Annotated in this window: 43 protein-coding genes and 1 pseudogene (2 of these 44 cut by a window edge); 17 read left to right on the top strand and 27 right to left on the bottom strand. The window is 71.6% G+C overall.

From position 1 onward, the window contains the following. A protein-coding gene (locus ACIRL2_RS16550) for an aminotransferase class I/II-fold pyridoxal phosphate-dependent enzyme (RefSeq protein WP_395871444.1) crosses the window boundary here: on the bottom strand, positions 1-804 show its 5' portion. Its footprint begins 450 nt before the window's first position; 804 of the gene's 1,254 nt are visible here — the first part of the coding sequence; its start codon is at positions 802-804; the stop codon falls past the left edge of the window. A 429-nt stretch (positions 805-1,233) separates the two neighbouring features. Here ACIRL2_RS16550 and corA point away from each other — a divergent pair, with 429 nt between their 5' ends. Beyond that, a complete protein-coding gene (corA, locus tag ACIRL2_RS16545) occupies positions 1,234-2,310 on the top strand; it encodes a magnesium/cobalt transporter CorA (RefSeq protein WP_395871446.1) in 1,077 nt (358 codons plus the stop codon). A 106-nt stretch (positions 2,311-2,416) separates the two neighbouring features. After that, on the top strand, positions 2,417-2,860 hold the full coding sequence (locus tag ACIRL2_RS16540; RefSeq protein ID WP_395871449.1) for a MarR family winged helix-turn-helix transcriptional regulator: 444 nt from the start codon (positions 2,417-2,419) through the stop codon (positions 2,858-2,860). Positions 2,861-2,939: 79 nt separating this feature from the next. Here ACIRL2_RS16540 and ACIRL2_RS16535 read toward each other — a convergent pair whose 3' ends face one another. The 5 genes from ACIRL2_RS16535 to ACIRL2_RS16515 all read right to left on the bottom strand — a co-directional run bounded on the left by ACIRL2_RS16535 (position 2,940) and on the right by ACIRL2_RS16515 (position 9,890). After that, complete coding sequence (locus tag ACIRL2_RS16535) at positions 2,940-3,836, bottom strand: ATP-binding cassette domain-containing protein (RefSeq protein ID WP_402232692.1); 897 nt, start codon at positions 3,834-3,836, stop codon at positions 2,940-2,942. Further along, on the bottom strand, positions 3,824-5,872 hold the full coding sequence (locus ACIRL2_RS16530) for a dipeptide/oligopeptide/nickel ABC transporter permease/ATP-binding protein (protein WP_395871453.1): 2,049 nt from the start codon (positions 5,870-5,872) through the stop codon (positions 3,824-3,826). Before ACIRL2_RS16530 ends, ACIRL2_RS16535 begins: the two co-directional genes overlap by 13 nt. Further along, positions 5,869-6,807 (bottom strand): ABC transporter permease, encoded by a 939-nt coding sequence (locus ACIRL2_RS16525; protein WP_395871455.1) that lies wholly within the window; start codon positions 6,805-6,807, stop codon positions 5,869-5,871. Before ACIRL2_RS16525 ends, ACIRL2_RS16530 begins: the two co-directional genes overlap by 4 nt. A gap of 8 nt (positions 6,808-6,815) precedes the next feature. Continuing rightward, entirely contained in the window at positions 6,816-8,342 is a 1,527-nt protein-coding gene (locus ACIRL2_RS16520) for an ABC transporter substrate-binding protein (RefSeq protein WP_402232688.1), read from the bottom strand. A 207-nt stretch (positions 8,343-8,549) separates the two neighbouring features. Beyond that, on the bottom strand, positions 8,550-9,890 hold the full coding sequence (locus ACIRL2_RS16515) for a DUF3089 domain-containing protein (protein ID WP_402232685.1): 1,341 nt from the start codon (positions 9,888-9,890) through the stop codon (positions 8,550-8,552). An 84-nt stretch (positions 9,891-9,974) separates the two neighbouring features. Between ACIRL2_RS16515 and ACIRL2_RS16510 the strand changes: the two genes are divergently transcribed. Further along, positions 9,975-10,667, top strand: a complete 693-nt coding sequence (locus tag ACIRL2_RS16510) for a TetR/AcrR family transcriptional regulator (protein WP_395871460.1) — start codon at positions 9,975-9,977, stop codon at positions 10,665-10,667. Continuing rightward, a complete protein-coding gene (locus ACIRL2_RS16505; RefSeq protein WP_402232682.1) occupies positions 10,664-13,156 on the top strand; it encodes a family 1 glycosylhydrolase in 2,493 nt (830 codons plus the stop codon). The genes ACIRL2_RS16510 and ACIRL2_RS16505 overlap by 4 nt, the downstream gene beginning before the upstream one ends. 126 nt (positions 13,157-13,282) lie before the next feature. On the opposite strand, the gene ACIRL2_RS16500 is transcribed toward ACIRL2_RS16505, so the two are convergent. Continuing rightward, positions 13,283-15,202 (bottom strand): glycosyl hydrolase, encoded by a 1,920-nt coding sequence (locus tag ACIRL2_RS16500; protein ID WP_402232679.1) that lies wholly within the window; start codon positions 15,200-15,202, stop codon positions 13,283-13,285. Between the two features lie 1,286 nt (positions 15,203-16,488). On the opposite strand from ACIRL2_RS16500, the gene ACIRL2_RS16495 reads away from it, so the two are divergent. Next, positions 16,489-17,307, top strand: a complete 819-nt coding sequence (locus ACIRL2_RS16495) for a Scr1 family TA system antitoxin-like transcriptional regulator (RefSeq protein WP_395871470.1) — start codon at positions 16,489-16,491, stop codon at positions 17,305-17,307. Beyond that, complete coding sequence (locus ACIRL2_RS16490) at positions 17,304-17,495, top strand: DUF397 domain-containing protein (protein ID WP_402232676.1); 192 nt, start codon at positions 17,304-17,306, stop codon at positions 17,493-17,495. Before ACIRL2_RS16495 ends, ACIRL2_RS16490 begins: the two co-directional genes overlap by 4 nt. 50 nt (positions 17,496-17,545) lie before the next feature. On the opposite strand, the gene ACIRL2_RS16485 is transcribed toward ACIRL2_RS16490, so the two are convergent. The 5 genes from ACIRL2_RS16485 to ACIRL2_RS16465 form a co-directional block, all read right to left on the bottom strand. After that, positions 17,546-19,084, bottom strand: a complete 1,539-nt coding sequence (locus ACIRL2_RS16485) for a YfcC family protein (RefSeq protein ID WP_395871474.1) — start codon at positions 19,082-19,084, stop codon at positions 17,546-17,548. Positions 19,085-19,177: 93 nt separating this feature from the next. Next, the gene (locus ACIRL2_RS16480) at positions 19,178-20,527 is read right to left on the bottom strand and encodes a M20/M25/M40 family metallo-hydrolase (protein WP_402232672.1); all 1,350 of its coding nucleotides are present in this window, start codon (positions 20,525-20,527) and stop codon (positions 19,178-19,180) included. 401 nt (positions 20,528-20,928) lie between these two features. Beyond that, complete coding sequence (locus ACIRL2_RS16475; RefSeq protein ID WP_402232669.1) at positions 20,929-24,300, bottom strand: serine hydrolase; 3,372 nt, start codon at positions 24,298-24,300, stop codon at positions 20,929-20,931. A 521-nt stretch (positions 24,301-24,821) separates the two neighbouring features. Continuing rightward, positions 24,822-25,352, bottom strand: coding sequence for a GNAT family N-acetyltransferase (locus tag ACIRL2_RS16470; protein WP_395871480.1), 531 nt, complete (start codon positions 25,350-25,352; stop codon positions 24,822-24,824). A 308-nt stretch (positions 25,353-25,660) separates the two neighbouring features. Continuing rightward, positions 25,661-25,864 carry a hypothetical protein gene (locus ACIRL2_RS16465; RefSeq protein ID WP_395871482.1) on the bottom strand — a complete coding sequence of 68 codons (204 nt, stop codon included), beginning with the start codon at positions 25,862-25,864 and terminating at the stop codon, positions 25,661-25,663. A 341-nt stretch (positions 25,865-26,205) separates the two neighbouring features. Between ACIRL2_RS16465 and ACIRL2_RS16460 the strand changes: the two genes are divergently transcribed. Together ACIRL2_RS16460 and nhaA are read left to right on the top strand one after the other, a co-directional pair. Next, the gene (locus ACIRL2_RS16460) at positions 26,206-26,769 is read left to right on the top strand and encodes a cysteine hydrolase family protein (RefSeq protein ID WP_402232666.1); all 564 of its coding nucleotides are present in this window, start codon (positions 26,206-26,208) and stop codon (positions 26,767-26,769) included. A 132-nt stretch (positions 26,770-26,901) separates the two neighbouring features. After that, positions 26,902-28,788, top strand: a complete 1,887-nt coding sequence (gene nhaA / locus ACIRL2_RS16455) for a Na+/H+ antiporter NhaA (protein WP_402232664.1) — start codon at positions 26,902-26,904, stop codon at positions 28,786-28,788. A 16-nt stretch (positions 28,789-28,804) separates the two neighbouring features. Here nhaA and ACIRL2_RS16450 read toward each other — a convergent pair. Continuing rightward, a pseudogene (locus tag ACIRL2_RS16450) lies at positions 28,805-29,498 on the bottom strand (LysR substrate-binding domain-containing protein); the annotation flags it as partial. On the opposite strand from ACIRL2_RS16450, the gene ACIRL2_RS16445 reads away from it, so the two are divergent. Beyond that, positions 29,489-29,803, top strand: a complete 315-nt coding sequence (locus ACIRL2_RS16445; RefSeq protein ID WP_402232662.1) for a hypothetical protein — start codon at positions 29,489-29,491, stop codon at positions 29,801-29,803. The pseudogene ACIRL2_RS16450 and the gene ACIRL2_RS16445 overlap by 10 nt on opposite strands. Positions 29,804-29,982: 179 nt before the next feature. After that, positions 29,983-31,188, top strand: coding sequence for a methyltransferase domain-containing protein (locus tag ACIRL2_RS16440; RefSeq protein WP_402232659.1), 1,206 nt, complete (start codon positions 29,983-29,985; stop codon positions 31,186-31,188). A 38-nt stretch (positions 31,189-31,226) separates the two neighbouring features. Here ACIRL2_RS16440 and ACIRL2_RS16435 read toward each other — a convergent pair whose 3' ends face one another. Next, entirely contained in the window at positions 31,227-32,036 is an 810-nt protein-coding gene (locus tag ACIRL2_RS16435) for an alpha/beta hydrolase (protein ID WP_402232657.1), read from the bottom strand. 424 nt (positions 32,037-32,460) lie between these two features. On the opposite strand from ACIRL2_RS16435, the gene ACIRL2_RS16430 reads away from it, so the two are divergent. Beyond that, positions 32,461-32,733, top strand: coding sequence for a hypothetical protein (locus ACIRL2_RS16430; protein ID WP_402232655.1), 273 nt, complete (start codon positions 32,461-32,463; stop codon positions 32,731-32,733). 212 nt (positions 32,734-32,945) lie between these two features. Further along, positions 32,946-33,725 (top strand): SDR family NAD(P)-dependent oxidoreductase, encoded by a 780-nt coding sequence (locus ACIRL2_RS16425; protein WP_395871499.1) that lies wholly within the window; start codon positions 32,946-32,948, stop codon positions 33,723-33,725. Positions 33,726-33,871: 146 nt separating this feature from the next. Here ACIRL2_RS16425 and ACIRL2_RS16420 read toward each other — a convergent pair whose 3' ends face one another. From ACIRL2_RS16420 to ACIRL2_RS16405, 4 genes are all read right to left on the bottom strand, one after another. Then, positions 33,872-34,330: a MarR family winged helix-turn-helix transcriptional regulator gene (locus tag ACIRL2_RS16420; RefSeq protein ID WP_395871598.1), complete on the bottom strand. Its 459-nt coding sequence runs from the start codon at positions 34,328-34,330 to the stop codon at positions 33,872-33,874. A gap of 78 nt (positions 34,331-34,408) precedes the next feature. After that, a complete protein-coding gene (locus tag ACIRL2_RS16415; RefSeq protein WP_402232652.1) occupies positions 34,409-34,528 on the bottom strand; it encodes a DUF6196 family protein in 120 nt (39 codons plus the stop codon). Positions 34,529-34,631: 103 nt separating this feature from the next. Beyond that, the gene (locus ACIRL2_RS16410; protein WP_395871600.1) at positions 34,632-35,726 is read right to left on the bottom strand and encodes a chitinase; all 1,095 of its coding nucleotides are present in this window, start codon (positions 35,724-35,726) and stop codon (positions 34,632-34,634) included. 260 nt (positions 35,727-35,986) lie between these two features. Beyond that, complete coding sequence (locus ACIRL2_RS16405) at positions 35,987-36,646, bottom strand: TetR/AcrR family transcriptional regulator (RefSeq protein WP_395871505.1); 660 nt, start codon at positions 36,644-36,646, stop codon at positions 35,987-35,989. A 189-nt stretch (positions 36,647-36,835) separates the two neighbouring features. On the opposite strand from ACIRL2_RS16405, the gene ACIRL2_RS16400 reads away from it, so the two are divergent. Next, the gene (locus ACIRL2_RS16400; RefSeq protein ID WP_402232650.1) at positions 36,836-38,467 is read left to right on the top strand and encodes a flavin-containing monooxygenase; all 1,632 of its coding nucleotides are present in this window, start codon (positions 36,836-36,838) and stop codon (positions 38,465-38,467) included. On the opposite strand, the gene ACIRL2_RS16395 is transcribed toward ACIRL2_RS16400, so the two are convergent. The 3 genes from ACIRL2_RS16395 to ACIRL2_RS16385 form a co-directional block, all read right to left on the bottom strand. After that, entirely contained in the window at positions 38,437-39,669 is a 1,233-nt protein-coding gene (locus tag ACIRL2_RS16395) for a styrene monooxygenase/indole monooxygenase family protein (RefSeq protein ID WP_402232647.1), read from the bottom strand. The genes ACIRL2_RS16400 and ACIRL2_RS16395 overlap by 31 nt on opposite strands. A gap of 179 nt (positions 39,670-39,848) precedes the next feature. Further along, the gene (locus ACIRL2_RS16390; RefSeq protein ID WP_402232644.1) at positions 39,849-40,328 is read right to left on the bottom strand and encodes a DUF2867 domain-containing protein; all 480 of its coding nucleotides are present in this window, start codon (positions 40,326-40,328) and stop codon (positions 39,849-39,851) included. Positions 40,329-40,441: 113 nt separating this feature from the next. Beyond that, the gene (locus ACIRL2_RS16385) at positions 40,442-43,075 is read right to left on the bottom strand and encodes a DEAD/DEAH box helicase (RefSeq protein WP_402232641.1); all 2,634 of its coding nucleotides are present in this window, start codon (positions 43,073-43,075) and stop codon (positions 40,442-40,444) included. A gap of 143 nt (positions 43,076-43,218) precedes the next feature. Between ACIRL2_RS16385 and ACIRL2_RS16380 the strand changes: the two genes are divergently transcribed. Further along, a complete protein-coding gene (locus ACIRL2_RS16380; protein ID WP_402232638.1) occupies positions 43,219-44,397 on the top strand; it encodes a MalY/PatB family protein in 1,179 nt (392 codons plus the stop codon). Between the two features lie 41 nt (positions 44,398-44,438). Here the strand turns inward: ACIRL2_RS16380 and ACIRL2_RS16375 are convergent, their stop codons facing one another. Continuing rightward, positions 44,439-44,963 carry a hypothetical protein gene (locus ACIRL2_RS16375; protein WP_395871520.1) on the bottom strand — a complete coding sequence of 175 codons (525 nt, stop codon included), beginning with the start codon at positions 44,961-44,963 and terminating at the stop codon, positions 44,439-44,441. A 358-nt stretch (positions 44,964-45,321) separates the two neighbouring features. On the opposite strand from ACIRL2_RS16375, the gene ACIRL2_RS16370 reads away from it, so the two are divergent. Then, a complete protein-coding gene (locus ACIRL2_RS16370) occupies positions 45,322-47,628 on the top strand; it encodes a glycosyl hydrolase family 18 protein (protein WP_395871522.1) in 2,307 nt (768 codons plus the stop codon). A gap of 169 nt (positions 47,629-47,797) precedes the next feature. On the opposite strand, the gene ACIRL2_RS16365 is transcribed toward ACIRL2_RS16370, so the two are convergent. From ACIRL2_RS16365 to ACIRL2_RS16350, 4 genes are all read right to left on the bottom strand, one after another. Next, the gene (locus ACIRL2_RS16365) at positions 47,798-48,769 is read right to left on the bottom strand and encodes an aldo/keto reductase (protein WP_395871524.1); all 972 of its coding nucleotides are present in this window, start codon (positions 48,767-48,769) and stop codon (positions 47,798-47,800) included. A gap of 209 nt (positions 48,770-48,978) precedes the next feature. Further along, positions 48,979-49,941 carry an agmatinase gene (speB, locus tag ACIRL2_RS16360; protein ID WP_402232634.1) on the bottom strand — a complete coding sequence of 321 codons (963 nt, stop codon included), beginning with the start codon at positions 49,939-49,941 and terminating at the stop codon, positions 48,979-48,981. Further along, positions 49,938-50,825, bottom strand: a complete 888-nt coding sequence (locus ACIRL2_RS16355) for a nitrilase-related carbon-nitrogen hydrolase (protein WP_402232631.1) — start codon at positions 50,823-50,825, stop codon at positions 49,938-49,940. Before ACIRL2_RS16355 ends, speB begins: the two co-directional genes overlap by 4 nt. Before the next feature lie 2 nt (positions 50,826-50,827). Then, positions 50,828-52,357, bottom strand: a complete 1,530-nt coding sequence (locus ACIRL2_RS16350; protein WP_402232628.1) for a purine-cytosine permease family protein — start codon at positions 52,355-52,357, stop codon at positions 50,828-50,830. Positions 52,358-52,519: 162 nt separating this feature from the next. On the opposite strand from ACIRL2_RS16350, the gene ACIRL2_RS16345 reads away from it, so the two are divergent. Further along, positions 52,520-54,142: a PucR family transcriptional regulator gene (locus tag ACIRL2_RS16345; RefSeq protein ID WP_402232625.1), complete on the top strand. Its 1,623-nt coding sequence runs from the start codon at positions 52,520-52,522 to the stop codon at positions 54,140-54,142. Positions 54,143-54,192: 50 nt separating this feature from the next. Here ACIRL2_RS16345 and ACIRL2_RS16340 read toward each other — a convergent pair whose 3' ends face one another. Beyond that, entirely contained in the window at positions 54,193-54,660 is a 468-nt protein-coding gene (locus ACIRL2_RS16340; RefSeq protein WP_395871534.1) for a DoxX family protein, read from the bottom strand. A 1,065-nt stretch (positions 54,661-55,725) separates the two neighbouring features. On the opposite strand from ACIRL2_RS16340, the gene ACIRL2_RS16335 reads away from it, so the two are divergent. Next, positions 55,726-57,671, top strand: the 5' portion of a protein-coding gene (locus tag ACIRL2_RS16335) for a nitrate- and nitrite sensing domain-containing protein (RefSeq protein ID WP_402232622.1). It continues 469 nt past the right edge of the window; only the first 1,946 of its 2,415 coding nucleotides appear in the window; it begins with the start codon at positions 55,726-55,728; its stop codon lies beyond the right edge, outside the window.

Below are 57,671 nucleotides of genomic sequence, written 5' to 3'. Positions count from 1 at the left end.
GACGTTGGCCTCGGACGCACCGACGAACGCGACGCCGGCGCCCGCGTAGCTGATCTTCGACGTCGAGCCGAAGACGAACGCCCGGTCCGGGTTCCCGGCCTCGGCGCACGCGTCCAGGATCGACAGCAGCTCGACCGGGGTGTCGGTCAGGTGGTGCACGGCGTACGCGTTGTCCCAGAAGAGCCGGAAGTCCGGGGCCGCCGTCGGCATCGCGGCCAGCCGACGCACTGTCTCGTCGCTGTAGCTCTCCCCGGTGGGGTTGCTGTACTTGGGCACGCACCACATGCCCTTGATCCTCGGATCGGCGGCGACCAGCGCCTCCACCTGGTCCATGTCCGGCCCCGCGCCGGTGAGCGGAACCGGCACCATGCCGATGCCGAACCGCTCCAGCACCCCGAAGTGCCGGTCGTAGCCGGGCACCGGGCACAGGAACAGCACCTCGGGCTCGTCCACCCAGCGGCGCTCCGCCCCGGGCACCCGGGACAGCAGCGCGTTGGCGATCACGTCGTGCATCAGCGTCAGGCTCGCGTTGCCCAGGGCCAGCAGTTGCTTGGCCGGTACCTGGAGCAGGTCGGCGAAGATCGCGCGCAGCTCGGGCAGCCCGTTGAGCCCGCCGTAGTTGCGGCAGTCGGTACCGTCGGCGGCCTTGAAGTCCTCTCCGCCGGGCAGCGTGAGCAGGTCGTTGACCAGGTCCAACTGCTGCGGCGAGGGCTTGCCTCGGGTGAGGTCGAGGCGCAGTCCCTCGGCCGCCAGGGCGGCGTACTCCGCCCGAGCGGCCGCGAGGTCGATTTCCGGAATGGACACGGTGGTGCTGTGCGGCACGGGATCCCCAAAATAGGCGGAAGCCGCAGTCACTTGCGGCGGGGCCAATCTAGCAACACGCCGGGGTGCACCGGAGCCGGCGGCCTTTGCCGGCCGGGCTTGCCGTTCACTCCACGTTCACCGCGAGGTCGACTCGGCTGCCCACTCCGCCGGCCCGCTTCGCGGTCGGCGCCGCGGTGCGCTCCTCCGGTCATTCCTGGGACCAGTGCTCCGGACAGTCCTCCGGGCGTTCCTCCGGCCAGTGTTTGTCCGCACCGGACACCTCACTCGCACCGGAAGCCCCACCCGCACCGGACCCCCGCAGGATTCGCTCGCACCGATCCGTCCGCACCGATTCGCCGCTCCCCGCACCGCAGGCGTCGGCGGCGCCTACCATCGGCGGGGACACTTTCGATCCGGGAGCAGGAACCGATGAGCTCGTGGCGCACGCCCAGGCGATTCCGGCAAGGCGGCGGCGCGGTCCCCGCGCCCGACGCCGGGGCCTCGCGCGCGCCCGTCGTGGTGGACTGCGCGCTCTACGACAAGGGTGTGCGGCGTCCGGGCAAGGTGGCGCTGCGCGACGCGCTGGACGCGGCCGAGGCCGGCGAGGACACGTTCGTGTGGATCGGGCTGTACGCCCCGCTCGCCGAGGACCTGGCCGGCATCGCCGACGCGTTCGACCTGCACCCGCTGGCCGTCGAGGACGCGGTCGAGGCCCACCAGCGACCCAAGCTGGAGTACTACGACGACACGTTGTTCCTGGTCCTGAAGACCATCGTGTACGTCGAGCACGACGCGCTCACCGCGACCAGCGAGGTGGTCGACACCGGCGAGATCATGGTCTTCGCGGGCGAGAAGTTCGTCGTCGTGGTCCGACACGGCAGCGCGCCGCCGCTGGTCGAGCTGCGCCAGTCGCTGGAGGCCGACCCGGCGATGCTCGCGCACGGACCGGCCGCGGTCGTACACGCCATCACCGACCGGGTCGTCGACGACTACCTGCGCGTCGCGGACAAGGTCGAGGACGACTTCGAGCGGCTGGAGGTCGACGTGTTCGCGCCCCGGCCGAGCAACGACGCGGAGCGCATCTATCAGCTCAAGCGCGAACTGATCGAGTTCAAGCGCGCGGTGTTGCCGCTGGCACGGCCGCTGGAGCGGCTCTCCGGCGGCACGCTGCCCGGTGTCGGCACCGGCTTCGACGCCTATCTGCGCGACGTCGCCGACCACCTGGCCCAGGTCCGCGAGCGGCTGGCCGCGTTCGACGAACTGCTGGACGGCATACTCTCGGCCAGCCTGGCCGGCGTGACCGTCCGGCAGAACACCGACATGCGCAAGATCGCGGCCATCGCGGCCATCCTGGCCGTCCCGACGCTGATCGTCGGGATCTACGGGATGAACTTCGAGCACATGCCCGAGTTGAAGTGGACGTACGGCTACCCCGCCGTGCTGGCGGTCATGGTCACCGCGTGTTCGGTGATGTTCCGGGCATTCCGCCGCAACGACTGGCTGTGAGCCCGGCGCCGGCGCCCGCCCGCGCGCATGGCGTCGGCCGTGGACATGGCGACCCTTACGTTGGCGCGGCCAACATTGGCTATGCCAACGATGTATCGTGGCCGGCGTGGAACAGATTCCCGCGCAGATGGTCGCGAAGCCGAGTTGGCTGCTCACCCAGGTGGCGGTGCACGCCCACCGCTTGGCGTCCGAGGGCTTCGCGGAGGTGGGCGCGCGCGGGTACCACTACCGGATCCTGGCCGCGCTGGACGAGTTCGGCACGGCCAGTCAGGTCGAACTCGGACGCCGGTGCAACATGGACCGCAGCGACGTCGTGGCGGCGATCAACGAACTGGCCGAGGCGGGATACGTCGAGCGCACACCGGACCCCGACGACCGAAGGCGCAACCGGGTCACCCTCACCACCGCGGGTCACCGGCAACTGCGGCGCATGAATCGCACGCTCGACCGGGTGCAGGACGACCTGCTGCAACCGCTCTCGGCCGAGGACAGACAGACCTTGACCCGCCTGCTCACCCAACTGTTCACGCACCACCAACAAGGAGCCTGACGCCGCCGACCACCGGGCGCGATCCGCATGCCCGCGTGCGCCGACCCGGGCGCCGGGCGCCTCGATCGCACCCGGCGGATCACCGCGCCGCGCCCTCCCGCGCGAGCCGATGTCGCGCGGCCCGGCGGTCGGCCTGCCGGGCCGGATCGGGCACCGGTGCGGCGAGCAGCAGATTGCGGGTGTAGGGGTGCGCGGGCTCGGTGGTGATCCGCCGCGCGTCGTCGCATTCGACGATCGCGCCCTTCGACATCACCGCGACGCGGTCGCTGACGTGGCCCACCACCGACAGGTCGTGCGCGATGAACAGGTAGGCCACGCCCGTGCGTTGCTGGAGTTCGACGAGCAGGTTGAGCACCTGGGCCCGGGTGGACAGGTCCAGCGCGCTGACCGGCTCGTCGCAGATGATCAGGCGCGGCCCGGGCGCGAGGGCGCGGGCGATGGCGACCCGTTGGCGCTGCCCGCCGGACAACTCGCGGGCGAGCCGGTCCGCCGTGTCCGTCGGCAGGCCCACCGCGTCCAGGAGTTCACCGATCAGGGCCCGGGCGGCGGCTCGGGTGTGCGTGCGCCCGGCGGTGAGCGGTTCGGTGAGGATGTCGCCGATGGTCATCGACGGGTTCAGCGAACCGTACGGATCCTGGAAGATCACCTGGATGTCCCGGCTCAGCGCGCGTCGGGCGCGCCGGGTCAGGCCGTCGATCCGGCTCCCGTCGAAGGCGATCGTGCCGGCCGCGACCGGGACCAGGCCGAGCACCGCACGGCCCAGGGTGGTCTTGCCCGAGCCGGACTCGCCGACAAGACCCACGGTTTCGTGCGGACGCACGTCCAGGCTCACCTCGTGCAGCACCCGCAGCGGCGGCTTGCGCCGGCCGGCGGTGCGGTATTCGACCACCAGGTTCTCGATGCGCAGGAGCGGATCGGGAGCGGGCTTCGTGCCGTTCGACGCCGCCGCATCGGATTCCCGCCTCAACGTGTCCATGCGATCACCTCGTTCTGCACCCGGGCGCAGCGCACCGCGCCGGTTCCGTGGTTGCTCGGTTGCGGGTGGACGGCGCACTCGGGTGCGGCGTACGCGCAACGCGGCGCGAATCGGCAACCGGTGGGCCGGTCCCGGACCGAGGGCACCCGGTCCGGGATGGTGCGCAGCGGGCCCCGGTCGGCGCCGCCCTCGGCGGGCGGGATCGCGGCCAACAGCGCGGCCGTGTACGGGTGGGCCGGTCGGGCGAACAGATCCGCCGAGGTCGCCGTCTCGACGATCTCGCCCGCGTACATCACCGCGACCCGATCGCACAGGTCGGCGACCACGCCGAGGTCGTGGGTGACCAGTACGACGCCCATGTCGTGCTCGCGCTGGAGCGATCGCAGCAGGTCGAGGATCTCGGCCTGGACGGTGACGTCGAGCGCGGTGGTGGGCTCGTCGGCGATCAGCAGGTCGGGCTCGCACGCGACGGCGCACGCGATCAGCACGCGCTGGGCCATGCCGCCGGAGATCTGGTGCGGATAGGCGTCGAACACCCGGGGTGGGTCGGTGATGCCCACCCGGTCCAGCAGTTCCAGCGCGCGTCGGCGGGCGGCGTCGCGGGAGAGGCCGAGGTGGGCACGCAGCGGCTCGGTGAGTTGGCTGCCGATCCGAAAGCTCGGGTCGAGGTTGGACATCGGGTCCTGCGGGATGTAGCCGATCCGGCGCCCGCGCAGCGCGTTGACGCCGCGTTCGGACAGCGTGGCGAGATCCTGCCCGTCGAACTCGACCCGGCCGGCGCGGATCGCGCCGCCCGCGGGCAGCAGGCGCAGCACGGCCAGCGCGGTCTGGGTCTTGCCGCATCCCGATTCGCCGACCAGGCCCAGGATTTCGCCCCGGTGCACGGTGAGCGTGACCGTGTCGACGACGGCGGCCTCGCCGTCGGGGGTGGGGTAGGCCACCCGCAGTCCTTCGACCGCGAGCAGTACGTCGGTGCCGACCGTCGTCGTGCCCGCCGGCGCCGCCACCCCGGCCGACGCCGCCCCGGCGGCGCGGCCCGGTCCGCGCGCCGCCCCTCGGATCGCCCGCCGGCGCGGCGCCCGGACCGGCCGGGGCACCTCGCCGAAGGCGTCGCGCAGGCCCGCGCCCGACAGGGTGACCGCGAGTACGGTCAGCGTGATCGCCGCGCCGGGCCACACCGACAGCAGGGCGGTGTCGTAGACGTGTGTGGAGGCGTCGCCCAGCATCGCACCCCAACTCGCCCGGTCGGCCTCGCCGAGGCCGAGGAAGGCGATGCCGGATTCGATGATCATGGCCAGGCCGAAGATCAGCGACGCCTGGGTGATGATCGGGACTCGCACCACGCGCAGGATGTGTCGCCGCATGATCCGCAGATCGGACAGGCCCGCGACACGCGCGGCGTCCACGTACGGTTCGCCGCGCACGCGCCGCACCTCGCCGCGGACCAGGCGGAAGACCGGCGCGGCGGTGAGCACGCCGAGCACGATCATCGACACGGCCAGGCCGGGGCCGTGCACCGCGACCAGGGCGAGCAGGACCACGATGCCGGGCAGCGCGAGGAACACGTTGGCGACCCAGCTCGACACCGCGTCCCACCAGCCGCCGACGTAGCCTGCGACGAGTCCGGTGGGGACGCCGATCAGCAGCGCGACGCACGTGGTGATCGAGCCGGCCAGCAGGCTGGTCCGGCTGCCGTACAGCAGCCGGCTGAGCACGTCGCGCCCGGAACCGTCGCCGCCCAGCGGGTGCTTCCCGGACGGGTCGGCCAACACCGCGTCCAACGCCGCGCTGTTCGGACCGTGTTCGGCGATCAGGCCGGCACCCGCGCCGGTGACGACGACGAGCAGCAGGACGGCCGCGGCGGTGACCGCGACCGGGTCCCGGACGAAGCGCCCGGCGGGGCCGCGCCGGCGGGGCGCGGCGGGCGGTGCGGGCGGTGCGGGTGCGCCGGGGGCCGGTTCGACGCCGGCCGCCGGGGCCGGCGCCGGGAGCACGGCGGTCGTCGGGGCGACCGAGGGGGTCTGGTTGTCGTTCATCGCATGCCGACTTTCGGATCGAGCGCGCCGGTCGCCAGGTCGACGACCAGGTTGACGGTGACCACGACGCAGACACTGACCAGGACCACCCCCTGCACGGTGGGTACATCCGATTGCGAGGTCGCGCCGATCGCCAACGAGCCCAGGCCGGGCAGCGCGAAGATCTGTTCGATGACGAGAGCGCCGCCGAGCAGCCCGATGAACTGCAGGCCGACCACGGTCAACGCGGGTGGGGTGGCGTTGCGCAGCACGTGCACGAACAGCACCCGCCGGGCGGGCAGTCCGCGGCTGCGCAGGGTGCGTATGTAGTCGCGTTCGAGTACCTCGGCGACCGCGTTGCGGGTCTGTTGGGCGATCGCCGCGACGCCCGCGACCGCGATCGTGGCCACCGGGAGTACGAGCGAACGTGCCCAGTCGCCGGGGGAATCGGCGAACGGCACGTAGCCGGTCGCGGGCAGTACCTCCAGGCGGACCGCGAACAGCGTGACCAGCAGGATGCCCACCCACAGGCCGGGCACCGCGAAGCCGGCCACCGCCAGGATGTGCACCGAACGGTCCACGGCGCCGCGCCGGATCGCCGCGAACAGCCCGAGGCCGATGCCCAGCAGCGCACACACGAGCGTCGCGGTGAGGGTGAGCGACAGGGTCACCGGCAACTTGGTGCCGATCGAGTCGCTCACGTCCAGGCCGGTGGTCCACGAGGTGCCCAGATCGCCCTGCACGGCGGCGCCGAGCCAGTCCAGCCAGCGCACCACGACCGGCCGATCCAGGCCCAACTCGGCTTTCTTGGCGTCGAGTTGTTCGGGCGTCGCGGAGACACCGAGGATGCCCTGCCCGGGGTCGGGCAGCAGGTCCATCAGGAAGAAGGTCAGCGCGGAGACCACCAGCAGGAGGACGACGGCCGACAGCACACGTCGGGCGAGGAAGCCGATCATCGCGCGGCTCAGGAGGCGGGCTTGTAGTCGGTCAAGGACATGAACGTCTGCCCGGGTCGGTTGCTCAGGCTGACCGACTTGGCCGAGAAGAGCACGTTGTCACCGCGGAACAGCGGTGCGAACCAAGCCTGTTCGACGACGTGGGTGTTGAGTTGCCGGTACAGCGGGCCCTGCGCGTCGTCGGGGGAGGTCGCGATGCGCGCGAGCAGGTCGGTGATCACCGGGTCGGCCACCTTGAACGGGTTGGTGGGCATCGCCGGGGACAACAGCGCGAACGCGTCGATCCAGTTCTGTGACGTGCCCCAGACGTACATGAACGCCGGAAAACGGCCGCTGAAGTACTGCTGGGAGAGCTGGTTGGTGCTGACCGGCGTGTATTCGACCTTGATCCCGACCTGGTTCAACTGCTCGGCCAGCACGGGGTACAGCGCGGGCACGAACGCGTTCTCGCTGGGCAGGGTGAGCTTGAAGCCGTCGGCGAGACCCGCCTCGGCGAGCAACTGCTTGGCCCGGGCCGGATCGTAAGGGTAGGCGCGGTCCAATTCCGGATCGTAGGCCGGGGATCCGGCGGCGAACATCTGCGTGGTGGGGCTGCCGACGCCGGCCATGATCGCCTTGAGGATGCCGGGGCCGTCGATCGCGTGGTTGATCGCCCGGCGCACCCGGGCGTCCTTGAGCTGCGGGGCGACCTTGCCCTCGCGGTCGACCAGCCACATGCCGGTGACCTGGCCGGGCTGGCGGGTGACGGTGAGCCCGGCGTGCTTGGCGGCGTCCATCCGGGCGGGCGCACCGAGTCCGGCGTCGGCCTGGCCGGTGAGCAGCGCGGTGGTGCGGGCGTTGGTGTCCGGGATCGCCTTGATCACGATCTTCTCGAACGGGTACGCGGCGTGGTCCTGGCGGCGCGGGTTGCGGGTATAGGTGTAGCGGTCGCCGCGAGTGGTGTGCGCGGTGTCCAGGATGTACGGGCCGCTGCCCACCGGTTGCGCGTTCGCGTCGCCGAAGGCCGTCGGGCTGAGCATCATCCCGGCGACCAGGCCGAAGTTGTACAGCAGCGACGGGTCCGGGGTCTTCAGGGCCAGTTCGACCACGGTGGGCCCGGTCACGGTGATGCCGGCGATCGCGGCGACGGCGAACGAGGACGGGCCGTTGGCGGCGGCGGTGCGTTCCAGGTTCTGCTTGACCACGGTCGCGTCGAAGGGTGTGCCGTCGGAGAAGGTGACGCCCTCGCGCAGGGTCATCCGCAGGTGTCGGCGCTCCGGGTCGGTGTAGGCCCACGAGGAGGCCAGTCCGGGGCCCACGCTCTGGTCCGGATTGACCGTCGTGAGCGAGTCGTACAGCGGTTGCAGGTAGGCGAGTCCGTTGCCGCCGGCGCCCTTGGCCGGGTCCAGGCTGGTCGCGTCGGCCGCAGCGGCCAGCGTCAGGGTCTTGCCGCGGGTGGACTTCGAGGTGTTCGAGCCACCGCAACCGGCGGCGGCGGTCACCACGAGGGCGGCGGTGGCGAGGGCCGCTACGCGGCGGCGTCCCAGGATGGTCATGACTGGTCCTTAGTCGAATTCGCGGGACGAATTCGGAAATCGAATTCTTCGATCCGATGGGTCGGCCGAAATGGTGGCCGCTGCGGGTCCGACCCCATGGCTGCCGGGCATTTCGGCCGACTTTTGCGGCATGCTCGAATCACCGTCCGAGCGGCTCCCGGGTACGGGTGCGCTCGGCGGTCGACCGCGTGTTCTTCTCGGGTGCGGCTAGCCGGGGTGGGCCGCGCGCCAGGTGCTCGCCTGCGCGCTGATCAGGGCGGACAGGTCGCCCATGGCGAGGTTGTAGTCGACCGTGTGGGTGCCCAGCACGGCGGACAGGCCGGCCTGAGGGAACAGGCCGTCACCACCCGTGACATCGAGCCAGCTCGCGGTGCCGGTCGAGTCCTGGGTGAAGGCGCAGCGCGCGCTCACCTTGTTCGGATATCGGGTGTAGCCGGACGGGTCGTCGGCCAGGTCGTACGAGCTGAGCAGGTGACCCAGGTGGCCGCGCGGGTTGAGCCAGTTGCCGCTCACGAGCCGTCTGGTCGGCATGTACATGTCCACTGGCGTCACGCCGTCGGCGGGTGCGCCGCGCAGCAGTGCGGCCGGGTTGACGCAGGCGATCCGGTGACCGGGCACCGTGGAGCGCCCGAAGGCGGATCCGGCGGGCAACGGTCCGCCGTCGGGCAGTGCGTAGCCGTTGTAGGCGACCACGCACCCCGTCGGGATCGGCGCCTGGGGTCCGGACCGGACGCAGGTGGGGATGCGTTGGAAGGTGGACGCGGAATCGTTGCCGCCTCCCTGGGTGCCGCCGATCGGCACCTGGATGTAGCCGCCGAGCAGCACTGCCGACACCAACCGGTCCTGCACGGCCGGGTTGCCGTCGATTTCCTGCTGCATCATCCGGGTCAGCACGCCGGTGCCCTGCGAGTGGCCGAGGATGACCACGCCACGCCGCTTGTGGGTGACCGGGTCGGTGTTGTGGTTGGCCCAGTAGTCGCGCCAGGCGTCGCGTACGTCCATCGACCCGGTCTCGGCGTCCGGTGGGATGCCCAAGCCGCCGACCAGGAGTTCGGTCAGCGACGCCTGTCGGTACACGGGGGCGAACACGCGGCACGTGTCGGTGAATCGGCCGAGTTGCATCAGGGTGCCGGCGAGTTCGCTGTTCGAGGGGATGGGCGGCAGCGAACCCAGGCGCAGCAGCGGGTTGGGCAGCAGATCGATGGTGGGGTACGCGTAGAAGCAGTCGACCTGGGGGTCGGTGGGGCCGGCGAAGGGCTCGGGGGTGCGCGAGCCGTCGGGGTGCACGGCGGTCGCGTCGAGGGTGGTGGTCGCCCCGTTGAAGTAACGCGCTGTGAAGGCGCCGCCGGGTCCGGGGGTCTGCGGATTGCCGGCGAGGTCCTGGTTGCAGGGGTTGGTGGGCAGGCCGGGTCGACACAGCCAGACCGTCTCGGCCAGGGGGCTGGTCAGGCTCTTGTCCGATTGCCCACCCCCGGCGGAGGCGGTCGGTGCGACGGTCAGGGTCAGGGTCAGCGCGGCCAACGCGAGGACGAGTCTCGATCTGCTCATGGCGTGAGCTCCGATCCAGGATGTCGTGGACTTTCGACTCCAAGGAACTTACTAACAACTAAGTAAATAATCTAGAGTGGCGATGTGACTGAGAATTCGGATGCACGTAAACCCACCGTCGGCCGCGCCCGGGCGGCCAAGGCGGCCACCGCGAAGGGCGCCGAACGGCGGCGGGAGATCGTCGCCGCCGCGTCCGAGCTGTTCGCCCGCGCCGGCTTCCGCGGCACCGGCATGACGGAAGTGGCCCAACGCGTCGGCATCACCGAACCCGGCCTGCTCTACCACTTCGGCAGCAAGCAGGGCCTGCTCCGTGCCGTGGTGGAGCACCGGGACCTGCAAAGCCAGGCGTTCGCCCGGGACATCGCCGAAGTGGGCGGGCTCCAGGCGTTGCGCGAGATGCCCGCGTTCGCTCACCGCAACCGTGACCAGCCGGGCCTGGCCAAGCTTTTCGCGGTGCTGCTCGCGGAGAACCTGGACCCGGGCGACCCCGAACACGACTTCTTCGTACGCCGCTACCGCGACATGCGCACCGTCGTCGCCGGGATGATCCGCGACGGCCAGCACGGCGGGGAGATGCGCCCCGACGTCGACCCGCAGCTCAAGGCGATCGAGATCCTCGCGACGTTGGACGGCATCGCCTCGCAGTGGCTGCTCGACCCCGAGATGGTCGACCTCGTCGTCTGCATCGAGGAGTACTCGCGAACCCTGATCCGGGACCTGGCCGCCGACACCGAGCCGGTCACCGCCGGCACACCCGAGGAGGAGGTACAAGGATGAGTACACCCGGCGCACGGGACCTCGCGGAACACGGCTGCCCGGTAGCGGACTTCCCGGTTCGGGACTTCCCGGCCGACTTCCTGTGGGGCGCGTCCACCGCGGCCCATCAGGTCGAGGGCGGTCAGGGCGCCAACGACTGGGTCGACTGGGAGAACGCCGGACATACCGCCGAGGTCAGCGGTCCCGGGATCGCCCAGTGGGAGCGCTGGCCCACCGACATCGCGCTGCTGGCCGAACTCGGGCACAACGCGCACCGCCTGTCGATCGAGTGGTCCCGGCTGGCCCTCGGGCCCGGGGTGTGGGACCTCGCCGCCTTCGACCACTACGCCCGGGTGCTGGACGGGCTGCGCGGGCACGACATCACCGCGTTCGTCACGCTGCACCACTTCACCCTGCCGCGCTGGTTCGCCGCGCGCGGCGGCTGGCTCGCCGACGACGCCGCCGAGGTCTTCGGCGCCTTCGCCGAGGAGGTCGGGCGACGCCTGGGCGATCGAATCCCGTTCGCGTGCACGATCAACGAGCCGCAGATCGTCGCGTTCAACGGCTATCTCAAGGGCAACCACCCACCCGGGCACCGCGATCGGGGCGAGACCGTCGCGGTCAACCACACGCTGATGCGTGCGCACGACGCCGCGGTGGCCGCACTGCGGGCGACCTCGCCGGACACCCGGTCCGGCGTGTGCCTGCAACTCCCGTTCATCCAACCGGCCGACCCGGACAGCCCCCGGGACGCCGAACTCGCCGACTGGTTCCGGGACGTGCTGGTCCAGCGGCACCTGGAGCACCTGCGCGACACCGCCGACCCCGGCGACTGGGTCGGCGTCCAGTACTACACGCGGGCCCGGGCGGACGCCGCCGCCGAGCACTCCGACCTCGGCAACGCGCCGCCGGGCGCGCCCACGACACAGATGGGCTGGGAGGTCTACCCCGGGGGCCTGACCGAGATGCTCCGCCAGGCCGGCAAGGTCACCGGTCTGCCGATCTACATCACCGAGAACGGCATCGCCACGACCGACGACACCGAGCGCGTCGCCTATCTGGACAGCCACCTGCGGGCGGTACGGGCCGCGCTCGCCGACGGCGTGGACGTACGCGGCTATCTGCACTGGTCCGCGTTCGACAACTTCGAGTGGACGCACGGCTATCGGCCCCGCTTCGGGCTGGTCGGCATCGACCGCGACGACGACCTGCGCCGGATCGTCCGCCCCAGCGCACGCGCCTATCGGCGGGTGATCACCACCGGGCGGATCGACGCCCTGCACGAGCGGGATGCCCAGACCGATGGGCCGCCCGAGGTCGAGAACGGCGCCGGGCGCGGTGCCGCGACCGGCATCGATCGCGGCACCGAGAGCACCGCCCGTGTCCCCACCGACCCCGGCTCGACGGCCGGTTCAGCGAAGGAGAAGCCCATGATCATCGACCCGCCCGTGCGCCGGCTCTTGGAGCGTGTCGCCGCCGGGGCCCAGCCCGAGAGCGCCGACCTGAACGTGCGGCGCGCGCAGTCGGCCGCCGTGATGACCCTGGTCAAGTTCCCGTACGGACCCGACCTCGAGGTCACCGAGCACCGGGTGCCGGTCACCGACGGCACCATCGCCGTAAGGGTGTTGCGACCCAAGCAGCCGGAAACCCCGGTGCCTGCCTACTTCTTCCTGCACGGCGGCGGCTGGGTGCTGGGCAATCTGGACACCGCCGAGGCCGAGTGCGGACCGGTCGCCTCGCTCGTCCCGTGTGCCGTGGTCAACGTCGACTACCGGCTCGCCCCCGAACATCCCTTCCCCACCCCGCTGGAGGACTGCCTCGCCGCCTACGCGTGGCTGTTGGAGAATGCCGCCGCATTGGGCATCGACGCGACCAAGGTGGCCATCGGGGGCGCCAGTGCGGGCGGCAACCTCGCCGCCGCGATGTGCCTGGCGCTGCGCGATCGGGGTCTGCCGCAGCCCAGCCTCCAGGTGCTCGACGCCGCCGCCGTCGACCTGACTCCGATGGCGGAGGAGCCGGTCGTGCCCGGCGCACGGCGCAAACCGGGCCTGACGCCCACCGAGTTCAACATATTCGCCCGGCACTACCTGGCCGACTCCGCCGACGCCACCGACCCGCTGGTCTCGCCGCTGCACGGCACCGATCTGTCGGGGCTGGCCCCGGCGTTGATCTTCGTTGCCGAACACGACCCGCTGCGCGACCAGGCCGAGGAGTACCTGGCCCGGCTGCGCGCGGCAGATGTGCCCGCCGCCGGCATGCGGGTACTCGGCCACCTGCACGGCGGCTGGGTCGTCCCGGGCACCGTCACCCAGACCCTGGTCGCCGAGATGCGCGCCGCCGCCCTGCGGCACGCCTTCGCCGGCACCCTGGTCGGCCCGCTGCCGCCGGCCCTGCTCGACCGGTTGGCCGAGGTGGAACGGGCGGTCGAGGCGAAGCAGGCCGCCGAGGCGACGGGCGAGGCCGAGGCATCGGGGGCACCGGAGCCGGAGCGCGCCACCGAACCCGCCTGACCGCGCCCCGTCGGCACACCCCCGCACCCCCGGGACCGACGCACCGGCGCGCCGGTCCCGGGTTCGGCCCGCAAGCGGCCGATCGGCGCCCGATCAACCCCCGATCGCCGCCCGTTCAGCGCCCGATCAGCGCACCGTGACCTCGTCGACGAAGATCGGAGCCGTGCCGGACCCGCCGTTCCGGCGCTCGAATTGCACGCCGATCTCCCGGACGTCGTGGAGGGAGCCCACGGCGGCCAGGTTGAGGGTGAGTGTGCGGGGTTCGGGACTTAGCGGGACGGCACCCGCGTCGTACCAGGTGTTCGAGGCGCTGGTCTTCACGTAGAGCTTGGCGGTGCCGCCCGAGGCGCCGGAACGGACCGTGACGGCGAGTACCCGACGTCCCGTCAGGTCCAGGACGGCCCGGCGGTTCAGGTAGGACTCGGGTGCCGCCAGGTCGATCTCGGCGCGCAGCGAGCGGGTGCCCTCGCTCGCCCATTCGGCGCTGCTCGCCGGCGCGGTGCCGGTCAGGTATCCGGTCCAGCCGTCCGTCCCGGACTCGAAGCCGGACACCACGGTCGGCGGTGCGATCGCGGCAACATCGTCCACGTACACCGCTGTTCGTCCGCTCGCGCCCGGTGCGGAGGTGAACAGCACGCCGATCTCGCGTACGTCCCGCAGGTCGGTGACCCGACCGAGGTCCAGGCGCAACACGGCGCCGTCCGGGCCGATCCGGACCGCTCCCCCGTCGTACCAGGTCATCCCGGCGCCGGTGCGCACGTAGAGCTTGGCGGTGGTACCGGCTGCATGGTTGCCCCACTCGGCGGTGCGCACGGTAGCGGTCAGCGCCCGGTAGGCGGACAGGTCGCGTGGCGCGACCCGGTTCAGGTAAGCCTCCGGTGCGGCGAGGTCGATGTCCGCCTTGAGGGATCGGCTGCCCTGCGCGGCCCATTCGGTCACCGACCACGGTCCGGCGAGCACGCGATAACCGCCCCAGCCCTGGGTGTCGGTTTCGAAGTCGGCGAGCGGAACAGGTGTGCCGACCGGGGCGGGTGCGCCCTCGGTGCGCGCCGCGGTCGCGATCTCGCCGCGCACGATCGTCCACGGGTCGGTCATCAGTCGGCCCGCGCCGGTGTTGGCGGTCGGACGCCACTGGTCGTTCCACGCCATGAAGTAGGCGGTGGCCGGGAATCGGGTGCGGATCGCGTCGATCCACTTCCCGTAGTCGAGCGGCGCCTCGATCGAACCACCGGCACCGCTGCGCGGACCGATCTCGGCGAACGCGAACGGCTTGCCCAGCGAGACCAGTTCGTCGTATCCCTGGACCGCCGCGGGCTCGCGGACGTAGCAGTCGAGGCCGACCACGTCGGTGTACGCGCCGCCCGCGTAGTAGGACGAGCGCTTGCCGTAGTTGCAGTCCGGCGCGTACACCCACAGCAGGTTGTGCAGGCCCTTGACGTCGGTCAGGTAGGTGTACATGTCCCGCCACACCTCGGCGAAGGTCTGCGGGTCCTGCGCGCTCCACCAGAACGAGTCGCCGTTCATCTCGTGCAGCGGCCGGAACAGCACCGGCACGTTCGCGGCGGCGAGTTCGCGCAGACCCTCGGCGACCCGATCCAGCTCCGCGTGCCAACGCTGTCCCGTGCCGGTGCCGCGGTCGGTGAGCCGGTCGAAGGTCGGCAACTTGGTGAACAGCCCGTTCCAGTCCGGCTGATCGGGATTGGGCAAGTGGGCGCTGACCGTGACCAGTCCGCCGGCGGCCGACCAGTCCTTCAAGGTCGCGTTGCAGGTGTGGTCGATGGTGTTTCCGTCGTGCCCGTAGTCGCAGCCCAACAGCCCCGGATTCGCGCCGGTCTGCGCCTTCAGCTCATTCACCTGGGCCAACGAGAAGGTCTTCCCGCTGTACCCGGCGAACTGCCCGGACACCACCCGGTTCTGCGCCCGGTTGGGCAGATGGGCCAACCAGTCCCGCACGTCGCGCGTCGCCGTACTCGCCTGCGGATCACTGGGATCCGTCGAATGAGCGCGCGCGGCGGGCACCCCCGCGAAGCCTGCGGTGAATGTCATGGCCAATACGGCCGTCCAGCCACGCCATCGTGATCCCATGCGTTCGCCACCCCCGTGGTTCGTGATCTTCACGATCGCACGAAGAGTAGCCCTCTCTCGCGCCTGCCACGGGAGCAGCCCGGTGGGCGGCGTGGGAGTGGGCGCCAGGCCGTCCACCGGTGCCGTCGGCGTCGGCGGACGGCGCCGGTCACCGCCCTGCTTCGCCGCATGGCCGGCTCCCGCACCGAGGAACCTGGAGCCGATCCGGCCCCGGCGACCACAACCGCCGATGCGGCCGGACCTTGTTCCGAGGGGCGAACGAAGGTGCAATCGCCGAATGACTGGGATGCGCATACCGCCGGCTCCTCGTGATGCGAGCTGATGGTCGCGGGGGCGTCAAAGGCGGTAGCAGCCGTAGCTGCGTGGGGCTCGGGTGCCGGGGGGAATGGGGAAGGGCTTGGATCTGGCGGGGGGTGCGCCGTCGCTCGGGTACCAGATGGCGTCGTCCGGGACGAGGTGGGCGAGGGGGGCGATCCATAGGGGGCGGGTCGAAGGGTTGGATGTGAGCCTGGGCGGTGTGCGGGTCGATGTGCTCGATTTCGCCGGGCGGGTGGGTTGTTCGCAGGCTCTCGTCCTTGTGTTTGACCTTGTGGCCGATGCGGCCGAGTGCGTCGTGCGCATTCATCGGCGTACCTCCGATTCGGTCTTCCCGCGCGTGGGAGGCGGGGCCGCACCGCAGCCAGGCCAGTGACTGCGGTGCGGCGGTTCAGGGGGCGGGCCGGGCCGGGGGTTGGACCGGGCGCACGCTGTCTGAGGGCATCGCCCAGGCGATCCGGCCACCCGGGGGTTGGACCGTGAGCCTTTGGTGCCCGTCGGGGAGGGGTTGCGCCATCAGGATCTGTCCGGGGTGACGCACCCGGCGCACCGCCTCGTTGGCCGGTTCCACCCAGTCCCCCTCGCGATACATCGCGCCCCGCCTCCTCCAGCACCCGCAGGTTGCCGCAATGGGTGCGGAACTCGGTGCCGCCGGGCAGGCGCACGAACGCCCGGAGGCTGATGACGGCGGCGAACGTGCCGATTCGGCCGGAGAGTTCGCAACGGACGGCGCGCTTGGCGTTGGCTTTCCAGAAACGGGCCACGTCGTCCGTGGTCCACTCACGGGGGTCTTCGGGATAGCTCTGGGGAGTGGGCATACCTGTCCTCTCGGTTGCCGCCAGTACTGATTCGGCCACTCTGTGAACAAGCATCGGCACGCAGAACTATGGTGCAAAGGCCCCAAGTTTTTAAGGTTCGAGACTTAAGAACGGATGATCTTGGTCGCCGAGATGAACCCCGGCTCGTCGTTCGCTGCTCTGTTCGGACGACGCGTCGCCCTGCTGCGCACGGCCCGGGGGATGACACAGACAGAGCTGGGCCACGCTGCCGACCGAATGCACTACTCACGCATCGGGCAGATCGAACGCGCCTTGGGCCATCCTCCGACGGAGAAACAGGCGGCAGACCTGGACAAAGTCCTGGGAGCGGAGGGGTTGTTGATCGACCTCTGGGGCTACCTGGATCGCGAGAGCTTCCCGAACTGGGTGGCGCGGTTCATGGAACTGGCGGAGAAGGCGACCCAAATCAGGGAGTACGCAGCGCATGCCGTGCCAGGACTGCTCCAGACGGAGGACTACGCGCGCGCCCTTCTGCGGACCGTGTTGGATCCGGAGCAAACGGAAAGGCAGGTCCGCCTGAGATTGGCGAGGCAGAAGCGCCTGAAGAGCACCGACGCTCCGAGCCTGTCGGTGATCCTTGATGAGTCGGTCCTACAGCGGCCGGTCGGCAGTCGCGAAATCATGGTGACCCAACTTCGGCACCTGCGGGCCATGGCAAACCTGCCCGAGATCACGGTGCACGTACTGTGCTTCGCGGAGGGAGAGCATCCTTCGATGGGCGGCTCGCTCTCGATGTTGACGCTTCCCAACGGCTCCGAGGCGGCCTACACGGAAGGCGCAGATTACGGTCGCCTGTACGAGGATCCGGCCGATGTCCGACGGTACGAAACATCCTTCGGACGCGTTCAACAGCTTGCCCTGCCGCCGGTACTCTCGCTGGAAATGCTCGAATATATGGCAGGGGACATATGACCAGGCCCGCATACCAATCCGTCGACTGGCGCAGGTCCTCCTACAGCAACCAAGCAGGCGGAAACTGCGTGGAGGTCGGCGTCGCCGCCACGCTCGTCCCCGTCCGGGACAGCAAAGCCCCGGCCATCGGCCACCTCATAATCGGCGCAGCCTCGTGGACCGCCCTCACCGCGTCGCTGCGTGCCTGACGTCACCGGTCGCCGACGGGCCCGTGCGTGCCGGGCCCGTCGCCTCCCGGTCAGGACAACCCCGAGCCCAGCGCCAGGAACCCGCAGATCAGTACGAACAAGATCCCGAGCAGCGGCGCTGCGAACCGTAGGTACTGGTTGTAGCCGACCTTGGCCAGCGACACGCCGCCCATGATCACCGCGGTGGTGGGCACCCACAGGTTCATCCACCCCGACGCGGACTGCCACGCCGTCACCACCAACGCCCTCGGCACATCCGCGAAGTCGGCCAGTGGCGCCAGGATCGGCATCGCCAAGGTCGCGTGCCCCGACGTGGACGGGATCAGGAACGCCAGCGGCAGGTTCACCAAGAAGATCAGGACGCCGAACAGCGCCGAGGAGGCGTCCGAGACCGCGCCCTCCATCGAGTGCAGCACCGTGTCGGTGACCTGCGCGTTGTTCATGATGACGGTGACCCCGCGCGCCAACATGATGATCAGCGCCGGTGAGATGAAGTCGGCCGCGCCCTGGATGATCGTCTCCGCCAGCTTCTTCTCGCCGAGCCGGGCCAACACCCCGACGATCACCGCCGCCACGATGAACAGCGCGGCCAACTGGGCAAAGGACCAGTCCAGTTCCCAGCCGTACGGGGTGGCGTCCGCTTCGCCGGTGAGCACCTGCGCCCACGGAATGATCGAGAAGATCATGAACACGAAGGTGATGGTCACCGCGACCAGGACCAGCTGATGCGTACGGGTCAGCGGCGGCGGCTCGCTGCCGGTGGCCGCCGATTCCGCCGCCTCGCGGTCCCCCGGCAGGAATCCGACCAGCGAACGGGACGGATCGGCCTTGACCCGATGGGCGTACCGCACCACGTACAGGATGGTCACCGCGGTCAGCACGATCAGCATCGCCAGCCGCAACACGATCCCGTCGCCCAGCGAGATCCCCGCCGCCGACGACGCGACGCCGGTCGCGAACGGATTGACCGTCGAGCACAACACGCCCACGCCCGCACCCAGGATGATCGTGCCGGTGGCCACCATCCGGTCGTAGCCCAGCGCCAGCATCAACGGCACGATCAGGCCGTAGAACCCGAGCGTCTCCTCGGCGAAGCCCTCGACCGAGCCGAGGATCGCGAACACCGTCATGATCGCCGCGATCAACACCGCACCGCGCGTGCGCAGTCGGTGCGCCAGCCGGGCAATGCCTCGATCCAGCGCGCCGGTCGCGAACACCACGGTGATGAACGCGCCGATCGCCAGCACGAACAGGAACACCGCCGCACTGCCGTACAGATCGCCCGAGTTGTCCGGCGTGACCTGACCGCTCTGCGGGTCCTTGATCCCGTACAAGCCGTTGACCGGCGACAGGAACAGGTCGTTGAGCCGCTGGACGAAGTCCTCCGGCGACTTGATGTGGTGGTAGCTGCCCGCGACCGGCTTGCCGTCCTCGCCGCGCTCGTACTCGCCGGCCGGGATCGCGAACGTCAGCGCCCACACCGCGAGCGTCACGATCGCCAGCACCGTCAGCGCGCTGGGAAAGCGGAACCCGCCCTTGGGCGGGGGTGCCTCGTCCTCGGCCTCGGCCGGGGCTTGATCGGTACTCACACGCTGCTCCTTGCGAGTGCTGGTGGCTACGGGGGTGGGTCAACGGGCACCGCACGAACGGCCCGAACGACAACCGCAGTCGTGCTCCGCGGCTCAGCCGCGCCGGAACCGTTTGGCGTACGCGGTGAAGAACGCGGCCTCCGCCACCACCGCGTCGCGCAGTTCACTCACCAACACCCGTTCGTTGGGCCCGTGCAGGTTGCACATGCTGTCCTGCGCCCCGAACAGCAGGATCTCCGCGCCGGGTTGGGCCGCCGCCAGGCTGTTGACCAGCGGAATCGACCCGCCCGCCGCCGCGTGTACGGGCTCCGCGCCCCACGCGGTGCGCAGCGCCTCGTGCGCCGCCTGGTAGGCCACCCCGTCGGTGGCCGCGGCGAACCCGGACCCGGGCGCCCCGGCCTGGGTCACCGTCAGCGGTACCCCGAACGGCCGCAGGCCCTCCAGGAACTCGATCAGCAGACGCTGTGCCTGGGCCGGATCCTGGGCCGGGTGGCAGCGCATGTTGAGCTTCGCCCGGGCGGCCGGCACCACGGCGGACGCGGCCTTCGCAACCGAGGGCGCGTCGAGGCCGGTCACCGTGATCGCCGGTCCCGACCACAGGCGCGAGCCGAGGTTCCCGGTGCCGATCAGCGGCATGCCGTCGCGGATGCCGGCAAGCCGGCGGAACTCGTCCTCGTTCCAGCCGCCGCCCGACCACTGCTCGCGGCGCAGACCGGGCACCGTGACGTCGCCCTTCGCGTCGTGCAACGCGGACAGCGCGTACAGCAGCACCAGCAGCGCGTCGGGGGCCGCGCCGCCGAAGTTGCCGCTGTGCTTGGCCTCTTCGAGGGTGCGCACCTCGACGATCACCTCGACCACCCCGCGCAGCGCGACGGTCAGCGTGCCGGTGCCCGGGCGGATGTTGCCCATGTCGGCGATCACCATCGCGTCGCAGGCGAACTCGTCCGGGTGGGCCTGCGGGTAGTCGTCGAACTCGCTGCCGTACTCCTCCTGTCCCTCGAACACGATCCGGATGCCCACCGGCGGACGCCCGTCGAAGGCGCGCAGCGCGCCCAGGTGCACGATCAGGTTCGACTTGTCGTCGGCCGCGCCGCGCCCGTGGATCGCGCCGTCGACGTCGGTCGGCTCGAACGGCCGCGTCGTCCACAACGTCTCGTCGCCGGCGGGCTGTACGTCGTAGTGCCCGTACAGCAGCACGGTCGGCGCGTCCGGGTGCGGCGGCGGGATGTGGCCGGTGATCACCGGCGCGGTGTCCGGCAGCCGCAACGCGCCGACATCCCGCACGCCGGCCTCGCGCAGCAGCTCGACCAGTAGGTCGTGGGCCTCGGTCACCGGCTCCGAGGGATACCCCGGGAAGGCGATCGACGGAATCCGGGTGAGTCGCCGCAGGTCGTCGCACAGGTTGTCGAGCATGCCGTCGACCCGTGTGGTCAACTCGTCCATCGTCGTGCTCCTTGGCCGCGCCGGGTACGGTCCGCTGATCGCGTCTCCCGGCCCATGCTGGCCCGAACCGGACGATCCGGACCGATCCGGCACGCGGCACCCGCATGGCTCACCCGGCCGGCCGCATCCGGCCGAGAGCCGATCGGGTGGTCCCCGTTCCCGCGAGTGCGTTCCCGACCGCCCCCGTCACCCGCGACCCGGGCCGCACGCGAACCGGCCCGCCGCCTCGGCACAGGGAGCCGGGGCGACGGGCCGGTCGACACCGCGTCACGGGGGGAACGCGGTGATCGGGACCGCGTCCGGGGCAGACGCGGTATCGGGTGGAGCGGTCTCGGGGTGGAGCGGTAGCGGAGCGGAGCGATCGCGGCCCGCCGAGGGTGGGCTCGCGCGGAGCCGGAGGCTCAGTCCCGACGCGGGGTGACCTGACCGCTGAACAGGTAGCGCCCGCCCCCCTCGAAGGTTCCGAAGGTCACCGGGCGCCAGATCACCGATCCGGGCTCGCGCATCGCGAACAGGTCCTCGGCGACCGCGACCAGCGGCAATTCCCGCACCGCGTCCGGCAGGCTTTCCGCTATTTCCCCGGTCAGTTCGATCCGCAGCACCAAGCCCTCGCCCTCGGCGCCGGCCCGCACCTCGAAGCGCTGCATGGCGCGTTCGTACACGCCGACGTAGCGTTCCGGGTCGACGGCCGGAGGTTGTGCGGGCGGGGCGAACGGCGCGGGCAACGCGACCTGCGCGACCTCGGCGAAGATCTCCCGGAACAGGTCCTCGTACAACTCCGGCGCGTCTCCGCCGTTGGTCAACAGCGCCACCGCCAGGCCCTGTTCGGGCAGGACCCGGAGGAACGCGTACTGCCCGATGGTGCCGCCGTCGTGGCCGACCACCTCGTGGCCGTCCCACGCGTAGCGGTGCCAGCCCAGGCCCCACGACGCGTCCATGGCCGCGAGGTCGGGCATGTCGACGTGCTTCTCGCGCATCGCGACGACATGCTCCGCACCCAGGAGTCGCTTGCCGTCGGCGGTGACGCCGTCGGCCAGGTGCAGGCGGACGAACCGCAACAGCTCCGCCGAGGTGGAACCGATCAGACCGGCGGGTCCGGCCGAGCGAGGCAACATCCACACCGGCGCGACCTGCGGGTCGCCGCCGTCCTGCGAGACGTGGCCGACCGCCGCGCGCAGCAGCAGGGCCTCCTCGGGCAGTGTGATCGTGCGCTCCAGGCCCAGCGGCCCGCTCAGCCGCTCGCGCAGCACTTGGTCCCAGGTCTTTCCGGTGAGGTGTTCGATCACCCGTCCGGCCAGATTGAAGCCGGTGTTGCAGTACGACCATGCGCCGCCGGGCGGGAACACCTGCGCCGCGTCCTCGAGGCCGGCCACGTACCGGGCCAAGCAGTCGTCGCCGCGCCCGCTGTCGATGAACCGGTCGCCCTCGATGCCGCTGGTGTGCGTGAGCAGGTGCCGCATGGTGATCTGCTTGGCCAACTCAGTTCGGGACAGCCGTAGTTCGGGCAGTACCTCGATCAGCGGCTGGTCCAGGTCGAGCAGGCCGTCCTCGACCAGTTGCATGGCCAGTGTAGTGGTCCACAGCTTGGTGATCGAGCCGATCTGGAACACGCTGTCCGCGGTCACCGGGACCCCGGTGTTCCGGTTGAGCACGCCGTAGGCGGCCTCGACCAGGTCGTCCGGCGCGTGCTCGTCCAAGCGCAGGATGCCCAGGGTCGCGCCGGGAATCCGGTGCCGCTCGGCCAGCGTGGACAGGCGGCGCTGCCAGTGCGCGGCGTCCAGCGGGGCGGGCCGGGTGCGGCCGGCGGATCCGGCGTAGCGCTCGACCCAGTCGACGATCCGGCGGTTCCAGTCCAGCCGGTGCGAGGGCGGGCCGTCGAGGATGAACAGGTGCGAGCCGTCGGGGTAGAGCACCATCCGGGCGGGTACGTCGCGTTCGCGCAGCGCGCCGAACCACTGCTGGGCCTGGCCGAGCGGACACCGCACGTCGGCGGCGCCCTGCAGGATCAGCGTGGGCGTGCGCACGTCGCCGACCTTGGTGAACGGGTTCGACCGCGTGTACAGGTCGACGTCGTCCCACGGGGTGCCGCCGAACTCGGCCCAGCCCATGTAGGAGCCCAGGTCGGAGGTGCCGGCCATGCTGTTCAGGTCGCTGACCACGCCGCCCGCGACGGCCGCCGCGAAGCGCTGGTCGCGGCTGGTGAGATAGCAGGTCATGTAGCCGCCGTAGCTGTAGCCGGTGACGGCCAGCCGCTGCGCGTCGGCGATGCCCTCGGCGACCAGTTCGTCCAGCGGCTCCAGGAAGTCCGGGGCGTCCATCGTGCCCCAGTTGCCGACGGTGGCGGCGTAGAAGTCCTCGCCGTAACCGTCGCTGGCCCGGGGGTTGAGGGTCAGGATCGTCCAGCCGCGGGCGACCAGTTCCTGGTGGTAGAGGTGCACCGAGTCGGCCGTACCGGTCCACGCGTTGTGCGGTCCGCCGTGGATGTCCAGCAGCAGCGGGGTGGGGCCGGTCACCTGCGGGTCGCGCAGCAGGCGGCCGTGCACCACGGTTCCGTCGGAGGTGGTGAACCGGCGGTCGATCGGGGTGAACAGCTCCACGTCCGGCAGGGCCTGCGTGCCGTGCGCGGTGAGCACCCGCTCGGTGCCGCCGTCCGGATCGACCATGGCGATCTCGCCGTACGAGGTGGTGGTGGACAGCACGAACGCGACGCCACCGGGGCTGCGGGACACGGACAGGCCCGAGACGGAGCTTCCGGTGTCGCCGACCACCAGGCGCGCGTCGCCGCTTTCGAGGTCGAGCGCGTACAGGTGGGTGTTGCCGGCCTCGCGGAGGCAGAACAGGAGTTCGCGGCCGTCGGGCGTCGGCTGCGGCAGGCCGCCCGGGTAGCCGGAGCCGCCCGGCATCACATTGCGGTCCAGGGCTCCGGTCAGGTCGACGGTGGGGCCGCCGGCGAGCGGCACCCGCAGTATCCGGGTGTGCCCGGTGCGGGTCTGCTCGGCGCCCAGCACGAGCAGTGACTCGCCGTCCGGGGTGAAGTCGACCCAACCCACCATGCCTTCCGCCGACCCGACCCGTTCGGCGGGCGCGGCGGGGGTGGCGAGGTCGACGACGTACGCCGCCGAACGCATGGTCAGGTCCGCGTCCGCGTCCGGGCCGGCGGCGTAGGCCAGCCGCGTGCCGTCCGGCGACCAGGCCGGGTCGGTCGCGTTCCAGGCGCCCTCGGTCACCCGGGTGACCTCGCCGGAAGCCACGTCCACCACGTGCACGTGCCGGCGCAGGCTGCCCAGCATGCCCGCGCCGTCCACCTGGTAGTCCACGCGGTCGATGACCAGCGGCGCCTTCGCCCGGGCGGCCCGGGCGGACTCGTCCTCGTCCGCCGTCGCGTAGGTGTCGATCACGGCACCGAACGCCACGCGGGTGCCGTCGGGGCTCCACAGCGCGCGGCCGGCGCCCATCGGCAGGCGGGTCACCTGACGCGCGTCGCCACCCTCGATCGGCAGCACCCACAATTGCGGCGGGCCGTCGACGGCGCGCAGGAACGCCACCCGGGTCCCGTCCGGCGACCACACCGCGGTGCTGTCCGAGGGGCCTTCGGTGAGCCGCTGGGGCTCGCCGCCCGAGGTCGGGACCCACCACAGCGAGCGCACGTTGCGGTCCTTCGCCGCGTCGACGCCGACCAGGGTGTAGACCACCCGGGTGCCGTCGGGCGACACGGCCGGCTCGGCCGGCACCGTGATCGCGGTCAGGTCGTCCAGACGCAGACGTCGTGCCATGGCTTTCTCCATCCTGGTCGGCCCGTCCGGGCGGCCCCCGATCCTGGGTCGACCCGGTTCCGCGAGCGCCGGGTCGCGGACCCGGGCAACGGGTATCCGGTCGACTCACCGAAACCGGCCCCCGCCTGAGGTGAGGCGGGTGCCGGTTCGGGGCTGGAGCTCAACGGTCGCGTCGGAGCCTCTCGGCGGCGCTTCCCCGAGGCTAGAGCGATCGGAAGGTCACGGACTTCGTGGCTTCGGACCAAGGTCGGGCCGCGTTTCGGTGCCACACCACCAGGCGCGGGTGGGGCGCAGCCGGTACATGGAAGCGGGACGGGGCTTCCGGGAGTGGCGGGCTTCCCGGGTATCGCGGGCGGGTCGGCGGGCTTCCCGGGGAGGCGAGGCATGCGGACGGTCGTCGACGCCGGGCCGGCTGCGGCCTCGACGGCGCGCTCTCAGGCGTCAGAGGGCAGCGGCTTCGGGCGGGAAGTATCCTTCGGTGGGTTGCGGCCGTCGGCGGGAGGCGCCGTGCGCTGAGGCGCCTAGCTCGTCGGCGGCGGAAGTTCCTCGCGCAGCAGGCTGTAGAAGACCACGTCGCGCCATTCGCCGTCGCGGTAGGTGTAGGAACGGGCCACTCCCTCGCGGGTGAAGCCCACCTTCTCCAGGGCGCGCTGCTCGGCGAGGTTGCCCACCTCGGTGCCGGCCTCGATCCGGGCCACCTGGGTGTGCGCGAACAGGTAGCGCACCAGCAGGAGTTGGGCGCGGGTGCCGTATCCGTGGCCGCGCGCCTCGGGGAACAGGTTGATCCCGACGTTCCAGCAGTGCGAGCCGCGCGACGTGAGGATGCTGCGCCAGGCCACGAAGCCCAGCACCTCGTCGCCCAGGACCACCAGCAACTGCCCACCCTCGTCGCCGAGTAGGCCGTTCTGCGTCCAGTTGCGCCGCCACCGTCCCGGGTCCGACCAGCCGTACCAGGCGAACGACCCGACCGCCTCGGGGTCGGTCGAGAACCGCTCCAGGAGGGATATGTCCGCTTCGGCCACCGGCCGCAAGGTCACCTGATCGCCGGCCATGATCCCGAACCCCGTTTCGATCGCCGCCGTCCGAGCGTCGGGCCCTGGCCCGCCGCGCCCGACCGAGTCGACGCGGGCGCCGACTGGGCCGAACGGGGCAGCATAGTCGACGCGCGCGCCCGACGAGCCGCCGTGCACCCGTCGCCCGCGAAGCGCCGGGCGTGGCGCTTCGCGGGCGAACAGGCCGCCGCGTCGCCGGTCGACCATGCCGGCGGGGCGTTCGTACGCGATGAGCGGTCGTCGGGGCGGCGGCCGTGGCACGGTGGCCGTCCGTACGTCCGTACGTACGCCCTGGTTCGACCGAGTCGTCACGAACCGGTGCGGGGTGGTTCAGCGTCGGGGCGGTTGGCCACCAGGCGTCGTACCCGCGCCCGGAGCGAGTCCCCGGACGCGTCGGGCGACTGCTGTCCGGATGCCGGATCCGGCGCCGACTCGCTCCACCGACGAGCCTGCCGCACCAGCGCGGCCAGTTCGTCGGCGCCTGACTCCCGGGATGAATCGTGCTGCGTCATGCCGAGCGGCTGCCCGCCCACACCCCCGGGCACGGCCGCTGAATGATCACAAATATGCGACATATCCATAACATTGGTAGCGCCCAGTCCCCCAGACAAGCGCTCCGGTGCAGCACGTTCCGGTGATCGACTCTCCCAAACTGGTGCAAGGCGCCTACTTCGCCGACCCGGCCCGGCCCAACGCGACTCGACGCGGTCGCCGTCGCCGTCACGTCGCCGTCGCCGGCCCTCGGGACCTGGCGATCCCCCGTCGACACCGGCGGAGTCTGCGAAGTCCCCGCCGCAATACGGACGATGCCTCAAACTGGCGGTTCTTTCCCGGCGACGAAGGGACGGCAAGCGTGGCGAACAGTGCGCTCCTGGTGATGGACGTACAACAGCAGATCGTGGACATCGCCGACGACGGCTCCGGATATCTGTCCCGCCTGCGCAAGGCCATCGACGGTGCCCGTACGCAGGGCATCCCGGTGATCTACGTGGTCATCGCTCTACGGCCGGTCCCCGGGGAAGTCAGCCCCCGCAACAAGGTGGTGTCCGCGGCCGTGCAGGCCGGGCTGTTCACCGAGGGCGCCCCCGGCACCGAGATCCACCCGGACATCGCACCCCGACCAGGCGACGTCGTGGTCGCCAAGAGGCGTGGCAGCGCGTTCTCCGGCAGCGATCTCGACCTGGTGCTCAGGGCCCGCGACATCGACAGCCTCGTGCTCACCGGCATCGCCACCAGCGGCGTGGTGCTGCACACCGTGTGCCGGGCCAACGACCTGGACTTCCGCCTCACCGTCCTGGTCGACGCCTGCCTCGACACCGACCCCGAGGTCCACCGATTCCTCACCGAAACGCTCTTCCCCCAATGGGTGAACGCCGTCACCGTAGACGACTGGGTCAAGGCCATCGCCCGGCCCTGACTGCTCCTCCCCGGAAGCGGCGGCGGCAGGACACCGGCGGGGCGCGGCGGAAAGATCATTTGGTGCGTCGCTGCCGATATCCTCTGACCCGGTTCAGCCGGGGAGCGCGACAGGGACACAGGGGGCACACGGATGACGCAGCCGACCAGCGACGAGGGCCTGTCCGGCCAGTCGCTCGACGAGGGCGGAGCGCGCACCGCGCGCTGGGCGTTCATTCGGACCGAGAGCGGCAGCGCCACCGTGCTGCTCGCCGCCACCCTGGCCGCGCTGGCCTGGGCCAACATCGACGCCGACTCCTACGCCTCGCTCTGGCACACCCACCTGTCCGTGCGACTCGGCGACTCCGGCGTGTCGCTGGATCTGCGCGAGTGGGTCAACAGCGGCCTGATGACCCTGTTCTTCTTCGTGGTCGGCCTGGAGGCCCGGCGCGAGTTCGACATGGGCGAACTGCGCGAACGCCGCCGATTGACCCTGCCGCTGCTGGCCGGCCTCAGCGGCATGGCGGTACCTGTGCTGATCTACCTGGCGATCAACGCGGGCGAGTCCTCGGCCCACGGGTGGGGCGCCGCGATGTCCACCGACACGGCCTTCGCGCTGGGCATGCTCGCACTGCTCGGCAGCCGCTTCCCTCGGCGTCTGCACACCTTCATCCTGACCGTCGCCGTGGTCGACGACTTCGTCGCCCTCGTGGTGATCGCGGTCGCCTACAGCGACGACATCGACATGTCCGCGCTGATGATCGCGCTGGCCATGCTGGTGCTGATCGTGCTGGTGCGCGCCGCGAAGGTGCGGCGCGGCAGCGCGTACGGCGTGCTCGGCGTGATCACCTGGGTGGCGGTGCTCAAGTCGGGCGTGGACCCGGTGGTGGTCGGCCTGGTGATGGGCCTGCTGACCTTCGCCTACCCGGCGTCTCGGGCCGAACTGGAGCGGGCCACCGGTCTGTTCCGTTCGTTCCGCGAACAGCCCACGCCGGAACTGGAACGTACCGCCCGGCTGGGCATGGCGGCGGCCCTGTCGCCGAACGAGCGTCTCCAGCGCATGTACCACCCGTGGACCAGCTATGTGATCGTCCCGTTGTTCGCGCTGGCCAACGCCGGCATCACGCTGGACGCCGGGCTGATCTCGCGGGCCTTCACCTCGCCGGTGACGCTGGGCATCCTGATCGGCTACGTGGTGGGCAAACCGGTGGGCATCATCGGTATGTCCGCGCTGACCACCCGACTCAGCGGCGGCCGGCTGCGCCCGCCGGTCGGCTGGGGAGCCGTGGTGGGCGGCGGCGCGATCGCCGGGGTCGGCTTCACCGTGTCGCTGCTGATCGCGACACTGGCCTTCGAGGGCGAGCGGCTCGAAGAGGCCAAGGTGGGCGTACTCAGCGCCGTGGTGTGCTCGTTCGTGGTGACCTGGCTGGTCTCGCTGGTGATCGCCGCGCTGCCGCGTCCGGCCCGCACGCGGGCGCTGCTGGGCACCGCGCAGAGCCTGGTCGACCTGGCCGTACCGGTGGATCCCGAGCGCGACCACATCCGCGGTCCGATCGACGCCCCGGTGACGCTGCTGGAGTACGGCGACTTCGAATGCCCGTTCTGCGGCCTGGCCGAACCGGTGGTCCGCGAATTGCTCGCCGACTTCGGCGACGTGCGCTACGTCTGGCGCCACCTCCCGCTGCCCGACGTGCACCCCAGGGCCCGGCCGGCCGCGATCGCCGCCGAGGCCGCCGCCGAGCAGGGTGCGTTCTGGGAAATGCTCGACCGCCTGCTCCAGAGCCAGGACGCGCTCCGGCCCGGCGATCTGGTCGCCCACGCGGAGGCGTTGGGCCTGAATGTGGAGGAGTTCCGGATCGCGCTGCGCACCCATCGCGGCGCCGACCGGATCGCGGAGGACGAGGAATCGGCGGACCTGAGCGGGGTCTCCGGCACGCCGACCTTCTTCGTCAACGGCCGTCGACACCACGGCCCGTACGACATCGCCGGGCTCACGGCGGCGGTCCACGCGGCCAAGGATCGCGCCTTCATGGACCGCTGAGTTCTGCGGTCCCCGCTCAGTCGCCGGTCCGGGTCTCGCTCCCGGTCTCGGTCTCGGTCTTGCTCCCGGTCCCAGTCCCGGTCCCGGTCTCGGTCTCGGTCTCGGTCTCAGGAAGCGTGTACTTCCGGGCCCGGACCACGTCCCGGGTCACCCGCGCGAAGGCGCGCGCGGCGGCGCTGCGGTAGGCGCCCTCGCGGTGCAGCACGGTGACCGTACGCACCGGCAGCGGCGGGTCGACGGCGACCGGGCGCAGGTGGGGATGGTCGTGGGTGATCGCGTCGGGAAGCACGGTGGCCAACGGGGTGCGCCGGACGATCTCGATCAGGGCCTGGATCGAGTTCGCCTGCACGGCGATCCGAGGTCGCACCCGGTGCCGCGCGAGGTAGGCGTCCACGTGCCCTCGGGTGACGAAGTCGTGGCTGAGCAGCGCCAGTTCGTACCCGGCCAGGTCACGCACCCGGAGCGGAGCGGCGGGACGACCGGTCGTGGTGTCCGGATCCGCGCCGGTTCCCGTACCGACGACCAGGCTCAGTCGCTCGACGCACAGCGGAGTCGGCGCCGACGCCGGGTGGGTGCGCGCCGGCGAATGCGATGCCCAGGTCGAACTCGTCGGCGGGCAGCCCGGCTTCGATCCGGTCCTGGGTGGTCTCCACGACGTCCAGGGCGATGCCCGGATGCCGGGCGTACATCTCCTCGGTCAGTGGGCCGAGCGCTGCGCGACCTGGCCGCCGCCGAGCGTGCCGTGCACGACGTGGCCGACCTCGCGCGCGGCAGCCTGCGGCTGGCGGTGACGCCGACCTTGACGGCGTACCTGACCACCCGCGACGCCTACGAGCCGCACTACGTCGACGACCGCAAGTACTTCGAACTCGACACCTTCTACGGAGAGTTCGCCAAGCCCTGGGAGCGGCGCCGACTGCCGATGCGACACGACCCGCAAGCCGCCGCCGTCGACGTCTACCGCCGGTGGCAGGAACTCAACGGCGGCAACCGCCGTGTTGCCGACAGCATCTGAACCGCCGGGAATCGCCACTCCGGGCACTCGGGCGGGGGCTGCCTCGTTGGGACGGCAAGTTCCTTGATTGCCTTGACGATTACGCTTCGGGGTTTCTAGGGTACGTTGCGTAATCGCTCCCGGAAAGGTTGGCTTTCGATGGCTGGTCAGTCCGTCTTATCCGATCGACGGCCCGCGTCATGACGGTGGGGCCCGACACGCTCACGGCGTTACTGAAGGGCAAGGACGTACTTCCGGCGGGCTGGGAGTCGGTGTTCGGCATGGTGGCCCGCGAGGATTTCGTCCCGGCCCGGATCTGGCCCGACGACAGCGACGCCCCGCTGGACCGCGACCGCGATCCGGAGGCGTGGCGCCGAGCGGTGTACTCCGACCGGGCGTTGGTGACCCAGTGGGACGACGGCCGACATACCGGGGCCACCGCCGGGCGGCTGGCCACATCGTCGTCCTCGACACCGTCCACGCTCGCGGAGATGTTGTACGACCTGGACGCGGCGCCCGGGATGCGGGTATTGGAGGTCGGCACCGGGACCGGCTACAGCGCCGGCCTGTTGGCGGCCCGCGGCTGCCGGGTGACCTCGATCGAGGTGGACCCGCAACTCGCCTACCGGGCACGGGAGAACCTGAACGCGGCCGGATTCGGCGACCTCGTCGAGGTGATCACCGGCGACGGCACCCACGGCTACGCGGAGGGCGGCCCGTACGAGCGGATCCAGGTCACCGCCGGTGTCCGGCGCGTGCCACCCGCGTGGATCGAACAGGCCGCGCCAGGCGCGGTGATCGTGCTGCCGTGGGGTACCGACTACGGCAGCGGCGACTGCGCGCTGCGCCTGGTCGTGGACGCGGAACGGCAAGCCGCGAGTGGGCCGTTCACGCTGGCGACCGCCTTCATGAAGCTGCGCGCACACCGTCCGCACTGGGGACGCTACGGCGGCGCGGCGCTGCCCGAGGACTGGGCCGCCTACGCGCGGCCGACCACCACTTCGCTCGGCTATGACGACGTGGTGGGCGGCCCGTTCGACCCGGTGGCCCTGGTGCTCGGCCTGTGCGTGCCCGACTGCCTGGCCCGACCGATCCTGCACGGCGCGCTCGGCGGCACGTTGTGGCTCTACGGCGCGAACACCGGCCGCGGCCACTCGATCGCCGCCGCCGACTTCGCCATCGGCGATCCGCCCACCGTGCGGCAATCCGGTCCGCGCCGACTGTGGGACGAGGTCGAGGCGACCTGGTACTGGTGGCATGCCCAAGGCCGCCCCACCATCCACGACTTCGGTCTGACCGTGTCGCTGGCCGACGACCGCACCGTCGACCAGCAGCCCTGGCACCTGACTCCCACCCGCCCGCTGATCCCTCCGGCCACCGACTGGCCGCCGACCGCGTCGCGGTGACGCCGCTCCCCCCGTCCCGGACTCCCGGGGCCCGAGCGTCAGGTCTCCGGGAAACCGGACTTGGTGAGCCAGGTGAGGGAGGTCTCGGCGAGTTCGGGCCAGCCGTGGTCGACGATCAGCGAGTGGCCCCGGTCGTCGAAGCGTTGATAGTCGGTGCTCGCACCGGATTTGCGGTACTGCTTGAGCGTCGAGCGGGTCAGCGCGTCGGGGACGGTGTGGTCCAGTTTTCCGGACAGGAGCAGGAGCGGTCCGCGGGTCTCGTTGTCGGTGGCCACCTTGGCGGCGGAGTGCGGCGTGAAATTGCCCAGCGCGAGTTGGAACAACGGTCGGGCCGGGCTGGGAATCGTCCACGCCGCGAACAGGTCGTCGGACTCCTTGAGGGAGACGGCGTTCGCGAAGCCGTACCGGAATTGCGCCTGATTCAGCGACACCGCGCGCTTGGTGTTGGCGGGGTTGCGCAGGAACGCGAAGGCCGATCTCGCCTGCGCGGGTGCGATCGCCTTCACGCCCTTGATCTGGCCGGGACAGATCGCCACCGCCGCAGCGGCCCACCCCTGCCCGAGCAGGTGCTGGGCGATGAATCCGCCGACGGAGTGGCCGACCACTATGGGCGGGGTCTCCAGCTCCCTAATGATTCGCACGTGCGCCTCGGAGATCTCGGCGAGGCCGACGCCGGCCTGCGCCTCGGGCTGTCTGCGGGCCGCGAGCACGGTCTCGGGGACCCCGGGCCACTCCGGCGTGAGCGGCTCGTAGCCCGCCTCGCGGAACCGCTCGGCCCAGCCTCGCCAACTGGTCGAATGCAGCCACAGGCCATGGATGAACACGACGGGTGTGCGCTTGGTTGCCATGCGTCGCCTCGCTCGCGAACGGTTCGATCCGTGCACCGTCGCGGCGGCGCGCTGCGTAGTGCGTGCCGGACGACCCGCGATGGCGGGCGATCTCGGGATCCGAGGCCGCTCGTTTCGCCGGTCGTGCCTGCGACCGGGCCACACGAAGATCCTTTACCGCCACTGTGGCACTCACGCGGTGCCGGCGCGCGCCGACACCGGACACGTCGCGTACTCGTTGGATGGACGTACAGTGAACCTGCTTGTGGTGGCGGCCCGTTGCGGCGGCCGTGGCGACCGCGCACCCGGGCCGCCGGTCGGGGCGAGGGGACGGCGAAAGCCGGGCGGGCTTCATGTATGGTTTCTACAGATGTGTAGAAGCCTGGTTTCGGTGGCCTCGACGCGAACGGGGCCGCTCCTTCGCCTGCGGATCAGGGGTGGAACTGTGCCGAATGATCATCGAGAGCGGCCCGCTGCCGACGGCCCCGGGCCCGAGTGGGTACAGACTCCGCCGGACGCGGAGATCCGTCGGGTGTACGAGCCGGTGGAGATCCGTAATCGCGACGGCAGTTGGGCACTCGGGCGGATCAACGCCCGATGGCACGGCGGCCGCGGCGAGGACTGGTGCCGACTGCGGATCGTGGGCAGCGACCGCCCGGCCCGCTGGGTCCCCTTCGATCCGGACGTGTTCGTCGAATTGCAGATCGACGGGACCTGAGCGGCGGGACCCGATCGACGGAACCGGAGCATCGTCACGAGTCGCCGGGACCGGGCCGCCGTCCCGGACCGATCACCAACGAGACCCGATCATGGCGGATCGCCTCGACACCCTCGTGTGAGCGGGCATGCCGCGATTGCCCGGCCGGACAACGGCTCGGTTGCGGGCACCCTTTAGGCTCGGTTGCCTTCGAGACAACCGAGGAGGGCGTCGTGTCCGACGAACAGGGTTTTCCGGCAACCGGCAGGCGGGTGTTGGTCAGTGGTGCCGCACGGGGTCTGGGGCGGGCGATCGCGCACGCGTTCGCGGCCCAGGGCGACCGGGTGGCCGTGCACTACGGGTCGCGGCGGGAGGAGGCCGAGGCCACCCTGGCGGACCTGCCGGGTGGAGGTCACGTACTGGTCGGCGCGGATCTGGCGGTGCCGGACGAGGTCGAGCGACTGGTGGCCGAGGTGGAGGACGCGCTGGGCGGGATCGACGTCCTGGTCAACAACGCGGCCGTGAACACCCCGCATCCGCCGGCCGACACCGGGTACGCCGAGTGGGTCGCGGCCTGGCAGCGGCACGTCGCGGTGAACCTGGTCGGCGCCGCCGGGCTGAGCCACCTCGCCGCCCGCGGGATGATCAGGCGCGGCAGCGGCGGGCGGATCGTCAACGTCGGCTCGCGCGGCGCGTTCCGCGGCGAGCCGGACCATCCGGCCTACGGCGCCACCAAAGCCGGCCTGCACGCGCTCGGCCAATCCCTGGCGGTGGCACTGGCCCCGCATCGCATCGCGGTCGCCTCGATCGCCCCCGGCTTCATCGACACCGACCGGGTCGCGAACCGCCTGTCCGGGGCCGAAGGCGCCGCCATCCGCGCGCAGAGCCCATTCGGTCGCGTCGCCGACCCCGCCGAAATCGCGGCATCCGTCGTGTGGTTGGCCTCCCCGGACGCCGAGTGGGCCTCCGGCACCATCCTCGACCTCAACGGCGCCTCGCACCTGCGGACCTGACCGGTCGAGCCTCCTACATTATCCATTCGCACCACGACCCATCGTGCTGCCGGCTCGGATGGTCGCCGAACACAGGGGCGCGGATCTGTCCATCGGCCGATTCACCGTGTTCGGCACCTCCCGAGACCGGCGCGGGCGCCGTCGTCTCAGCGCCCGATCGCGACGGAGCGGCCCTCGTCCAACTCCATGAACACCGCCGGCACCTGGTTGTCCAGCACCAGTCGGCTCAGCAGTTCGGCGAGCCTGGCCCGATCGGCGGCGGCGAGGCCGGCCGGCAGCGTGTCCACCCGGCGGCACGTCTCGGCGTAGAACTCCTCGGCGAGGTGGGCGCCTTCCTCGGTGAGCCCGATGCGCACCGCGCGTCGGTCCTGCGGGTCGGACTCGCGCCGCACCAACCCGCGCTGCACCGTGCGATCCACCAACCCGGTCAGGCTCGACTTCGCCAGCCCGAGCATCTCGCCCAGTTCGCCCATGCCGTACGGCTGCGGCATCAGCACGCAGAGCAGTTGTCCCTGCTGTGGGGTCAGTCCGTGTTCCCGGCCCGATTCGGCATACACCGCATTCACCAGGAATGCGGAACGCACCAAGGCGGTGACGACCCCCATCTCACCCACGGTCTTTCCCATTCGTCCAGAATACGGCACCCTCGGAAGGCATGGTCCGAGCCGACGCCGGGCCGCGCGTTATGGCCAACACGTCGCGCACAGCGACTCGATCACGGCAACGGCGTCCGGGAGCAACCGCATCGGACAGCCCCCATGGCCGTGAATGCCGCCGTGCCGGCGGTTGTTGCCGCAGACCACGAAAACCTTTGCCGGTTCGCGGTCGCGGCAGTACGCCGTGACACACCGTCCGCCCCGGATCGACCGGGGCGGACGGTGTGTCACGGCACAGGTCGGTGCCGGGTCAGCGGCCCTGGAGGGCCTTGACGTTGTTGCCGAAGCTCCAGCTCCTGGATCCGTCCCAGTTCAGCGACCAGGTCATCAGACCCTTGAGGCCGCCGCTGTAGCGGTTCCACGCCTGGGCCACCTGACTGGGCGTCATGTAGCCGCCGCCGGCGCCCGGTTGCGCGGGAAGGCCGGGAACCTGCTTGTCGAACGGCACCTTGATCGTGGTGCCCTGGATGACCAGGCCCCGGTTCAGGCAGTCCGTCTGCGCGGTGAAGCCGGCGACCGTACCGGCCGAGTACGAGTCGCCGGAGCAGCCGTACATGTTGCCGTTGTAGTACTGCATGTTCAGCCACCACAGTCGACCGTTGTCCACGTACTTCTTCACGATCGGCAGGTACGCGCCCCAGATGGAGCCGTAGGTCACGCTGCCGCCGGTGACGTAGGCGGTCTCGGGTGCCATGGTCAGGCCGAAGCCGGCCGGCATCTGGGCCAGGATGCCGTCGATGATGCGCACCAGGTTGGCCTGCGAGGTGGACAGCGTGTTGATGTTGCCGCCGCCGACCAGGCCGGTCTCGATGTCGATGTCGATGCCGTCGAAGTTGTAGGTCTTCAGGATCGGCACGATGGTCGCGACGAATCGGTCTGCGACGGCACGGGAGTTGAGGTCGATGCCGGCCGCCGCGCCGCCGATCGACATCAGGATGGTGGCGCCCGCGTCCTTGGCCTGACACATCTCGGTCGGTGTGGCGACCTTGACGGTCGAGTCCATCCCGTCCTGCCACAGAGCGGTGCCGTCGTTGAGGATGACCGGGAACGCCGCGTTGAGCACGTTGTAGCCGTGCGCGGCGATCTGCGGATTGGTGATCGGGGTCCATCCGAACGGCGGATGCACACCGTTCACGGCGCCGTCCCAGTTCTCCCAGTAGCCCTGGAGCACCTTGCCCGCGGGCTTCGGCTTGACCGCGCAGACGCTGCCCAGCGATGCGCTCGCGGTGCTCGTCCGGTGCGAAGTGTTCTTGGCGTCACCCTCGTTCGGTGCGGCGGCGACCGATCCGGCGACGGTGAAGGCGACCGCCAGGGCGGCTCCCAGCAGGCGTGACGTCCGACCCATCATGCTCGATTCCCTTTCGGCACTTCGAGCGCGGCCGGGCACGGAAGGAACGTCCTGCGTGGCACGCCTACCTCCCGGGCGGGGACGGGCCCGGAGACTCACGTGGTGCGGTTGCCACGACGGTAAAGTGGTCCAGACCTTACGGTCAATAGGTCTGGACCACTGGCAAAGTCCGGCAAATGCCCCCGCGCGCCCGATCGTTCGACCGCACCTCGGCGGGGCGCCGCCGTCGCGGAACCAGGACGCGGCCCGCCTCGGGATCAGCGCGGTGGGGCGGGGGCCCGGTAGATGGTGGCGATCCAGATCGCGAGCAGCGTGTCGACCGCGTCGGCCTCGGCCAGGGCGGGTTGTTCGGCGGCGAACGTCGCGTGCAGCACCCGTTCGTTCATCGAGGTGAGCGCGATGGCCAGGTCGCGCGCGGGCAGCCCCTCGGGGGCCAGGCCGCGCTCGCGTTCGGCGTCGATCGCGCGGGTCGCCTGGCGGACCCACGTCTCCATCACCCGAGCCCACAGCTCACGCACCTCGACGTTGGTCCCGCAGGCCCGACCGGCCGCGAGGGTCACCGCGCGATGTGCCCGGAAGGTGGCGAAGAAGGCGTCGATCGCCGTGCGCCAGTGGGCGGTCCGGTCCCGGGGCGGCCCGTCCGGCGCGGCCGTCGAGGCCGCGTCGGCCTCGGCGACGACCCGGTCGATCAACGCGAGCAGGACCGCCTCCTTGGAGGCGAAGTAGAAGTAGAAGGTGGGTCGGGAGATGCCCGCCCCACGAGCCAGGTCGTCGACGGAGATGCCGCTCAGGTCGCGCTCGCCGAGCAGTCGCTCGGCGGTGGCCAGGATCGCCTGCTCCCGGTCGGCGCCCGAGGGGCGGGACTCGCGCCGGCCCCGGCGCGGACGGGTGGTGTCCTGCGCGGACGCGTCGCTCACCCCCGAACCCTACCGCCGACCCACGGACTCGACACTGTGTTGACCGGATCGACAACACGTCGATAACGTGGGTGGGCCACCATCACCCGGCAGGCGCGTGTGTCGTTCGTGGCGTGTGGTCCGGGGTGTCGTACGCACCGCCCGGTCCGGGTGCCCTCGGCGGCGCCCGGTCGCGAAATGGGGACTGGCATGGCCACGGAACACGTCGACGTCCTGATCGTCGGTGCCGGTCTCTCCGGGATAGGGGCCGCGTGCCACCTGCGTGAGCGTTCGCCGGGCAAGTCCGTGCTGATCCTGGAGGGTCGCGACGCGATCGGCGGAACCTGGGATTTGTTCCGCTACCCCGGGATCCGCTCCGACTCGGACATGCACACGCTCGGGTACTCCTTCCGCCCGTGGACCGCCGCCGAGTCGATCGCCGGCGGCGCGGCGATCCGGGACTACATACGCGACACCGCGCGCGAGCACCGCGTGGACGAACTGGTGCGCTTCGGCCACCGGGTGCTCGACGCCGAGTGGTCCGGCGAGACGGCCCGCTGGACGGTCCGGGCCGAACGTACGCCCACCGGCGGCGAATCCGGCGTGGACCGGCAGCACGACCGGGACGGGACCGCGACCCGGAACGCGAGTGCGAACACGACTCGGGAGCCGGGTGGGACCACGACCCCGGAGCCGGGTGGGACCGCGACCGAAAGCGTCGAGTTGACCTGCTCGTTCCTGTTCGTATGCACCGGCTACTACCGCTACGACCAGGGCTACACGCCGGACTTCCCCGGCCTGGCCGACTTCGCCGGTCGGGTCGTGCACCCGCAGGCGTGGCCCGAGGACCTGGACTGCGCCGACAAACGGGTGGTGGTGATCGGCAGCGGCGCGACCGCCGTCACCCTGGTCCCGTCGCTGGCCCGCACGGCCGCACACGTGACCATGCTCCAGCGCTCGCCCGGCTACGTGATGGCGCTGCCCTCGCGCGACGTACTGGGCGCCCGGTTGCGCCGGGCGCTGCCGGATCGGTTCGCCTATCCGCTGATCCGGGCCAAGAACGTCGGCATGGCCATGCTCGCGTTCCACGTCTCGCGCCGGGCACCGGCGTTGATGAGGTCGTTGCTGCGCAAGGACGCGATCCGCCGACTGCCCGAGGGCTACGACGTGGACACCCACTTCGCCCCGCGCTACAACCCGTGGGACCAGCGGATGTGCTTCGTCCCCGACGGCGACCTGTTCACCGCCCTGCACGGCGAACGCGCCTCGATCGTCACCGACACCATAGCCGGCTTCACCGAGACCGGCCTGCGCCTGAACTCCGGCGCCGAACTGGCCGCCGACGTCGTGGTGACCGCGACCGGTCTGAACCTGCTCGCCATCGGCGGGATGACGCTGCGGGTGGACGGGACCCCGGTCGAGTTGTCCGAAACGGTGGCCTACAAGGGCATGATGCTCTCCGGCGTGCCCAACTTCGCGCTCGCGCTGGGCTACACCAACGCCTCCTGGACGCTCAAATGCGACCTGGTCAGCCAGTACGTCTGCCGGCTGCTGAACCACATGGACGCGCACGGCTATCGGGTCTGCCTGCCACAGGCCCCCTCGGCCGACGCACCGCTGGAGCCGCTGATCGACCTGAAGTCCGGCTATGTGCTGCGCGCCACCGCGAAGTTGCCCAAGCAGGGGCCGACCACGCCGTGGCGGCTGCACCAGAACTACCCACGCGACGTGCTGATGCTCAAGCACGGCTCGCTCCGGGATCGCGGCATGCGCTTCGCCCGTACGGCCACCCGTCCGCGCCCGGCGGTCGATCAGGCCGGCGCGCCGACCTCGCGCAGATAGGCGTCCGTCCGGTCCGGCTCGTACAGGAAGTTCTCGAAGTCGGCCGGGGTGTCGATGGCGCGAGCCACCCGATCCGCCACGTGCCGGTTGTCGTTGCCCGCCGCGAGCAGCCGCACCACATGCTCGGGCGGCGGCGCGAGCAGCGCGGTGGTGAACTTCACCGAGTGGCGGGCGTACGCCCAGAACCGCTCGAAGGTGTCCAGCATCCAGTCCCGGTCGAACGGCTTGTCGCCGTGCTCGACGATCGCGGCCAGGTACACCGCCGCCGCGCGGGCCGCGCTGTTCGCGCCCTGACCGCTGATCGGGTCGTTCGCCACCACCACGTCCGCGATGCCCAACGCGAGCCCGCCCGAGGGGAGTTCCGCAACCGGGCGGTGCACCACCGGGGTGAAGGAGCCGCTGAGCACGCCGAGTGCGTCGGTCAACTCGGCCGCGCGCGTGCGCTCGTAGTCCCACGGCGCGTACGTGCGGATCAACTCCAGTGTCAGCGCCCAGTGTTCCTGCGCGTCGCGAACGCCGGTGAACAGGTCGAACGGACCGCCCGGGATCGCCTCGACGAGCACGATCTCGCACGGCCCGGTCAGCGTGAGGCCGGGCAGGTAGTACAACTCGCCCAGTCCCGGGATCACGTTCAGGTGCACCGCCTGGCGGCCGACCTCCGGGCGCGGCGTGACGCCGTGCAGGTAGGAGACGGCCAGCCGGCGCTGCGGAACGGTGTGCACCGAGCGCTCGTGGTCGCGGTCGAACATGGTGACCAGTTCGCCCTTGCCCGCCGCGACGATCACCAGGTCGTAGTTCCGGCTGTACCAATCGATGTCGCCGACCGAGACCGGATGCAGCACCACGTGGCCGCCTCGCTGGGCGAACAGCTCCAGCCAGGTGGACATCTTCAACCGCTGGTCGACCGACTCGGACCCGCCCATGTCGCCGAGCCAGTCGACGAACGGCACACCATCCGGGCCGGGGATGGTGAACCCGGTGTGCGGCAGCTTGGGCACCTGGTCGTCCCACAGGTCCAGGTTCTGCGCCGCCTCCAGGGCGAGTTGCGACGGGAACATCATCTGCGTCGAGCTGACCCGGCCGGCCCGAATCTCCTCCGGGGTGCGCTCGGTCATCACGGTGACGTCGTAGCCATGGTCCTGGAGCCCCAACGCGAGCTGAAGCCCGGAGTGGCCGGCACCGACGACGAGGATCCTGCGCACGGATGACGCTCCTTCCGGTTCACGGTCGAATGCATGTTATGACCACGCATCCTGTGCCCGGACGGGCGCCCTCGGTATCCCGGACCTGATCGCGCCTGCGGCGGGGGAGGCGAACACGGCTGATGCCGACGCTGCTTGGTCGAACGCGGCCTGATCCACCAGGATCCGCCGGGCAGGGCCTAGGCGGGCGGGGCGTCGCGGCGGGCGCGGTGGAGCAGCCAGGGGATCGTCAGGTGGTGAATCGGCGCGGCGGCGCCCCGGATCGGTCGCATGATGGGCCGCTCGAAGCGCACCACCGTGGTCCACACGACGCTCGCGTCGCGCACGAGCACGATGTTGTGCGCGGTGATCAGGCGCGAGCGGGCGGTCACGGTGATCGAGTCGGCGTCGGCCGCCGCGATCGGCCAGCCCAGGATGTGCTTCGGCGAGGGTCTCGGGCCCAACCGCAGGCGCGGCACCGCGGTCCATCCGGTGAGCAGCACGCCACGCAGGGCGAGCGGGGCACCCTCGAACACGGCGCGGGCCCATTGTTCGGGCGTCCACGAGCGTGCCGTCGAGGTGGGCAGCTCGAACGCCGAGGTGTAGTGGGCACCCGCCGGGTCCGGGTCGGACGGGAGGTCCGACGGTACTTCGACGCGTCGTGCGCGGTCGGTGCTCACGCGGCCCTCCCTGCGACGACGATCCGGCGGCCTCGATCCCAGCCGGGGCATCCGGGGCGGAATCCATCGGCACACCGTCGACGGCGAGGGGCCGGTGGGGGCGATGGGAGCGGTCAGGGCGGCGGCGCGGGCCGGCAGTAGGAGCGGCTGACCCGACGGTCGGCCACCCGGACCAGGGCCTCCAGGAAGGCGAGGCGGAAGGGGCCCAGTCCCGGGGCGTCGCACAGCCGGAGCACGCGCGCGGTCCAGGCCGCGGACGTGCCCGGGGCCCGCGAGGCGTCCGGGGCTCCCCAGGCGCCCGCGCGGGGATCGACGTGCGTGCCGCCCGCGAGGAGCACGGTCGGGTCCAGCACGATCGCGGGCACCCGGCGGTCGCCGGGCACCTCGACCGGGCCGAACCGGTCGCCGGTCTCGACGCCGAGCACGCGCGGCACCGCGCGTTCCACCTCGTCCGGCATCGGCCGGATCGCCACCCGGACCTGCCCGTGGTGCGCGGCGACCAGGTAGGTGATCAGGTCCGCGTCGGGCACGCCGGTGAGCAGGTGGACCTCGGGGTGCAACAGGGCCAGCACGGAGACCAGTTCGTGCCGGAAGTGCGCGCGCGAGTGCGTGCCCCGGTCGTGGCCGGACTTCGCCCATGGGCCCGGGCCCGGTGGTTCGGCTCCGGGCGGGCAGTCGTCGCACAACATCGCCTGGAACGCGGCATGCGCCTTGCCCAGGTCGTGGTACCGCCCGGCGAGCGCCGCGGACGTGACCAGGTGTCCGGGGATCACGAACCCCGTCTCGGCCAGCTCGCCGGCCACCGTACGCACGTCGCGCTCGACGTCGGCCAGATGTTGCGGCAGGTCCACCCAGCGCTGCGCGCACGGCTCCTCGGGCCGCTCGACGTCGGCCGGGGCGACGTCGTCGCGGAGGCGGTCGTCGCGGAGACCGTTGTCGCGGAGACCGTTGTCGCGGAGACCGTTGTCGCGGAGACCGTTGTCGCGGAGACCGTTGTCGCGGAGGCCGTTGTCGAGGCGAACGACCGGGACCGGCCCCGGGTGCCGGCTCCCCCAGCCCGATGCCGCGTGGTAGCAGCCGACTTCGGCGGCGGCCAACACCACCGCGCCCGGTCGCAGGTCGGCCGCCGTCAACGGCCGGCAACCGCCGGCCCGATCGAAGGCCCACCACCCGCTCGGCCGGCGGGCCAGCGCGTCGGCCACCTCGGCGACCGGCACCGGGCACATCTCCACCCGGCGGGGGTACGGCTCGCGCCCGTCGGGACGGCCGTTCGGCCAGTGCCGCCACACCACCGCGACATGCGGATCGGCGTCGTCCCGGATCCAGCGAGCCACCTCGTCGGCCCCCGCCTCGTCGGCGTCCGGCGCCGGCAGCGTGTCGAACAGCCGCATCAGGTCCGCGCGTCGCAACACGTGCCGTACCGGAGCGCCCGTCGCCACCGCGATCCGCGGCCACCGGACGGTGGTCACCGCGTGCCCCTCCAGATCGGTCAACGCCCGTGCCGCGCACCGCAGATCCACACCGGCGTAGGGCACGTGTCCGGCCCCGCCGGCCCGGTCCATCGGCGGCCACGTCCACACCAGGCGCGCATCCGACTCTCGGCCGTCGCGATTGCACCGCCCGGCCCGCTGCACGATCGACGGCCACGGGGCCACCTCGGTCAGCAGCACCCGCGCGGTGACATCCACGCCGGCCTCGACGACCTGGGTGGTCACCACGATCTGCCCGGCCGTCCCCGGCTCCTCGGCCAACCGCTGGATCAGCGCAGCGCGTTCGGGTGGGCGGAAGCGCGCGTGCAGGCCGAGCATCTCGGGTGCGAGCGCCCGTCCGGTCGCCAGGACGTCCAGCGCCGCCCGTACCGCGTCGGCCCGTTCGTCCGTGTTCAGGACCGCCATCGTTCGTGTCCCGGGCCGATGCCGGCGGAGCAGTTCCTCGGCCACGGCCGTCGGGTAGGACTCGGGAATCGCGGGCATGGCGGCGAACTCGATCGTGCGTACCGCCTCCAGACGTCGGGCCAACTCGGCCTCGACGGGCAGGTCCAGCGCGTTCACCACGCGGGCCACCGTGGGGTGGTCCGGGGTGCCCAGCCGGGACGGATCGGGCATCGCCGTCATCCACATCGTCGACGAGCCGCCCACCGTGCCCAACTCGTCGCGCAAACCCTGAAGTTGCGCCGACGTCTCCAACCCCGGCCCCATCAGGTAGGGCTCGTCGAAGACGAACCGGGTGCCGGCGTGCAGCAGTCCGAACGACAGCGGCCAGGACGCCCGCCCTTCGCCCTGGCCGCGCATCAACAGGCGGGACAACACCAGGTCCTGGGTCCCGATCAGGACGGTGGGCCGGGCCGGCCGCACCTGCCAGTCGTCGGCCTCGGGTTCGGCCCCGACGGACAACACGTGCACGTCGACGTCCCCGGCGCGGCCGAGCCGCTCGATCCATGCGCCGATCAGCCGATGGGTCTGCTCGACCGAGGAGCGCAGCGGCAACACGTAGACCAGCCGGCCGGGTGTCGCCCGGCGCACCGCGGACCTGGGATGCGCCAACCTCCGCCACAACCACGGCAATACGGCCGCGACCGTCTTCCCGCACCCGGTCGGCACGCACAACACCTGCGGCAGATCGTCCCGCGCGAGGGTCTCCTGATACGCGTACGGCACCGATCCCGTCGCCGTGCGCACGAACTCAACGAAAGAGCATTCCGTCATCCGGTACATCACCGCCCCGTCGTCCGGCTTGAGGCCGGACACCGAGCATCCTGCCGGCCGGTGCCGACTTCGGTGGGCGAATCCCCCGACGGCGCCGGGCGACGCACCGGCTGGGCCGGCGCACGCCCGACGCGCCCCGGCCACACGCTGCGGCCCCGCCGGACGCCTCGCCTATGGTGGGATCCATGGAGAGCCTGCCGCGGTACATACCCGAGCACGCCAACCCGTTGCGCGCGCTTTCGCTCGCCGAGCTGCGGCAGCGCACCAGCGAGAAGTGGCGGGTGTACCCGCAGGACGTGTTGCCGGTGTGGGTCGCCGAGATGGACGTCCTGCCGGCCGAGCCGGTCGCGCAGGCGATCATCGACGCGGTCCGCCTCGGCGACACCGGCTATGCCACGGGTACCGCGTACGCCCGGGCCTTGTCCGACTTCGCCGCCAAGCGCTGGGACTGGCGCACCCTCGCGGTGGAACGCACCGCGATCGTGCCGGACGTGATGCTCGGTGTGGTCGAAATGCTCAGGCTGGTCACCGACCCCGGTGGTCGGGTGATCGTCAACTCGCCGGTGTACCCGCCGTTCTACGCGTTTGTCACGCATATGGACCGGCAGGTCGTCGAGGCCCCGCTCGGCGCGGATCACCGGATCGACCTCGATGTCCTGGAAGCCGCCTTCCGCGCGGCCGGCGCGACCGGCGAGCGGGTCGCCTATCTGCTGTGCAACCCGCACAACCCGACCGGCACCGTGCACACCGAGGCGGAGCTGACCGCGGTGGCGGCGCTGGCCGCCGAGTACGGGGTGCGGGTCGTGGTGGACGAGATCCACGCGCCGCTGGCCTCGCCGGACGTTTTCGTGCCGTACCTGAGCGTGCCCGGCGCGGAGAACGGCCTGTCGCTGATGTCCGCCTCCAAGGGCTGGAACCTGGCCGGGCTCAAGGCCGCGCTGGCGGTGGCCGGTCCGGCCGCCGCCGAGGACCTGGCCCGGATGCCCGCGGAGGCGGCCGACGGTTGCAGCCACCTCGGCGTGATCGCGCACACCGCGGCGCTGCGCGACGGCGTCGGGTGGCTGGACGCACTCCTGGTCGGGCTCGACGAGAACCGGCGCCTGTTGGCCGAACTGCTCGCCGACCGGTTGCCGAGCGTGCGCTACACCCCGGCCGAGGGCACCTACCTGGCCTGGCTGGACTGCCGCGAACTCGGCCTCGGCGACAGCCCGGCGACACGCTTCCTGGAACGCGGTCGGGTCGCCCTGAGCTGCGGCACGTACTTCGGCACCGGCGGCGCGGGGCATGCCCGATTCAACCTGGCCACCCACCCCGACATCCTCACCGAGGCGGTCGCCCGGATGGCGGCGTCGATCCGAGCCTAGGGAGTGTCTTCGGTCCCTGGGGCGCCGGACCGGCACGCTCACTACTGCGGTGGGCGCTGCCGGGCGGCGTACTCCAAGGCGTGCAGGAGGTAGGCGGCGGACGGGTCGGCGTGGTCGTTGCGCAGCGCCCACAGCGCGACCTCGGTGGGGAACTGTACGTCGGCGAACGCGATCACCACGCCCGTGCCGTCCAGGAACAGGCGGCTGCGGGCGCTGCCCAGGTCGATCCAGGTCGCGGCGACCGCGAGCGCGGCGCCTTCGTCCACGCAGGGCAGGTAGGCGAACCGGCCGTCGACGAGGTCGGCGGGCAGGGCCCGGACGGCCCGGCGGACCTGGGCCAGGTGCTCGTCGAACGCACGCCGGTGCTCGTGCGCCGGCCACGGCAGGCGCGAGCGCCACAGCAGGCACGTACACCAAGCGAGCACCTCGGCGACGTCCGGATCGGCGTCGGCGCCCGAGGGCCCGGCCGCGTCGGGGTGCGGCTCGGTACGCAACACGTGTCCGGCCCGGACCCGCGCGAACGTCTCGTCGGCGTCCCGCGGTCGATTCGGCTCTTCCTCGCTCAACGATCCGATCCCGTTCTCGCGCGTTTGTCGCGACACGCTCGGCCCCGACACCGACACGGTAGTCCAACCACCCGGCTCACGACCGCACCCGCCTGCGTCGGCGGCTCGCCTCCTTGCCCGCATCCGGCCCGTGCGCGTCCAGCGGCCCCCAACGGCTGCCATTTGCAACGGACTTCGGCTGTTGACGTCCTGGTCCAGACCAATTACCTTCCAAGAGGCGTTTTGGTCCAGACCAATCCGCCATGCGACTGCTTCGGATCACGGTGGATGTCCCACATCGCCGATCGTGATCACCCCGGTGAGGCGCGCGCGTGCACGGTTCCGTACCGCCCTGTACCACGCACACAGGGAGAGAGCCATGTCCCCTCACAAGCGCAGATTCCGCAGCCGATTCCGCAGCCGGGCCCTGGCCCTGCTCGCCGTCCTCGTCCTGCCCTTGGCCGTGCTCACCGGGCTGTCCGCCGGTTCCGCCCAGGCCGCCGGCAAACTCACCGCGACGTTCTCCATCCAGGACAACGGCTCGTGGTGGAAGGGCACCTACGTCGTACACAACGGTGGCACCGCCGCCGTGACCGGCTGGCAGTTGGAGTTCGACCTGCCCGCCGGCGTCACCGTGACCGGCAACTACTACGGCGACGCCACGGTCACCGGCAGCCACGTCTCGGTCAAGAACGCCTACTACAACGGGACCATCGCGGCGGGCGGCAGCACCGACCCGTTCAGCTACTGGTTCATCGGCAACGGCCCGGCCGGGCCGCCCCTGCACTGCACCGTCAACGGCGACAAGTGCGACGGAACGCCCGACGTCCCGCCCTCCGCGCCGGGCGCCCCGCGGGCCACCACCGTCACCGCGCGCTCGATCGCGCTCGACTGGAGCGCCGCGACCGGCGGCGACTACCAGGTGGCGGGCTACGAGGTGGTCTCGGGCGGCACGACGGTCGCGACCGTGCCGACCAACTCGGCCACCCTCACCGGCCTGACGCCGGCCACCGCGTACACCTACGCGGTCCGGGCCAAGGACACCCGGGGCAACCTCGGCCCGCTCGGTCCGCCCACGACGGTGACCACCGTGGACCCGGCGAGCGATCCGACCCCGCCGACCGCGCCGGGCACCCTGCGCAGCACCGGCAAGACCTCCTCCACCGTCGCGCTGGCCTGGACCGCGTCGACCGACAACGTCGGCGTGGCCGCGTACGACGTCTATCGTGACGGCACCCTGGCCAAGACCGTCCCGGCCGGCACCACCGCGGCCACGATCGAGGCGCTGTCCCCGGTGACCAAGTACACCTTCACGGTCAAGGCCCGGGACGCGGCGGACAACGCCTCGCCCGCGTCCAACGCGCTCGACGTCACCACCGACGACATCGCCGGCGCGGGCAAGAACCTGCGGGTCGGTTACTTCGTGCAGTGGGGCATCTACGGGCGCCAGTACTTCGTGAAGAACCTGGACACCTCCGGCTCGGCGGCCAAGCTCGACGTGATCAACTACGCGTTCGAGAACATCGATCCGGTCAACCTGACCTGCATGGCCGGCGTCACCAAGGGCACCACCGCCAACCCGCAGGACCCCGACCAGGGCACCGGCGCGGGCGACGCGGACGCCGACTACGCCCGGCCGATGTCGGCCGCGCAATCGGTCAACGGGGTGGCCGACGACGGCTGGGCCAAGTTGCGCGGCAACTTCAACCAGCTCAAGCAACTCAAGGCGAAGTACCCGCACTTGAAGGTGGTCGTCTCGCTCGGCGGCTGGACGTACTCCAAGTTCTTCTCGGACGCGGCGGCCACCGAGGCGTCCCGGCAGAAGCTGGTCAAGTCCTGCATCGACATCTGGATCAAGGGCGACCTGCCGGTCTACAACGGCGCGGGCGGCCCGGGCACCGGCGCCGGGGTCTTCGACGGCATCGACGTGGACTGGGAGTGGCCCGGTTCGCCCGACGGCCACGCCGGCAACCACTACAACGTCAACGACAAGCAGAACCTGACCCTGCTGCTCGCCGAGTTCCGCAAGCAACTCGACGCGACGGCCGGTCCGCGCAAGCTGCTGACCGCGTTCACCCCGGCCGATCCGGTCAAGGTGAACCAGGGCTGGGACGTCTCGAAGATCTTCGACTACCTGGACGTCGCCAACGTGCAGGGCTACGACTTCCACGGCGCGGGCAGCGACAACTCCTGGGAGCCCAACCGCACCGGTGACCAGGCCAACCTGTACACCGACGCGCAGGACCCGTATCCGACCCACTTCAGCATCGACGACGCGGTGAAGATCTACACCGACGCCGGCGTCAACCCACGCAAGTTGACCATCGGATTCCCGTTCTACGGCCGAGGTTGGCAGGCCGTCGCCGACGGCGGCGCGCACGGCGAATGGCAGGCGGCCGGCGGGGCGGCACCCGGCCAGTTCGCCGAGGAGGCCGGGACCAGGGGCTACTCGAACCTCCTTGCCAGTGTGCCCAATCTGACCGTCTACCACGACGAACAATCCGTCTCGACCTACGGCTATACCGGGGCCGGCGGCCAGTGGTGGACGTTCGACGACGCGTGGTCGATCGCCAAAAAAACGGCCTACCTCAAATCCAAGAACCTACTCGGCGCGATGATCTGGGAGATGTCCGGCGACACCGCGAACGGAGCCCTGATCACCGCGCTCGACAACGGACTCAAGTAGCGCGCGGCAGTCGGCACGACAGGCAAGGCCGGCGCCGGGACAGTCGTCTCGACGTCCGATCCCCGTACCGCCGTCCGGTCCCCTCCGGACGGCGGTACGGCTCTGTTCGGCCCCGCGCCCGAAGCACGCGAGGTACGAGCGCAACGAGCCGCCCGCCCGGGGGTCCGGATCAGGCGAAACCCGCGACCGGTCGCGGTGTGTACGGCCGTTCCAGGCGGTCGATCTCGTCCTCGGTCAGCGACAGCGACAGCGCCGCCACCGCGTCCTCGATGTGGCCGGGCTTGCCCGCGCCGACGATCGGCGCGGTCACCCCGGGCCGGCTCGCGATCCAGGCCAGCGCCACTTGCGCACGCGAGACGCCGCGCTCGGCCGCGATCGTGGCGACCGCCTCGACGATCGGCCGGTCCGCCTCGCCGTACAGCGTCTTGCCGAACTCGTCGGTCTCGCTGCGCGCGCTGTCCGCGCCCCAGTCGCGGGTGAGCCGGCCCCGGGCCAGCGGGCTCCACGGGATCACCCCCACGCCCTGGTCGGCGCACAGCGGCAACATCTCCCGCTCCTCCTCGCGATAGAGCAGGTTGAGGTGGTTCTGCATCGACACGAACCTGGTCCAACCGTGTCGCTCGGCGGTGTACTGGGCCTTGGCGAACTGCCACGCGTACATCGACGAGGCGCCGATGTAGCGGGCCTTGCCCGCCTTGACCACGTCGTGCAGCGCCTCCATGGTCTCCTCGATCGGCGTCGCGGTGTCCCAGCGGTGGATCTGGTACAGGTCCACGTAGTCCGTGCCCAGCCGGCGCAACGAGTTGTCGATCTCGGTCAGTACGGCCTTGCGGGACAACCCCGCCGCGTTGGGTCCGGGCCGCATCCGGCCGTTGAGCTTGGTGGCGATCACGATCTCGTCGCGGCGGGCGAACTCGCCCAGCGCCCGGCCGACGATCTCCTCGCTGGTACCGTCCGAGTAGACGTTCGCGGTGTCGAAGAAGTTGATCCCGGCCTCGACGGCCTGTCGGATCAGCGGGCGGGCGGCCTCCTCGGGCAGCGTCCAGGGGTGCGTGCCCCGCTCCGGCACGCCATAGCTCATGCAGCCGAGACAGATCCGCGAGACGTCCAACCCCGTGCTGCCGAGCTTCACGTACTTCATCCCGTGCCGTCCTCTTCCTCGTGCTCTCGTACGCCCCCCGCGGGCCGCAGCCCACGCGCCGTGCGCGCCTGCCGCGTGGCACCGGCGAGACCCCGCCCACCGGCCGCGACGAACACGAAGATATCCCGCGCGGCGACCGCCCCCGTGAGCGGTCGCCGCGCCCGCGCGTCGAGTTCGTCGGCGTCGGCTCGACGCGGGCGTCCGCGCGGTCAGCCGGACAGGCCGTCGCGGCGGTTGCGGGCCAGGACGGAGAGCAGTTCGTAGCCCACGTGCGCGGCGGCGATGCCGGTCAGTTCCGCGTGGTCGTAGGCGGGCGCGACCTCGACGATGTCGGCGCCGACCACATTCAGGCCGACCAGACCGCGCAGCGTGTTGAGCAGTTCGCGGCTGGTCAGCCCACCCGCCTCGGGCGTGCCGGTGCCGGGCGCGTGCGCGGGGTCGAGCACGTCGATGTCGACCGAGACGTAGACCGGACCGGTGCCCAGGCGGCGGCGCATGCGCTCCACCACCGAGGCGACGGTGGCGTCCTGGTAGTCGTCGCTGTGCACGACCTGGAAGCCCAGCACGCCGTCCTCACGCAGGTCGTCGGGCCCGTACAGCGGCCCGCGGATGCCCACGTGCAGGCAGCGGGTCGGATCCAGCAGGCCCTCCTCCGACGCGCGGCGGAACGGCGTGCCGTGCGTGTACGGCTCGCCGAAGTAGGTGTCCCACGTATCCAGGTGCGCGTCGAAGTGCACCACCGCGATCGGGCCGTGCTCGGCGGCCACCGCACGCAGCAGGGGCAGCGCGATGGTGTGGTCGCCGCCGATGGTCAGCAGCCGGGTGCCGCGCGCGGAGAAGGCGCGGGCGGCCTGCTCCAGGTCGGCGATCGCGGCGCCGATGTCGAACGGGTTGACCGCGATGTCGCCCGCGTCGGCGACCTGCTGCTCGGCGAACGGCGACACGTCCAGGGCCGGGTTGTAGGGCCGCAGCAGCTTGGACGAGGCGCGTACGTGCGCGGGGCCGAACCGGGCGCCGGGGCGGTAGCTGACGCCGCTGTCGAACGGCACGCCCACCACCGCGACGTCCACGTGCTCGACCTCGTCGGCTCGCGGCAGCCGCGCGAACGTGGCCGGGCCGGCGAAGCGGGGTACACGCGTGGCGTCGATGGGTCCTCGGGGGGCGCCGGTCATCGCTCGGTCCTTTCATCGGTGTGCTCGTCGAGGGAGGCGGAGGGGCCGGGGGCGGGGTTCACGATCGGTGCGTACAACTCCGGTCGGCGGTCGGCGAACACGTCGTTGTGCGCGCCGATCCGCTTGTCCCGGGCGTCGGCGAGCCGACAGCGGGCGAGCAGCAGGTGTTCGGCGTCCTCGGCCGGTGGACCGGCGAGCGGGAAGCCGTCCGGGTCGACGATGATCGAGCCGCCGACCCACGAGGTGCCGCGTTCGGGGCCGGCCCGGTCGCACGCGGCGACGAACACCCGGTTCACCGCGGCGTTCGCCTGCACCCGGATGTCCTCCGCCGGCCGCTCGCCGGCCGGTCGGGGCGCGAACGGCCAGTTCACCGGCGCGCACAGCAGGTCCGCGCCGCGCAGTGTCGCGGTGCGCACCCATTCGGGGAACTCCACGTCGTAGCAGACCAGGACCCCGATCCGCCCCACCCTGGTGTCCACCACCGGCGGCAACTCGCTTCCGGGGACGAACAGTTCGCTCTCGCGACCCCACAGGTGCGCCTTGCGGTAGCGGGCCCGTACGCCGCTCGGGTCGACCAGGACCGCCGAGTTGCGGATCGCCCCGTCGGCGTCGCGCTCGGCGAAGCCGCCCACCACGATCAGGTCGTGTCGCCGGGCCGCGTCCCGCCAGCCGGTCACGGTCGGCCCGTCCACCGGCTCGGCGAGCGCCGCGGCCTCGGCCGCGTCGCGCAACACATAGCCGCTGTTCACCAGTTCGGGCAGGACCAACACCTCGGCGCCGGCCTCGGCGGCCCGCTCGATCGCGGCCAGCGCCGCGCGGCGATTGCCGGCCACGTCGCCGACGGACAGCGCGAGTTGCGCGCAGGCCACCACGGTCTCGGTCACGTTCACACCCCCCGCGGCGCGTCGGCGCCTTCGAGCTCGGCCTCGCTCGCGCGCTCGGCGGCCCGTTCGGCGGTCAGGTCCAGATCGCGACACAGCCACGCGTACAGCGCGCCGCCGACCAGCAGGCCGACCGCGAAGGACAGGTCCGCGCCGTCGAGCGCGTCCGCCACCGGTCCGGTGAAGAAGCTGGTCTTGAAGAACGGGATCATCGCCGCGAAGCCGACGGTGTAGGCGGTCAGACCGCGCCAGGACCACCGGCCGTAGATGCCACGCGGGTCGAAGATCGCGGTGACCGCGTAGTGGCCGCGCCGGACGAGGTAGAAGTCCACCAGGTTGACGGCCGTCCAGGGGATCAGGAAGTAGAGCATCATCAGCACGAAGTCGTTGAAGCTGCCCAGGTAGTCGTCCGGGAGCACGATCGCAACCACGAAGACGATCGCCTCGATCGCCACGATCCCGGCCACCCGGACCCGCACCGTCGGCCGCACCGGCCGGAAGGCGTCGATCGCGCTGGTGGTGGTGAGCATCGCGCCGTAGGCGTTCACCGCCATGATGCTGATCAGCGCGAGCGAGGAGACCAGCACGGCGAACGTACCGAAGCCGGGCACGATGTCGTTGCCCACCCGGCGCACCGCGCCGATCGCGTCCGGGTCCGGCAGCGCGGAGGCGAGCAGCGCGCCCAGCGACATCAGCCACGCCGCCGAGCCGGCCGCGCCCGCGTAGGTCCACCAGATCACCTTGCGCGCGGGCACATCGGCGGGCAGGTAGCGGGAGTAGTCCGAGACATAGACGGCGTAGCTGATCTGGTATCCGGCCGCGCCGGAGAAGACCACCAGGAACGCGGTCCAGGACATCCCGCCGCCGCCGGCCGGTGTGGACACGTCGAGGTTGACCATCGCGCCGACGCTGAGCACCCCGAAGACCGCGATCAGCGCGTAGGTCAGCCAGCGCTGGACCAGGTGCAGCAGGTCGTGGCCGACCACGGCGAGCACGATCGCGATCGAGATCAGTACCGCGTACCACAGTGTCGAGCCGCCCGGCAGCACGGTCTGCAGACCCTCGGTGGCCAGCACCACGTTGAACACGTTGAAGCCGACGTAGACGAACACGACCGCGACGAACGGGACGATCGCGCCGCGGATGCCGAACTGGGCGCGGGACTGGATCATCTGCGGCAGGCCCATCCGCGGACCCTGATTGGCGTGGAAGGCCATGAAGAAGGTGCCGAAGCACGCGCCGAGCACCACGGCCAGCACCGACCAGCCCAGTCCCAGGCCCAGGGCCGGACCGATGAAGCCGGTGACCATCGTGGTGAGCACGAAGTTGCCGGTGAACCAGAACGGGCCCTGGTGCCACACCTTGCCGTGCCGCTCGCGGGCCGGGACGTAGTCGATCGAGCGGGTCTCGATGGCCACACCCCCGGGACGCGGCGCGGTGTCCGCCCCGGGGCCGGTCGCGACCGGCCCGGCCGCCGGGACGGCGGCGTGGCGGGCGGTGGCGGGGGCCGCGCGCGGTGGCCTGGTGGCGTCCATGGGCTCTCCTGCGGTCCTGGTCCCGTTCGGTCGACGCGTCGGGGACGACGGTCGGGGGACGAAGCGTGATCGATGGGATGACGCTTGAAGGTACGCCCGGTTAACAACCGTAAACGATCGATATCATGTCGAATCTGATGGAGACGGGTGGACACTATGTCCATGCCCTCGTCGACGATCCCGCCCTCCGCACCCACCGGCCGGTCCGCCATGCCCGATTTCTCCGGCGCCCTGCGCATCTTTGATCTGGTGGCCCTGCCCGACCTGCGCCTGGCGGTCGCCGCCGGCGCCGAGCACCTGGACCGGCGGGTGGAGGCAGCGCACGTGTCCGAGCTGCTCACTCCCGGCCACTGGCTCCAGGGCGGCGAGCTGCTGATGACGATCGGCCTGCTGCTGCCGATGACCGACGCGGCCTGCGCCGCGTACGTGCGCGACGTCGCGGGCGCGGGCGCGTGCGCCCTGGTGCTGGGCCTGGGTCGGGAGCTGCCGCACCAAAGCGCGCCCGAGCCGTTGATCCGGGCCGCCCACTCGGCCGGCCTGCCGCTGCTCACGGTCCCGGACGAGGTGCCCTTCATCGCGGTCACCAAGGCCGTGTTCGAGGCCCGCGCCGCCCGTCAGCGGCTGGCCCTGGAGCACGCGTTCGAGGCGCAGCGCCGGCTGACCATCGCGGCGGCCTCCGGCAACGGTGTGCTGGCCACGCTGCGCGCCTGGCGGGCCGCGACCGGTGTGGACGCGATCGTCGCCGACCCGGTGGGCCGGTTGGTCGCGGACAGCCTGGCCGGTCCGCCCGAGGCGCCGGGCGCCGACGGCTCGGCGGACGCGGTGGCGCTGCTGGCGGCGAGCACCGACCTGATCCGGAAGGTGGCCGCGCGGGGCCTGCACGGCAGCGGCAGCAGCAGCGACGCACAGGGTGTACGGGTGGAGGTGCAGCCGTTGGGCGCCCGGCGGCTGCGCGGGCTGCTGGTGCTGGCCGGTCCGGTCGAGTCGGCGGCCCGACTGCTGGTGTCCGGCCTGGTGTCGCTGCTGTCCCTGGAGCTGGAGCGCCGGCACCTGGCCGACGAACCGGTGCGTCGGCGTCGGGCCGCGCTGCTCGGTCGGTTGCTGGCCCCGGGCACCACCGCCGAGCAGGCGCGCGACGTGCTCGCCGCAGCCGGGTTGGCGGCGCGGGAGGTGCGCGGTGTGGTGGTGGGCCTGGATCCGGATCCGGCGGACGCGGACACCGGGCACCTCGACGCGGCCGAGCTCGCGGCCGACCTCGCGCTGGCCCTGCCCGGCGGCCTGGTCCGGGTGGCGGGCGGCGCGGTGGAGGCGGTGCTGGGCGCCGAGCTGGACGTACGGGCCATCCTCGGCCGCTTCGCCCCGGGTCGGGCGGCGGGCATCGGCCCGGCCGCCGCTCCGGACGCGGCCGGGTCCTCGATTCGGCAGGCGCGCAGCCTGCTCGCGGTGAGCCGGGCCGCCGGGCATCCGGTGGAGGCTCGGCACGGCACCGCGAGCAGGCTGCTGCTCGGTCTGGCCGACGCGCGCACGCTGGCCGGCTACGCGGACGCGGTGCTGGGGCCGATCGACGCCGCCGACCCCGGCGGCGAACTGGCCGCGACGCTGGCCGTGTGGTTGGAGACCGGCGGCTCCTGGGACGAGACGAGTCGGCGCCTGGACGTGCATCGGCACACCGTGCGCAATCGGGTGGACAAGGCGATGCGGTTGACGGGCCGGCGCCCGCAGGACGGTGACGATCGCTTCGATCTGTGGCTGGCGGCCCGCATCCGCCGCGACAGTCTGGGCTGAACCTCGCGCACCGCCCCGGGGCGCCGGCCGCCGCTACCGGGGGGCCGTGCTCATCGCAGCGCCGCCGGTGCGGACTCCTTCGACGGGGCCGGCGCGTTCGAGGTGTCGGCGCCGCCACGCGCCAACAGCCGCTCGAGCGCGAAGCTGCCCGACCCGAACACCACGATCAGCAACAGGGCCCAGCAGAACATCGCCGACGCCTCGCCACCGTTTTGGATCGGCCACAGATCCAGCTTCTGGTGCTCGGTGAAGTAGGCGTACGCCATCGATCCGGACGAGACGAACGCGGCGGCCCGGGTGCCCAGCCCGAGCAACACCAGCCCGCCGCCCACGAGTTGAATCACGGCCGCGTACCAGCCCGGCCACTCGCCGGAGGGCACGGTGCCGCGCCCGCCGTCCGGGAAGCCGAACAGCGAGGCGGTGCCGTGGCAGGTGAACAGCAGCCCGACGACGATCCGGAACAGGCCCAGTACATGGGGTTTGGCGGACTCGACGAAGGCGTGCGGAATGGGTGACATCGGACGGCTCCTGGGGGGACGGAGTGCGGGAGATTGGTCCAGACCAGTCTTGACGGGCCGTCCCGACAGCGACAATGCCGAGCTTCTCGATCGGCACAAAATGGCAAGTGGCCCGGGTGGACAGCACCCCACCAACCGGTGACCCTGCACCGCGCGCGTCCTCCCCCGTCGACCGCCGCGATCCGCCCCCACTCGGCGCGCCGAACCGCCCTCGGCGGCGAACTGCCGCCGGGGCAAAGGGCGTCGATCCCGACCGTGACAGTGACAACAGAGGCGGGCCGACACCCAAGTTTCGTTTGACGTCCGGTGGATTCGCAGGGACAGTGTGTGTGCGCACCGATGCGAACAGTTGCCCCAGCCGCAATCGGGCGCTTCCTGGTCGACCCCGCACCCCCTTGCGAGGAGTGATCCGTTCATGGGCGTTTTTGCGTCGAATGCTCGCGACCGAACGATCCCGGAACGGTCGGCGAGCTGTTCGAGGACGCCGCTCCGGGACCCGAACGCCGGTTTGCCGACCGCGAGTTCGGCTCGGGTGAACCGGCCGCGCCGCGCCGGCTAGCGCGTGCGCGCGTCCCCCGGCCGCCCATGACGCGCGCGGACGCCCGCTGATCGCAAGCCGGGGCCGGATCGAATCGGCGTTCACCGTACGGCGATCCAACCGCGTTCGAACCGGAAGCGGAGGCGCCGGTACCGCCTGCCCCGATCGCACCGGCACCCCACGAGCCCGCCGACGCCGGCGCGCCCGACCGCGAAGGGCCCGGGCATCGGGGCCCGTTCCGATCACCCGCACCGTGCCAGGTCGGTCGCGCCCGCCCCCGACGGCCCGCCCCTCGCGAGCACCATCGTCGCGAACTCCCTCCCACCGACCATCCTTCAGGGATCACTGCCCGTGTTGCGATTACTCCGCCGTCCCCCTCACGTCGCCGACGCGACCCGGCCCGGTCGACCCCAACGACCCGCCCCGGCCCGCGCCGCCCGACGGGCGAGCACCCCCGCACACCCGGCGAACCCGCGCCCGTCCGGGTACGCACGATCCGGCCGGCCCGGCCGAAGGGGCGAACTCGGATGAAGATACGTCGCTCCCGCCCGGCGACCGCCGACTCGCCCGCGCAGCCCGCCGACTCCGCGCGGCCCCCGGTCGACTCGGCGCGGCCTTCGGTCGACTCGGCGCGGCCCCCGTTGCGGATCCGAATCGCCGCCCGGATTCGCCCCCGGGTGCGCGGCCTGATCACGCTCATGGTCGTCGTGCCCTCGGCGGGCATGGTCTTCTTCGCCGGATCCGCGATCCTGACCATGGTCGAACAGGCCCAGGCCGCCGACCACGCGCACGACCTGGTCCGGGTCTCCGCCGACGCCGGCGAGGTGGGGCGCCGACTCCAGGCGGAGAGCGCCGCGGCGGTGACCCTGCTCTCCCGCGGCCCCGGGCCGATCACCAGCGCCGACTACCGGACCGCGATCGACGCGAGCGAGACCGCCATCCGCCGCTACGAGAACCGGCGCCGCGACCTCGAACCCGCCTCCGCCGGCGAACGCGCCGCACTGACCGCGGTGGACACCGCGCTGCGCGGCCTGCCGGGCCTGCGCACCCAGATCGACCGGCGGGGCGTGGCCACCTCGGCGGCGGCCGTGCGCTACTGGGCCTGGATCGGCACCACCGTGGACCTGCGCGCCCGGGTCGCGCTGGACCCGGGCGTATCCACCGACATCGCCGCCCGACTGCGCGCGATCACCTCGCTGACCCAGGCCCGGGCCGCGCTGGGCCAGCAACAGGTCACCGTGCTGCGCTCGCTCGGCGCCGGACCACTGGGCGGGCCGGTACTCGAGGCGGCCTCCACCGCACGCGCCGCGCACGACCAGGCGCTGGAGGCGTTCGCGGTCACCGCCCCGACCGGCTGGCGCGACCGCCTCGCCCGGGCACTGGCCGGTTTCGAGATGATCCGGGTCGCGCAGACCGAGGACGCGCTCGGCCGCGAATCGCTCGAACCGGACGTCTGGCGCGCCGCGTTGGCCGAACGCGCGGACCGCCTGTGGTCGGTGGAGCAGCGGGCCGACGCCGACATCGCGCGCGAGGTGGCCGACGTCACCGGCGACCGGTGGTGGCTGGCCGGCGTCCAGGGCGCGGTGCTGATCGGTGCGGTACTCGCCGCCGCCGCGGCCGCGGCCTGGCTCGGCCGCCTGCTGCACCGGCGCCTGCGGACCCTGGCCGAGCGGGTCACCGAGATGACCCAGAAGACGCTGCCCGCCGTCGAGGCCGACCTGCGCCGCCGCGACGCGTTGGGCCCGCACGAGAGCGGTGCGGCGTACGCGGTCAAGATGCTCGGCCCGCAGCCGGACCGCGAGCGCGGCGCCGACGAGATCGCCGACCTGGCCCGCGCGCTGACCCGGCTCGCCTACAGCACGGTCGAACACAGCGCGTCGCTGGTGCTGGCCCAGCGCGAGTACAACGACGCACTCGGCGACGTCGCCCGACGCATCCGGGTGCAGACCAGCCGGGTCAGCAGCGCCCTGGACCGGCTCCAGGAATCCAATCTGACGGTGGATCAACTGGGCACGGTCTTCGAGGTGGACCACGGCAACGAGGGCACCAAGCGGCTCGCCGACTCGATCGCGGTGCTCAGTGGGCAACCGCCGAACCGGCTGTGGCCCGACACCCCGCTGTACGAGGTGGTCCGGGCCGGCGCCCAGCGGGTGACCAACTACGAACGCCTGCCGGACATCGCGTTCAAGGGCATCCCCACGTCCGTCACGCTCGCCGGCGACACGGTCGGCGCGGTGACCCAGATCGTCGGCGAGATCGTCGACAACGCGGCCCGCTTCTCCGGTCGGCACGAGGTAGAGGTCACCGCGGAGCGCACCGAGGCGGGCGTCCTGGTGCGCGTGCGGGACCAGGGCGTGGGCCACCGCGACCCGGAACTGCTCAACCGGCGGCTGCGCGCCGACGTGGACGCACTGCCCTCGCTGCGCCAGACCGGCCTGACCGTGGTCGCGCTCCAGGCCCGCCCGCTGGAGAT

Origin of the sequence: Embleya sp. NPDC127516 (assembly GCF_044765325.1) — a bacterium.
Taxonomy (GTDB): Bacteria; Actinomycetota; Actinomycetes; order Streptomycetales; family Streptomycetaceae; genus Embleya.
The sequence above is the reverse complement of the archived record's forward strand: the minus strand, read 5'-3'. Positions and strand labels throughout refer to the sequence as shown.

Coding starts and splice junctions, on each gene's coding strand:
- corA (WP_395871446.1), top strand. CDS start 1,234: ATGAGCTCGTGGCGCACGCCCAGGCGATTCCGGCAAGGCGGCGGCGCG.
- ACIRL2_RS16535 (WP_402232692.1), bottom strand. CDS start 3,836: ATGGACACGTTGAGGCGGGAATCCGATGCGGCGGCGTCGAACGGCACG.
- ACIRL2_RS16530 (WP_395871453.1), bottom strand. CDS start 5,872: ATGAACGACAACCAGACCCCCTCGGTCGCCCCGACGACCGCCGTGCTC.
- ACIRL2_RS16525 (WP_395871455.1), bottom strand. CDS start 6,807: ATGATCGGCTTCCTCGCCCGACGTGTGCTGTCGGCCGTCGTCCTCCTG.
- ACIRL2_RS16520 (WP_402232688.1), bottom strand. CDS start 8,342: ATGACCATCCTGGGACGCCGCCGCGTAGCGGCCCTCGCCACCGCCGCC.
- ACIRL2_RS16515 (WP_402232685.1), bottom strand. CDS start 9,890: ATGAGCAGATCGAGACTCGTCCTCGCGTTGGCCGCGCTGACCCTGACC.
- ACIRL2_RS16505 (WP_402232682.1), top strand. CDS start 10,664: ATGAGTACACCCGGCGCACGGGACCTCGCGGAACACGGCTGCCCGGTA.
- ACIRL2_RS16500 (WP_402232679.1), bottom strand. CDS start 15,202: ATGACATTCACCGCAGGCTTCGCGGGGGTGCCCGCCGCGCGCGCTCAT.
- ACIRL2_RS16495 (WP_395871470.1), top strand. CDS start 16,489: ATGATCTTGGTCGCCGAGATGAACCCCGGCTCGTCGTTCGCTGCTCTG.
- ACIRL2_RS16490 (WP_402232676.1), top strand. CDS start 17,304: ATGACCAGGCCCGCATACCAATCCGTCGACTGGCGCAGGTCCTCCTAC.
- ACIRL2_RS16480 (WP_402232672.1), bottom strand. CDS start 20,527: ATGGACGAGTTGACCACACGGGTCGACGGCATGCTCGACAACCTGTGC.
- ACIRL2_RS16475 (WP_402232669.1), bottom strand. CDS start 24,300: ATGGCACGACGTCTGCGTCTGGACGACCTGACCGCGATCACGGTGCCG.
- ACIRL2_RS16470 (WP_395871480.1), bottom strand. CDS start 25,352: ATGGCCGGCGATCAGGTGACCTTGCGGCCGGTGGCCGAAGCGGACATA.
- ACIRL2_RS16465 (WP_395871482.1), bottom strand. CDS start 25,864: ATGACGCAGCACGATTCATCCCGGGAGTCAGGCGCCGACGAACTGGCC.
- nhaA (WP_402232664.1), top strand. CDS start 26,902: ATGACGCAGCCGACCAGCGACGAGGGCCTGTCCGGCCAGTCGCTCGAC.
- ACIRL2_RS16440 (WP_402232659.1), top strand. CDS start 29,983: ATGACGGTGGGGCCCGACACGCTCACGGCGTTACTGAAGGGCAAGGAC.
- ACIRL2_RS16435 (WP_402232657.1), bottom strand. CDS start 32,036: ATGGCAACCAAGCGCACACCCGTCGTGTTCATCCATGGCCTGTGGCTG.
- ACIRL2_RS16420 (WP_395871598.1), bottom strand. CDS start 34,330: ATGGGGGTCGTCACCGCCTTGGTGCGTTCCGCATTCCTGGTGAATGCG.
- ACIRL2_RS16410 (WP_395871600.1), bottom strand. CDS start 35,726: ATGGGTCGGACGTCACGCCTGCTGGGAGCCGCCCTGGCGGTCGCCTTC.
- ACIRL2_RS16400 (WP_402232650.1), top strand. CDS start 36,836: ATGGCCACGGAACACGTCGACGTCCTGATCGTCGGTGCCGGTCTCTCC.
- ACIRL2_RS16380 (WP_402232638.1), top strand. CDS start 43,219: ATGGAGAGCCTGCCGCGGTACATACCCGAGCACGCCAACCCGTTGCGC.
- ACIRL2_RS16370 (WP_395871522.1), top strand. CDS start 45,322: ATGTCCCCTCACAAGCGCAGATTCCGCAGCCGATTCCGCAGCCGGGCC.
- ACIRL2_RS16365 (WP_395871524.1), bottom strand. CDS start 48,769: ATGAAGTACGTGAAGCTCGGCAGCACGGGGTTGGACGTCTCGCGGATC.
- speB (WP_402232634.1), bottom strand. CDS start 49,941: ATGACCGGCGCCCCCCGAGGACCCATCGACGCCACGCGTGTACCCCGC.
- ACIRL2_RS16350 (WP_402232628.1), bottom strand. CDS start 52,357: ATGGACGCCACCAGGCCACCGCGCGCGGCCCCCGCCACCGCCCGCCAC.
- ACIRL2_RS16345 (WP_402232625.1), top strand. CDS start 52,520: ATGCCCTCGTCGACGATCCCGCCCTCCGCACCCACCGGCCGGTCCGCC.
- ACIRL2_RS16340 (WP_395871534.1), bottom strand. CDS start 54,660: ATGTCACCCATTCCGCACGCCTTCGTCGAGTCCGCCAAACCCCATGTA.